At 68.7% G+C, this 55677-nt stretch carries 56 protein-coding genes (2 of these 56 cut by a window edge); 38 read left to right on the top strand and 18 right to left on the bottom strand.

The window, feature by feature from the left end:
• From LQ566_RS05415 to LQ566_RS05405, 3 genes are all read left to right on the top strand, one after another.
• On the top strand, positions 1-406 hold the 3' portion of the coding sequence (locus LQ566_RS05415) for an L-serine ammonia-lyase, iron-sulfur-dependent, subunit alpha (RefSeq protein WP_231090584.1). 1082 nt of this gene lie to the left of the window's left edge; 406 of the gene's 1488 nt are visible here — the last part of the coding sequence; its start codon lies off the left edge, out of view; the stop codon is at positions 404-406.
• A 148-nt stretch (positions 407-554) separates the two neighbouring features.
• Positions 555-1328, top strand: coding sequence for an ABC transporter ATP-binding protein (locus LQ566_RS05410; protein ID WP_231090583.1), 774 nt, complete (start codon positions 555-557; stop codon positions 1326-1328).
• A complete protein-coding gene (locus LQ566_RS05405; RefSeq protein WP_231090582.1) occupies positions 1325-2059 on the top strand; it encodes an ABC transporter permease in 735 nt (244 codons plus the stop codon). Before LQ566_RS05410 ends, LQ566_RS05405 begins: the two co-directional genes overlap by 4 nt.
• Before the next feature lie 88 nt (positions 2060-2147).
• On the opposite strand, the gene LQ566_RS05400 is transcribed toward LQ566_RS05405, so the two are convergent.
• The gene (locus LQ566_RS05400; RefSeq protein ID WP_231090581.1) at positions 2148-3770 is read right to left on the bottom strand and encodes a flotillin family protein; all 1623 of its coding nucleotides are present in this window, start codon (positions 3768-3770) and stop codon (positions 2148-2150) included.
• A gap of 103 nt (positions 3771-3873) precedes the next feature.
• Between LQ566_RS05400 and LQ566_RS05395 the strand changes: the two genes are divergently transcribed.
• Positions 3874-4875, top strand: coding sequence for a DUF2804 domain-containing protein (locus LQ566_RS05395; protein ID WP_231090580.1), 1002 nt, complete (start codon positions 3874-3876; stop codon positions 4873-4875).
• A 3-nt stretch (positions 4876-4878) separates the two neighbouring features.
• On the opposite strand, the gene LQ566_RS05390 is transcribed toward LQ566_RS05395, so the two are convergent.
• The gene (locus tag LQ566_RS05390; protein WP_231090579.1) at positions 4879-5316 is read right to left on the bottom strand and encodes a MarR family winged helix-turn-helix transcriptional regulator; all 438 of its coding nucleotides are present in this window, start codon (positions 5314-5316) and stop codon (positions 4879-4881) included.
• A gap of 66 nt (positions 5317-5382) precedes the next feature.
• Here LQ566_RS05390 and LQ566_RS05385 point away from each other — a divergent pair, with 66 nt between their 5' ends.
• Positions 5383-7176 (top strand): DUF2207 family protein, encoded by a 1794-nt coding sequence (locus LQ566_RS05385; RefSeq protein ID WP_231090578.1) that lies wholly within the window; start codon positions 5383-5385, stop codon positions 7174-7176.
• 268 nt (positions 7177-7444) lie between these two features.
• On the opposite strand, the gene LQ566_RS05380 is transcribed toward LQ566_RS05385, so the two are convergent.
• The 3 genes from LQ566_RS05380 to LQ566_RS05370 form a co-directional block, all read right to left on the bottom strand.
• Positions 7445-8335 (bottom strand): hypothetical protein, encoded by an 891-nt coding sequence (locus tag LQ566_RS05380; RefSeq protein ID WP_231090577.1) that lies wholly within the window; start codon positions 8333-8335, stop codon positions 7445-7447.
• A 64-nt stretch (positions 8336-8399) separates the two neighbouring features.
• Entirely contained in the window at positions 8400-9107 is a 708-nt protein-coding gene (locus tag LQ566_RS05375; RefSeq protein ID WP_231090576.1) for an MgtC/SapB family protein, read from the bottom strand.
• A gap of 70 nt (positions 9108-9177) precedes the next feature.
• On the bottom strand, positions 9178-9720 hold the full coding sequence (locus LQ566_RS05370) for a Chromate resistance protein ChrB (RefSeq protein WP_231090575.1): 543 nt from the start codon (positions 9718-9720) through the stop codon (positions 9178-9180).
• 59 nt (positions 9721-9779) lie between these two features.
• Between LQ566_RS05370 and LQ566_RS05365 the strand changes: the two genes are divergently transcribed.
• Positions 9780-10958: an MFS transporter gene (locus tag LQ566_RS05365; protein WP_231090574.1), complete on the top strand. Its 1179-nt coding sequence runs from the start codon at positions 9780-9782 to the stop codon at positions 10956-10958.
• A gap of 28 nt (positions 10959-10986) precedes the next feature.
• Here LQ566_RS05365 and LQ566_RS05360 read toward each other — a convergent pair whose 3' ends face one another.
• Genes LQ566_RS05360 through LQ566_RS05350 form a run of 3 tightly spaced genes read right to left on the bottom strand, consistent with a single transcriptional unit; the run spans position 10987 to position 13364 of the window.
• Positions 10987-11622, bottom strand: coding sequence for a class I SAM-dependent DNA methyltransferase (locus LQ566_RS05360; protein WP_231090573.1), 636 nt, complete (start codon positions 11620-11622; stop codon positions 10987-10989).
• Positions 11623-11661: 39 nt separating this feature from the next.
• Positions 11662-12930, bottom strand: a complete 1269-nt coding sequence (locus LQ566_RS05355) for an RNA polymerase sigma factor (protein WP_231090572.1) — start codon at positions 12928-12930, stop codon at positions 11662-11664.
• Between the two features lie 14 nt (positions 12931-12944).
• Complete coding sequence (locus LQ566_RS05350; RefSeq protein WP_231090571.1) at positions 12945-13364, bottom strand: YciI family protein; 420 nt, start codon at positions 13362-13364, stop codon at positions 12945-12947.
• Positions 13365-13623: 259 nt separating this feature from the next.
• On the opposite strand from LQ566_RS05350, the gene infA reads away from it, so the two are divergent.
• From infA to glmM, 12 genes are all read left to right on the top strand, one after another.
• Positions 13624-13845 carry a translation initiation factor IF-1 gene (infA, locus tag LQ566_RS05345; protein ID WP_013583992.1) on the top strand — a complete coding sequence of 74 codons (222 nt, stop codon included), beginning with the start codon at positions 13624-13626 and terminating at the stop codon, positions 13843-13845.
• A gap of 68 nt (positions 13846-13913) precedes the next feature.
• On the top strand, positions 13914-14030 hold the full coding sequence (rpmJ, locus tag LQ566_RS05340; protein WP_071644008.1) for a 50S ribosomal protein L36: 117 nt from the start codon (positions 13914-13916) through the stop codon (positions 14028-14030).
• Positions 14031-14169: 139 nt separating this feature from the next.
• Complete coding sequence (gene rpsM / locus LQ566_RS05335) at positions 14170-14547, top strand: 30S ribosomal protein S13 (protein WP_231090570.1); 378 nt, start codon at positions 14170-14172, stop codon at positions 14545-14547.
• Between the two features lie 29 nt (positions 14548-14576).
• Entirely contained in the window at positions 14577-14975 is a 399-nt protein-coding gene (rpsK, locus tag LQ566_RS05330; RefSeq protein ID WP_231090569.1) for a 30S ribosomal protein S11, read from the top strand.
• Between the two features lie 133 nt (positions 14976-15108).
• Positions 15109-16098: a DNA-directed RNA polymerase subunit alpha gene (locus tag LQ566_RS05325; RefSeq protein ID WP_231090568.1), complete on the top strand. Its 990-nt coding sequence runs from the start codon at positions 15109-15111 to the stop codon at positions 16096-16098.
• Between the two features lie 33 nt (positions 16099-16131).
• Positions 16132-16674, top strand: coding sequence for a 50S ribosomal protein L17 (gene rplQ, locus LQ566_RS05320; protein ID WP_231090567.1), 543 nt, complete (start codon positions 16132-16134; stop codon positions 16672-16674).
• Positions 16675-16833: 159 nt separating this feature from the next.
• Positions 16834-17673, top strand: coding sequence for a tRNA pseudouridine(38-40) synthase TruA (gene truA / locus LQ566_RS05315; RefSeq protein WP_231090566.1), 840 nt, complete (start codon positions 16834-16836; stop codon positions 17671-17673).
• 49 nt (positions 17674-17722) lie between these two features.
• Complete coding sequence (locus LQ566_RS05310) at positions 17723-18412, top strand: endonuclease/exonuclease/phosphatase family protein (RefSeq protein ID WP_231090565.1); 690 nt, start codon at positions 17723-17725, stop codon at positions 18410-18412.
• 194 nt (positions 18413-18606) lie between these two features.
• A complete protein-coding gene (locus LQ566_RS05305) occupies positions 18607-22044 on the top strand; it encodes a CLIPPER-2 domain-containing protein (protein WP_231090564.1) in 3438 nt (1145 codons plus the stop codon).
• A gap of 247 nt (positions 22045-22291) precedes the next feature.
• Complete coding sequence (gene rplM, locus LQ566_RS05300; protein ID WP_231090563.1) at positions 22292-22738, top strand: 50S ribosomal protein L13; 447 nt, start codon at positions 22292-22294, stop codon at positions 22736-22738.
• A 26-nt stretch (positions 22739-22764) separates the two neighbouring features.
• Positions 22765-23235 carry a 30S ribosomal protein S9 gene (gene rpsI, locus LQ566_RS05295; RefSeq protein WP_231090562.1) on the top strand — a complete coding sequence of 157 codons (471 nt, stop codon included), beginning with the start codon at positions 22765-22767 and terminating at the stop codon, positions 23233-23235.
• Between the two features lie 15 nt (positions 23236-23250).
• Positions 23251-24609: a phosphoglucosamine mutase gene (gene glmM / locus LQ566_RS05290; protein WP_231090561.1), complete on the top strand. Its 1359-nt coding sequence runs from the start codon at positions 23251-23253 to the stop codon at positions 24607-24609.
• A 73-nt stretch (positions 24610-24682) separates the two neighbouring features.
• Here glmM and LQ566_RS05285 read toward each other — a convergent pair whose 3' ends face one another.
• The 3 genes from LQ566_RS05285 to LQ566_RS05275 form a co-directional block, all read right to left on the bottom strand.
• A complete protein-coding gene (locus tag LQ566_RS05285; RefSeq protein ID WP_231090560.1) occupies positions 24683-25606 on the bottom strand; it encodes a Ppx/GppA phosphatase family protein in 924 nt (307 codons plus the stop codon).
• Positions 25607-25708: 102 nt separating this feature from the next.
• Positions 25709-26674 carry an acetylxylan esterase gene (locus tag LQ566_RS05280; protein ID WP_231090559.1) on the bottom strand — a complete coding sequence of 322 codons (966 nt, stop codon included), beginning with the start codon at positions 26672-26674 and terminating at the stop codon, positions 25709-25711.
• 196 nt (positions 26675-26870) lie between these two features.
• Complete coding sequence (locus LQ566_RS05275; RefSeq protein WP_231090558.1) at positions 26871-27719, bottom strand: HAD family hydrolase; 849 nt, start codon at positions 27717-27719, stop codon at positions 26871-26873.
• Between the two features lie 62 nt (positions 27720-27781).
• Here LQ566_RS05275 and coaA point away from each other — a divergent pair, with 62 nt between their 5' ends.
• The 9 genes from coaA (at position 27782) to LQ566_RS05230 (ending at position 35402) form a co-directional block, all read left to right on the top strand.
• On the top strand, positions 27782-28723 hold the full coding sequence (coaA, locus tag LQ566_RS05270; protein ID WP_231090557.1) for a type I pantothenate kinase: 942 nt from the start codon (positions 27782-27784) through the stop codon (positions 28721-28723).
• 68 nt (positions 28724-28791) lie between these two features.
• Positions 28792-30639: a glutamine--fructose-6-phosphate transaminase (isomerizing) gene (glmS, locus tag LQ566_RS05265; RefSeq protein ID WP_231090556.1), complete on the top strand. Its 1848-nt coding sequence runs from the start codon at positions 28792-28794 to the stop codon at positions 30637-30639.
• Between the two features lie 16 nt (positions 30640-30655).
• The gene (locus LQ566_RS05260) at positions 30656-31039 is read left to right on the top strand and encodes a holo-ACP synthase (RefSeq protein WP_231091386.1); all 384 of its coding nucleotides are present in this window, start codon (positions 30656-30658) and stop codon (positions 31037-31039) included.
• Entirely contained in the window at positions 31039-32187 is a 1149-nt protein-coding gene (alr, locus tag LQ566_RS05255; RefSeq protein ID WP_231090555.1) for an alanine racemase, read from the top strand. The genes LQ566_RS05260 and alr overlap by 1 nt, the downstream gene beginning before the upstream one ends.
• On the top strand, positions 32184-32660 hold the full coding sequence (tsaE, locus tag LQ566_RS05250) for a tRNA (adenosine(37)-N6)-threonylcarbamoyltransferase complex ATPase subunit type 1 TsaE (protein WP_372459777.1): 477 nt from the start codon (positions 32184-32186) through the stop codon (positions 32658-32660). Before alr ends, tsaE begins: the two co-directional genes overlap by 4 nt.
• 55 nt (positions 32661-32715) lie before the next feature.
• Complete coding sequence (tsaB, locus tag LQ566_RS05245; RefSeq protein WP_231090554.1) at positions 32716-33339, top strand: tRNA (adenosine(37)-N6)-threonylcarbamoyltransferase complex dimerization subunit type 1 TsaB; 624 nt, start codon at positions 32716-32718, stop codon at positions 33337-33339.
• Positions 33336-33809: a ribosomal protein S18-alanine N-acetyltransferase gene (rimI, locus tag LQ566_RS05240; RefSeq protein WP_231090553.1), complete on the top strand. Its 474-nt coding sequence runs from the start codon at positions 33336-33338 to the stop codon at positions 33807-33809. The genes tsaB and rimI overlap by 4 nt, the downstream gene beginning before the upstream one ends.
• A complete protein-coding gene (gene tsaD, locus LQ566_RS05235) occupies positions 33806-34891 on the top strand; it encodes a tRNA (adenosine(37)-N6)-threonylcarbamoyltransferase complex transferase subunit TsaD (protein ID WP_231090552.1) in 1086 nt (361 codons plus the stop codon). Before rimI ends, tsaD begins: the two co-directional genes overlap by 4 nt.
• A complete protein-coding gene (locus LQ566_RS05230) occupies positions 34884-35402 on the top strand; it encodes a hypothetical protein (RefSeq protein WP_231090551.1) in 519 nt (172 codons plus the stop codon). Before tsaD ends, LQ566_RS05230 begins: the two co-directional genes overlap by 8 nt.
• A 9-nt stretch (positions 35403-35411) precedes the next feature.
• Here the strand turns inward: LQ566_RS05230 and LQ566_RS05225 are convergent, their stop codons facing one another.
• Positions 35412-36599 carry a class I SAM-dependent methyltransferase gene (locus tag LQ566_RS05225; RefSeq protein ID WP_231090550.1) on the bottom strand — a complete coding sequence of 396 codons (1188 nt, stop codon included), beginning with the start codon at positions 36597-36599 and terminating at the stop codon, positions 35412-35414.
• A gap of 163 nt (positions 36600-36762) precedes the next feature.
• Between LQ566_RS05225 and groES the strand changes: the two genes are divergently transcribed.
• From groES to LQ566_RS05205, 4 genes are all read left to right on the top strand, one after another.
• Positions 36763-37059: a co-chaperone GroES gene (gene groES, locus LQ566_RS05220; protein ID WP_231090549.1), complete on the top strand. Its 297-nt coding sequence runs from the start codon at positions 36763-36765 to the stop codon at positions 37057-37059.
• A 118-nt stretch (positions 37060-37177) separates the two neighbouring features.
• Positions 37178-38185, top strand: a complete 1008-nt coding sequence (gene rarD / locus LQ566_RS05215) for an EamA family transporter RarD (RefSeq protein WP_231091384.1) — start codon at positions 37178-37180, stop codon at positions 38183-38185.
• A complete protein-coding gene (gene rarD, locus LQ566_RS05210) occupies positions 38182-39123 on the top strand; it encodes an EamA family transporter RarD (RefSeq protein ID WP_231090548.1) in 942 nt (313 codons plus the stop codon). Before rarD (LQ566_RS05215) ends, rarD (LQ566_RS05210) begins: the two co-directional genes overlap by 4 nt.
• 126 nt (positions 39124-39249) lie before the next feature.
• The gene (locus LQ566_RS05205) at positions 39250-40557 is read left to right on the top strand and encodes an ABC transporter substrate-binding protein (protein ID WP_231090547.1); all 1308 of its coding nucleotides are present in this window, start codon (positions 39250-39252) and stop codon (positions 40555-40557) included.
• Between the two features lie 123 nt (positions 40558-40680).
• On the opposite strand, the gene LQ566_RS05200 is transcribed toward LQ566_RS05205, so the two are convergent.
• Genes LQ566_RS05200 through LQ566_RS05185 form a run of 4 tightly spaced genes read right to left on the bottom strand, consistent with a single transcriptional unit; the run spans position 40681 to position 44727 of the window.
• Positions 40681-41391, bottom strand: a complete 711-nt coding sequence (locus LQ566_RS05200) for an ABC transporter ATP-binding protein (protein ID WP_231091383.1) — start codon at positions 41389-41391, stop codon at positions 40681-40683.
• 29 nt (positions 41392-41420) lie between these two features.
• Positions 41421-42395, bottom strand: a complete 975-nt coding sequence (locus tag LQ566_RS05195) for an ABC transporter ATP-binding protein (RefSeq protein WP_231091382.1) — start codon at positions 42393-42395, stop codon at positions 41421-41423.
• A 34-nt stretch (positions 42396-42429) separates the two neighbouring features.
• Complete coding sequence (locus LQ566_RS05190; RefSeq protein ID WP_231090546.1) at positions 42430-43419, bottom strand: branched-chain amino acid ABC transporter permease; 990 nt, start codon at positions 43417-43419, stop codon at positions 42430-42432.
• A gap of 3 nt (positions 43420-43422) precedes the next feature.
• Positions 43423-44727, bottom strand: a complete 1305-nt coding sequence (locus tag LQ566_RS05185) for an ABC transporter permease subunit (RefSeq protein ID WP_269142964.1) — start codon at positions 44725-44727, stop codon at positions 43423-43425.
• Between the two features lie 319 nt (positions 44728-45046).
• On the opposite strand from LQ566_RS05185, the gene guaB reads away from it, so the two are divergent.
• On the top strand, positions 45047-46543 hold the full coding sequence (gene guaB, locus LQ566_RS05180; protein WP_231090544.1) for an IMP dehydrogenase: 1497 nt from the start codon (positions 45047-45049) through the stop codon (positions 46541-46543).
• A 57-nt stretch (positions 46544-46600) separates the two neighbouring features.
• Here guaB and LQ566_RS05175 read toward each other — a convergent pair whose 3' ends face one another.
• Positions 46601-47692: an FAD-dependent oxidoreductase gene (locus LQ566_RS05175; RefSeq protein WP_231090543.1), complete on the bottom strand. Its 1092-nt coding sequence runs from the start codon at positions 47690-47692 to the stop codon at positions 46601-46603.
• 124 nt (positions 47693-47816) lie between these two features.
• Here LQ566_RS05175 and LQ566_RS05170 point away from each other — a divergent pair, with 124 nt between their 5' ends.
• Together LQ566_RS05170 and LQ566_RS05165 are read left to right on the top strand one after the other, a co-directional pair.
• Entirely contained in the window at positions 47817-48401 is a 585-nt protein-coding gene (locus LQ566_RS05170; protein ID WP_231090542.1) for a GNAT family N-acetyltransferase, read from the top strand.
• Between the two features lie 253 nt (positions 48402-48654).
• A complete protein-coding gene (locus LQ566_RS05165; protein WP_231090541.1) occupies positions 48655-50169 on the top strand; it encodes an MATE family efflux transporter in 1515 nt (504 codons plus the stop codon).
• A gap of 192 nt (positions 50170-50361) precedes the next feature.
• Here LQ566_RS05165 and LQ566_RS05160 read toward each other — a convergent pair whose 3' ends face one another.
• The gene (locus tag LQ566_RS05160; protein WP_231090540.1) at positions 50362-51501 is read right to left on the bottom strand and encodes an ROK family protein; all 1140 of its coding nucleotides are present in this window, start codon (positions 51499-51501) and stop codon (positions 50362-50364) included.
• Positions 51502-51606: 105 nt separating this feature from the next.
• On the opposite strand from LQ566_RS05160, the gene xylA reads away from it, so the two are divergent.
• The 4 genes from xylA to guaA form a co-directional block, all read left to right on the top strand.
• Positions 51607-52800 carry a xylose isomerase gene (gene xylA / locus LQ566_RS05155; RefSeq protein WP_231090539.1) on the top strand — a complete coding sequence of 398 codons (1194 nt, stop codon included), beginning with the start codon at positions 51607-51609 and terminating at the stop codon, positions 52798-52800.
• On the top strand, positions 52793-54139 hold the full coding sequence (gene xylB / locus LQ566_RS05150) for a xylulokinase (protein WP_231090538.1): 1347 nt from the start codon (positions 52793-52795) through the stop codon (positions 54137-54139). Before xylA ends, xylB begins: the two co-directional genes overlap by 8 nt.
• 93 nt (positions 54140-54232) lie before the next feature.
• Positions 54233-54721 (top strand): DUF3817 domain-containing protein, encoded by a 489-nt coding sequence (locus tag LQ566_RS05145; RefSeq protein ID WP_231090537.1) that lies wholly within the window; start codon positions 54233-54235, stop codon positions 54719-54721.
• Positions 54718-55677, top strand: partial view of a glutamine-hydrolyzing GMP synthase gene (gene guaA / locus LQ566_RS05140; protein ID WP_231090536.1) — the 5' portion only. Its footprint extends 621 nt past the window's final position; the window shows 960 of its 1581 coding nt (coding positions 1-960); the start codon lies at positions 54718-54720; the stop codon falls past the right edge of the window. Before LQ566_RS05145 ends, guaA begins: the two co-directional genes overlap by 4 nt.

Below are 55677 nucleotides of genomic sequence, written 5' to 3'. Positions count from 1 at the left end.
GGCGCTCGGGTCCCTGTTCAAGGCGAACGCGTCGATCTCCGGAGCCGAGGGCGGATGCCAGGCGGAGGTCGGCTCCGCATGCGCGATGGCGGCCGGTGGCCTCACCGCCGTCATGGGCGGCACGAACCGCCAGATCGAGAACGCCGCGGAGATCGCGATGGAGCACCACCTCGGTCTCACCTGCGATCCGGTGGGCGGACTCGTGCAGATCCCGTGCATCGAGCGCAACGCCATCGCCGCGTCCACCGCGGTGACCGCAGCACGACTCGCCCTGCGCGGCGATGGCAACCACTTCGTGTCGCTCGACATGGTGGTGGAGACGATGCGCCAGACCGGCATCGACATGTCGACGAAGTACAAGGAGACCAGCGAGGGTGGCCTCGCCGTGAACGTCATCGAGTGCTGAACCTGCGCTGAATCGAGGAGATATCGTCCACGGCGGGCCCACATCTGTGTTCTGATCCTCGTCCGGCGGAAATGTCCTCGTTTCAGGACGTGGGGGTGGTGGTTCCGACACCTGTCGCCTCGCCGTTTCCGGGTCCATAATTCATGCCATGAACAGTGCGGACGCGAGTGCGCAGGATGCTGTCGTGATCGACGGCCTGCGAGTGCGGCGCGGCCGAAACGAGGTGTTCGAGGCGCTGTCCCTTCGCATCCCCCGCGGTCGGATCACCGGCCTTCTCGGTCCGTCGGGCTGCGGCAAGACCACCCTGATGCGCGCGGTCGTTGGGGTGCAGCGGATCGCAGGCGGCACCGTTCGGGTGCTCGGCGACGACGCCGGATCGGCCGCCCTCCGACACCGCGTGGCGTACGGAACGCAGGGGTCGGCCGTGTACGCGGATCTGACGGTGCGGCAGAATCTCACGTACTTCGCGCGCGTGCTCGGCGTGGGACGGGATCACGTGGACCGCGTCATGGATCAGGTCGGCCTCGCCAGGCACGCGTCGCATACTGTTGCCGCTCTCAGCGGTGGACAGGCCAATCGCGTCTCCCTCGGCATGGCGTTGCTGGGGGAGCCGGAGCTCATCGTGCTCGACGAGCCGACGGTGGGCCTTGATCCGGTGCTGCGTGCCGAGCTGTGGGATATGTTCCGCACCATCGCGGAGCACGGGACCACCCTCCTGGTGTCGAGCCACGTCATGGACGAGGCGCTGCGCTGTGATCGCCTGCTGCTCATGCGCGACGGTCGGCTCGTGGCCGACACCACGCCCGCCGACCTGCTGGCGGACACAGGCCGTACCGATCCGGAGCAGGCGTTCCTTGAGCTCATCGCGCGTGACTCCGCCGCCCATCCGCATCTGCGTCGCGAGCGGAGGGAGACGTCATGAACCCACGCCGGATGTTCGCGACCGCGGGTCGGGTGCTCGCCCAGCTTCGCCACGATCCGCGCTCGATCGCGCTGATGGTGGTGGCCCCGAGCCTGCTCGTCGGTCTGTTCGCCTGGCTGTTCACCGACACCACGGGCGTGTTCGATGCCTTCGGCGGAGCGATCCTCGCCCTCTTCCCGTTCATCGTGATGTTCCTGGTGAGCTCCATCACCACCCTGCGCGAACGCCGCTCGGGAACGCTGGAGCGGCTGATGACCACGCCGCTCGGCCGAGCGGACTTCGTGCTCGGCTACGCACTCGCATTCGGGCTTCTGGCCGTGGTGCAGGCCTCGGTCACCGTCACGTTCGCCGTGTACGTGTGCGGGCTCACCGTGTCGGGCGAGCTCTGGCAGTTAGGCCTCGTCGCGGTGGTCGATGCGCTGCTGGGCACCTCGTTGGGGCTGCTGGCGAGCGCGTTCGCGCAGTCGGAGTTCCAAGCGGTGCAGTTCATGCCGGTGCTGGTGTTCCCGCAGATCATCCTCGGCGGCCTGTTCATGCCGCGTGAGCAGATGCCGGATGTGCTGCATGCCATCTCCGACTGGCTGCCACTGAGCCACGCGATCGACGCGGTGCAGGCGGTGACCGCGGGCGATGATGGCTGGGACCTGTGGCGTCCGGTGCTCATCGTGACGGCTTTCGCTGTGGCCTTCCTCGTGCTCGCGCCGCTCACGCTGCGCCGGCGCACGTCCTAGCGCACCACCGTCGTCGGTGTGACGCCGACGACGCCGCATACGACGCAGCGCCCGCCCCAGACCGGGGACGGGCGCCGCGTGCGGGGGCTCAGTCCTCGGCAGCCGCCGCCTTGGCGGCGTTGATCGCGGCTTCGGCGGCGTCACCGAGCTTCTCGCCCGGCTTCGCGGCGGGCTTGGCGGCTTGCGCCACCCCCTCGCCGATGCCACGGCCGACGGCCTGGCCCTGGATGATGCTGGCGAGGTCGAGCCCGGTGGCCGCACTCACGCTGTCGAACACGCTGCGAAGCGCGGTGGCGCTGTCGGCGCCGACCAGGCGTGATGCGCCTTCCTCGCTGGATCCCCCCACGATCGACACGTTGCCGATCGCCGCGTAGCCCTTCGCGAACTCCGCCATGATCGAGGGAAGCACCTCGAGCACACGCTGCGACAGGAACGCGTCCTGGTTGGACGCGATGGCCTCGGCTTCCGCCTGCACGGCCGCGGCGCGCGCCTCACCTTCGATGCGGATGGCCTCCGCCTCGGCCGCTGCCCGCAGGCGGCGAGCGGCAGCCTCGGCATCGGCCTGGGCGCGCAGGGCGTTGGCGGCACCGGTGGCCTGGGCCTCGGCCGCGGCGGCCTCACCGGCCGCGCGCGCCTTGTCCGCCTCGGCCTGCTGCTCAGCGATGCGGGTGCGAGCCTCGGCCTGCTTGACCTGCTCGATCGCGGCGGCCTCTGCGGCCTTCTCACGGGCGTAGAGATCGGCCTGAGCCCGGGTCTCCGCCTCGTACTTCTGCGCATCCGCGACGCGCTTGATGTCGGCGTCGAGCTGAGCCTGCTTGTTCTCGGCCTGCTGCTGCAGCACGGCCTGCTCCGCCTGGGCGCGAGCCAGCTGCTCGGCCTGTTCCGCCTGAGCCCGGGCGCGGCCGATCTCGGCCGACGCATTGGCGGTGTTCTTGTCCAGCGCGGTCTGCTCGATGAGGTTCGCCTCGTTGTTGGCGATGTTCTTCTGGTTGATCGCGCGGTCGGCGTTCGTCTGCGCGATCATCGCGGACTGGCGCTTGGCCTGGATCTCCGGAGCTCCGAGGGACTGGATGTAGCCCACCTTGTCGGTGATGCCCTTGATCTGGAAGGAGTCCAGGATCAGGCCCTGCTCGGCGAGCTCCTGGGACACTTCGAGCGCGATCTGGTCGGAGAACTTCTTCCGCTCCCGCATGAGCTCCACGACCGAGAGCGTGGCCACGATGCCACGCAGGGCGCCTTCCAGCTGCTCGGTGGTGAACTGCTCGATGGCCTTGTCCTGCGAGGCGAATCGCTCGGCCGCCCGACGCACGAACAGCGGGTCGGAGCCGATCTTCACGATGGCGACGCCGTCGACGTTCAGGGTCACGTTGTCCAGCGACTGGGCCTCGGCGTTGAGGAGCACCTGGCGCGAGCGCAGCGAGATGATCTCGTGCCGCTGCGTGATCGGGTTGACCAGGGACTTCCCGTTCACGATGACGGTGACCGGCGACTCCTCGATCTGCGACTGCGGGACGACCTGTCCGTCCGCTCCGCGAGCGGCGACCGTGATCTGGACCTTCTGCTTGCGACCCGAGATGACCAGCGCCTCGTCGGCGCGGGCGACCTTGATCCAGCTGCGGGCGAACAGCAGCACGATGAGAGCGATCACGACGAGTGCGACGACGGCCACACCGACCACGATCAGGATGCCGATTCCTGCGGCTACCTCCATGGATTCCTCCCCCTTCGACCGGCCCTGTTGCCGATGCGTCACCTTCGACTATTCCAGATGGCGACGGGTGGGCCAAAGGACCCTGCGTGCCAGGATGGTGCGCATGATCGAACGGGAGCTGACGCAGAGCGTGCCCCTCGTCGGCGCTGACGGCGGGCTCAATCCGGCCGCGCGGGGCTGGGCGCGTCAGCCGGTCGTGGATACGTCCGGCATCGACGGACGGCGTTCGTGGGGCCGCAACAAGCGGTGGGAGTACTGGGGCATCACCACCCCGACGCACCTGCTCGCGCTGACGGTGTCCTCGTTGGACTTCGCCGCGGTGCACGAGGTGTGGGTGTTCGACCGGGGCACCGGCGAGTCGATCGGCCGGGGCGCCACCGGCCTCGGCGGGCGCTCCGCCACTCTCCCCGCCAACCTGGAAGGCGGCCCCGCTCGCGCCCGTTCCCGCTCACTGTCGATCGAGATCGAGGAGGTCCCGGGTGGCACCCGCCTGCGCGCGGCCATCCCGGACGCGTCGTTCGACGTGATCGCGGAACGCCCGCCGGGCCACGAGCGCCTGGCGGTGGTGGTCCCGTGGAGTGAGAAGCGATTCCAGTACACCGTGAAGGACGTGGCGAGACCGGCGTCGGGAACACTGACCGTGCGCGGCGCGGAATCCCCGGTGCCGGCCGGAGAGTCGTGGGCGGTCCTGGACCACGGCCGCGGGCGATGGCCGCACGATGTGCGCTGGAACTGGGGCGCCGGGTCCGGTCGGCTCGCCGATGGCCGTGTGATCGGCATCCAGGTGGGCGGTCAGTGGACGGACGGCACCGGGGCGACCGAGAACTCTGTGCTGCTCGACACGCGTCTGCACAAGATCGGTGAGCAGCTGGCGTGGGACTACGACCCGAGCGACTACCTGCGCCCCTGGCGGGTCAGCGGTGGCGGCTTCCAGGCGGTGTTCGTGCCATTCCACGACAAGCGCTCGCGGACGAACCTGGGACTGCTGGCCTCACGTACCGATCAGTGCTTTGGCCACTGGAGCGGGAGCGTCGACACGGGCGACGAGGTCGTGCGCTTCGATGACGTGCTGGGCTGGGCCGAGGACGTGCACAACCGCTGGTGAGGCTCAGTCGCCGGTGGCGGTGCGTAGCTTCGTGGTGAGGGCGAGCAGCACCTGCTGCTCCTCGGGCGTCAGCACCGACATGCGCTCGGCGATGGAGGTGCCATGCCGGGTGCCGAGCACACGGAACCGCCGCTCTCCCTCGGCTGTCGCGGTGATGAGCGAGCCGCGCCCGTCATCCGGGTCCGTGCGCTTGGTGACGAGCCCCCGTGCGGCCATGCGGTCGACGAGGCGCGACACGCTCGGCTGCGAGATCAGGGAGCGGGCGGTGATGTCGCGCAGGCGCGCGGTCATATCGGGGGAGCGGACCACGGTGAGCAGCACGTCGTACTCCTGCTGCGACAGCTGGCTTCCATCGAAGTCGCGGCTGATCTCCTCGAACACGCGATGCTGCGCCCGGAAAAGGCTCTCCCATGCCTCCATCGCCAGCCTGCGGTTGTTCATCTGTCCAGGTTACCGGGACGCCGTGCCCGCACGGTGCCCGGCCGGGGCGTGACGTAGCCTGGCCGCATGCGAAACGCGCTTGTTCGGCCGTTGCTCCTGCTCGTCCTCCTGGCACTGGGGGTGCTCGGATCCGCGTCGCCTGCGTCGGCCGCTCCCACCGGGGTCGACGACTTCACGTTCAGCAGCATGTCGGCGGACATGACCCTCTCCCGTGACGATGTTGGTGCCAGCGAGCTGCGTACGGTGGAGACGCTCGTGGCGGAGTTTCCGCAGACCGACCAGAACCGCGGCATCCGCCGCATGATCCCGCTCGACTACAAGGGCGTGCCGACCAGCATCGACGTCGAGTCCGTCACGGATGAATCCGGCGTCCCCCGCTCCTACGAGACGGAGGAGACCGACGGTTTCCTCGCGGTCACGATCGCCGCCGACGACTACGTGCATGGCTCGCAGACCTACGTGATCACCTACACCTCGCACAACGTGGCGAAGTACTTCGCGGACACCGACGTCGATGAGTTCTACCGCGACGTCAACGGCACCGGCTGGGCGCAGCCGTTCGGGGTGGTGACGGCAACCCTGCGAGTCGACCCGGAGATCGCCGACGCGCTCACCGGTGACATGGCCTGCTACCAGGGCGTGCAGGGCTCCCGGGACCGCTGCGACATCTCCCGGGGTGAGGACGGCACGATCATCGCGTCCGCCGCCGGCCTCGGGGCCGGCGGCAACATGAGCATCGCTGTCGCGTTCGAGCCGGGTACCTTCACCCCGTATGACACCAGCTACTTCGCAACCCCGGCCGGCCCCGTCCAGGTGGGCCTGAGCGCCGGCGTCCTGGCGATGCTGGGCTGGGCGATCGGTCTCCGTCGCACGCGGCTGAAGGACGAGCCGGGGCACCCGACCGTCATCCCGCAGTACACCCCGCCGCCGGGTGTCGACGCGCTCGGGGCCGCCGTGCTGCTCGGCAAGAAGGACAAGGGCACCGCGGCGGAGGTGCTCGAACAGGCCGTGCGCGGATCCATTCAGATCCTCGACAGCGGGCGTCGGGGCCTGACCATCCGGCTCGTACGTCCGGATCTGGCGGGCGACGCCGATGGCCGCGCGCTGCTGCGCGGCATCTTCGGCGAGAACCCGCGGATCGGCGAGGAGTACACGTTCGCGAAGCAGGATCCTGCGCTGGCCCGCGCCGTGACGACGATCCTCAAAGCGGCCGACCGTGAGCAGGTCGAACGCGGACTGCGCCGCCCCGTGCCGGGGTGGGTGCGGGTGATGCCGGTCCTGCTGGCCGTCGTGCTGGCGGTCGCGAGCTTCGTGGCGAGCATCCTCATCGCCCGCCACAGCGGGGGAGTGACCATCGGTACCGCGATCGCGGTGGCGGCGGGGATCATCGTCGTGGTGATCGGCGTGCTGGTGGCCAAGCGCCCGCTGTCCTCACCCGGAGCCGAGCTGCGCGATCACCTCGCCGGGCTCCAGCAGTTCATCGAGTGGGCGGAAGCGGATCGCATCCGCATGCTGCAGTCACCGCAGGGCGCCGAGCGTGTCGCGCCCGTCGACGTGCGTGATCCCCGCCAGGTGCTGCGGCTGTACGAGCCGCTGCTGCCGTATGCGGTGGTGTTCGGGCAGGAGAAGGCCTGGGCACAACAGATCACGGTGTACTACGAGAGCGCCCAGGTCGTGCCCTACTGGTACGCCGGCTCCGGCGCCTTCAACGGGAGCTCGTTCTCCAGCAGCATCGGTGGCATCAACGGTGGGATCAGCAGCGCGCTGGCGAGTTCGTCCAGTTCGTCATCATCGGGAGGCTCCAGCGGTGGAGGCTTCAGCGGTGGGGGCTCGGGCGGCGGCGGTGGTGGCGGCGTGTAGCCCTGCTCAAAGATGGAAAACGCCGCTCCCGCGCCGGTCGGGGCTGCGTTTTTCATCTCCCACCAGGTGAGGACAGCAAGAGTGAGGGCCGATCGGAGATATCCGATCGGCCCTCGTCCCTTGCACCAAGAGTGTCCTGCAATCACATGTCGGCAGCTGCCACAGCAAAACAACTACCTGACGTGAACTCTATAACGGAGAGGTAACGGAACGGAAGGACACGCCGTTATCTTTTTGTGATTTGTTTGCTGGGAATGTGTTGGACAACTCACGAGCGGACGGACTCCCGAGTCGACGCAACGAACCATGCGATGTCGAAGCGCAGGAGGGCATCCTGAACGGCCAGCGTCGTGGTGATGGTGTCGACGGCTTCATCGCCCACACCCTGCGCGCGCAGTTCATCGATGAGGTAAGCCAGCGGCTCACGGGATGAAGGCACATACTCATCCAGGGCTGCGCGGAGCCCGTGCACCTGCTCGGCGAAGGTGAGCGGTGTCGTCTCGGTGATCAGCTCATTCGTGACCGATGCCCAGCTGGTGTCGGTGAGATCGTCCGGGTCAGGGTTGAGCCGGGCATTGTGCGGTGACGTGTAGGAGCAGTGGAGATGGTCGGGCTCGAACGCAGATGGCGGGACGAAGATGGATTCGGTGACCGTGCGCCCACGGTTCCGGGCGTCAACCAGCTCGGCATAGGTCTTCGCCGTGGATGCGGCGTACCGGACGGTTGCAGACCATCCGCTCGTGCGCTCAAGTTCGCACAACGTCTGATGCTGTGAGGCGACCTTGCGGCTGCGCCGACCGGGAGAGAACCTCCGGTCGACGGTGAACCGCAGATAGTCCCCGCCGAAGTGAGTCCGCCATCGTGCGTTCGCCCCGTGCATCAAGCGAGGTCCCTTGAACTGGAAGAACGCGTTCCTCGGCGTTGCTGTGAGCGGGTCGCTGGCGCGGACGCCGGGAGCGCGCTGGATGTTTCGACCTGCGCCGGGCATCACACCGATGCGACGCCACAACGGGTGCTGGGCCGGCAATTGCGCGCCGAGGTCATAGCCGAGCACGGCTTCGAGGACCTGATCGATCGGCTCGATGTCACACGCGGCCGGGCTCTCCTTCTCGATGTCCGCTCGAAAGTGGCTCTCGTAAACCTTCTCCGAGTAGTCCATCGCATCTCCTCGCGCAGTCCTGGAGCTGTGATGTTATCGTCCGACCCGACGCGCACCGAAGCGGTCAGCCCTCGTCGTCGTCCTCGATGTCGACGGCTTTCACCCCGGGGATGTCGGAGATCTCGCCAAGCATGGCCCCGACGCGTGAGCGCGGACGTTCCAGCTGCACGAGTGCGACGAACTGGGCGGGCTTGTCCTGTCGGTGAAGGGTGTCGGCGGACAGTACGGTGGCCGGCATCCCGCGTTCGGCTGCGAGGATGAGGGCCGTCCGCAACGATCCGAACCCCGGCTTGTACCGCAGGCGCAGCGTGGTGTGCGGCTGTTCGCCGCGGATGCGGTGACCGAGGCGACCGAGAAGGGTGACCGCGAGGAGCTGAAGGAGCGTCGCGATGATCGCCAGGAGCGGCTCGCCGGCGCCGCAGGCCATGCCGACCGCTGCCGTCGCCCAGATCGAGGCCGCCGTCGTGAGGCCGGACACCGTGGCCTTGCGTACGAAGATCACGCCGGCGCCGAGGAAGCCGATGCCCGACACGATCTGTGCCGCAATGCGCGACGGGTCGGCGACGGCGCCGGCCTCGGTGATGTTGTGGAATCCGTAGGCGCTCACGAGCGTGAACACGGCTGATCCGAGCCCCACCAGGGTGTGTGTGCGAAGCCCCGCGCTCTTCAGCTTGCGGTGCCGCTCCAGCCCGATGGCAGCCGAGAGCACGAATGCCAGCGCGAGGAGGGCGAGCTCCGTCAGCGTGTGTTCCGTGATCCACGAGATCTCCATCCCGCGACCATATAACTTAGTGACGACTAAGTCTATCTCGTGGTCCGGATGTCCGGGCGTGGGGTACGGGTCAGGCCGTGCGATCTGCCGCGTACACGAGGTCCGCGAAGCGCTCCAGCGCGCGCTCGCATGCGCGCAGGTGCTCCGCGGACCCTTCGGCCTCCGCGAGCCCCAGCACATCGCGGCGCTTCAGGTCGCGGTACCAGCGGCGCAGTCGATCCAGACTCTGCTCCTCCTCTTCGAGTTCCGCGAAGGTGAACTTCTCCTTCGCGATCTCCGAGGCGATCTCGGCCTCGAACTTCCCGCAGTCGGCGTCGAACTCGCGCCATTCCTCGACGCGGGCGTCTCGGTACAGCTCGGCGACGACGGTACGGGCCGCCTCGTTCTGTGCGTCGACGGCGAACACGGCGACGTGTCCGCCGCCCTCCGATGCCAGCTCGCCGGCGCGATCCAGGGCGGCGCGTGACCGCGAGGCGTCGGGCAGAGCCCACGTCCCCTGGGCGATCGTGACGGCGCCGGCGCGCTTCAGCTCCCGCCACACCGCCACGCGATGACGCGAGGGCTCGGCGGGAATCTGGACGAGAGCGAACAGCCAGGCCACCTCATGCTGCATCCCTCGACGCTAGCAGGTTCGTCACGTCGCAGCATGTAACGGCTGTTACTCTGTTCGCTGTGACGAATGAACCCACCGCGCCGCGCGGTCTCGCACCCCTGTATCTCGCCGGTTTCACCACGGCGTTCGGCGCGCACGGCGTCGCCTCGGTGCTGGGTGCGGAAAACGACGAGATCGGCATGTCGCTGCTGGGGCTGGGGCTGGTGCTCGCGCTCTACGACCTCGCAGAGGTCATGCTGAAGCCCCTCTTCGGCGCGCTGAGCGATCGCATCGGCGCCAAGCCCGTCATCATCGGCGGGCTCGTCGCGTTCGCCGTCGCATCAGCAGTCGCCTTCGTGATGCCCACCGTTCTCGTTCTCGCACTTGCGCGCCTCGGTCAGGGGGCCGCGGCATCCGCCTTCTCGCCGGCCTCGTCGGCTTCGGTCGCGCGCCTTGCCGGAAAGCAGCGCCTCGGTCGCTACTTCGGCCGCTATGGCGCCTGGAAGAGCCTCGGATACGTGCTGGGACCGCTCCTCGGTATCGCGCTCACGCAGTGGGCGGGGATCTCGGCCGTGTACGCCATGCTCGGAGCCCTCGCCATCGGAGCGGCGGTGTGGGTGGCTCTCGCGATGCCTTCGCTCCCCGTGCTGCCACGTACGCGCGTCACCCTCGCTGATCTCGTCCGCGAGGTCACCGCGCGGGGCTTTCTGATCCCCACGCTGGTGCTGGCCACGAGCACGGCGGTGATCGGTGTGGGCGTCGGCTTCCTGCCCCTGCTCGCCACGCGCCTCTCCCTCCCGCCTCTCCTCGGGGCCGCGGCCGTGGCGGTGCTGGCACTCGTCTCCACCGTCGTACAGCCTCTCGTGGGGCGGTGGCGTGACGAAGACCGCATCTCCACTCGTGCCGGAAGCGCCGCCGGGCTGCTGCTCGCCGCTGCGGCACTGGTTCTGCTGGCGTTCGCGCCTGGCGTCGCGACGATGTTCATCGCCGCCGCCGCGTTCGGCCTGATGACCGGTACGGTCACGCCGCTGGCCTTCGCTCATCTCGCCGACGTGACCCCGCACGCGCGGATGGGACGCACGATGGGCAGCGCGGAGCTCGGACGGGAGATCGGCGACGCCGGTGGGCCGCTCCTCGTGGGCGCCGTCGCGACGGCATGGACGCTCCCGGCGGCCCTGACCGTTCTCGGGGTGATCTCCGCGGCGTCCGCGACGCTCGGCTGGAGCGCCCTCAGGACGCCCGCATCCACGGCGGACTGACGCTGGGTGACACCCGGATGAGGGCGGTTCAGGCAGCGCGCGCGAGCACGAACCCCTGATCCTGCGCCTCGCCCGGTCGTGCCTCGCGGATCACCCGCTCAACGGCGGTGAACCGGGCGTGCTCCAGCGCGGCGGTCACGCCGTCGACGGAGTGCAGATGCGCCCGCAGCTCCACCGTGTGACCGTACGCCTCGCTGCGGTGGCGTTGGCCGCGGCCGTGCTGGAAGCCGAGCAGCACGACGCCGTCGTCGGCGAGCACGCGCCGGAACTCGGCGAAGACGGCGTCGAGGGCCGCGGGCGCGGTATGGATGATCGAGTACCACGCGAGCACGCCGTCGAGGCTGCCGTCTCGATAGGGGAGCGCCGCGAGGGGAGCGCGGTCGAACCGGGTGCCGGGATGCGCGGCCCGGGCATGACGGAGCATCTCCTCGGACAGATCCGCGCCGGTGGCCCGGTGGGCGGGCAGAAGCTCCCGCAGCACCGGCTGCATCCGGCCGGTGCCGCATCCGGCATCCAGCACCCGCGCGTCGGAGGGAAGCAGTGCGGTGAACCGCGCGATCATCGCGAGATCCTCCGCTGCCTCGAACGAGGCATCAGGGAGGAGCCGGGCGTACGAGTCGGCCACCGTGTCGTACAGCTGCTGGGCCGCGGCGAGATCGTCCATGCCGCGACGATACGCACGGCCACCGACATCGACGCCGGGTCAGGGCCGGCGAGCCGCCCGGGCGAGGAAGTACGCGCGCTCGCGCGCGTTCTGAGTGAGCTGGGCGGCGCGATCGAACTCCGCTGCGGCCTCTTCGCGCCGTCCGAGCCGGGAGAGCAGTTCTGCCCGCACCGTCGGCAGCAGATGCCAATGGGCCAGCCGCCGGTCCGCCGCCAGCTCGTCGACCAGGGCGAGTGCGGTCTCCGGGTCATCGCGCATCGAGACGGCCACAGCACGGTTGAGTGCCACCACCGGAGAACCGGAGAGCGCCACCAGCCCGTCGTAGCAGCGCACGATGACGTCCCAGTCGGTGTTCGCCACGTCCGTCGCGACGGCGTGCTGCTCGGCGATGGCCGCCTGCAGCGCGTACGCCCCACGCCCGCGGCCCAGGGCATCGGCTCTCTTCAGCGCGGCACCACCGCGGAGGATCGCCGAGCGATCCCACAGGCGTCGATCCTGCTCCTCCAGGGGAACCGGGGAGCCGTCCGCACCGGTGCGGGCTGGAAAGCGCGCCGCCGTGAGCTCCATGAGCGCCAGCAGTGCCCAGGGCGAAGGTTCCCGAGGCAGGAGCGCGGTGAGCATGCGCCCGAGGCGGAGCGCCTCGCGGGCGAGCTCAGGGCGGAGGATCTCGTCACCATCCGTGGCGGCGTGTGCCTCCGTGAAGATGAGGTAGACCACCCCGAGCACCGTGCTGAGGCGCGCACCCCACTCCTGACGCGTCGGCGTCTCGAAGGCGACTCCGGCATCGCCCAGGGCGCGCTTCGCGCGAACGATGCGCTGCTGAACCGTGGCGGTGGGGGTGAGGAAGGCTCGCGCGATCTGCTCCGTCTCCAGTCCGGCGACGGTGCGTAGCGTGAGCGCCACCTGCGCCTCTCGGCCGAGCACGGGATGGCACGCGATGAACACCAGGCGCAGCACATCGTCGTCGATGACGTCGGGATCCCAGGGAAGATCATGGCCGGTGTCTTCACGCAGCTCCTGGCCGATCTGCGCGATCCGGTCCGCATAGCGTTCACTGCGGCGCCAGCCGTCCACTGCCTTGCGCTTCGCAGCGGTCGTCAGCCACGCCGCGGGGTTGTGCGGAATGCCGTCCGTGGGCCACTGCCGCAGCGCATCGGCGAAGGCGTCCTGGGCCAGATCCTCCGCCAGCGCGAAGTCCCCGGTGTACCGCGCGAGCGTCGCCACGATGCGGGCCGCATCCATGCGCCACGCCGCGGAGACGGCGCGGTGCGCTGACTCCACCGCACCGGCCGTCTCCTGCGTCGTCATCGCGGGATCCGCGCTCAGCGAGCCGACTGCTCTTCGCGCCAGCCCGCCTCCTTCTCGATCCACTCGTTGTCGGCCGGGAAGTCGGACTCGTCGGTGACGCGGCGCACCTCGATCTTCGAGCCCGGGCCGAGTGGAACGCGCTTGGCCCACTGCACGGCCTCTTCGCGATCGGCCACCTGCAGGATCCAGAAGCCGTTGAACAATTCCTTCGTCTCGCCGTACGGGCCGTCGGTGACGAGCGGCTCATCGCCGGAGAAGTCCACGACGAAGGCGTTGGCCGGATCGTCGGCGAGCCCGTCGCCGGCGAGCAGCACGCCCGCCTTCATCATCTCCTCGTTGAAGCGGCCCATCTCCTCGATGACCTCCTCGAACGGCATCTCCTTGTACGCCTCGACGGCCTCGTCGGTTGCGCGCATGATCAGCATGACCTTCATCGGTTCTTCTCCTTCTGGGGGACGCTTCTCGACCCTCTCACTGAAGACGTCGAACGGGGAACGTCCGGATCGACATGGTGGCCGAAAATCTTCGAAGAAAGGTGGACCGCCGCGCCTGGGAGCAGGCTGAGGGCATTTGCGAGGCCTGTGGATATCACGTAGTATCAATCTTTGGTGTCTTGCGCCTTCATTGGCGTGTCTCTGACACCAATCCATCATCCACCGCAGACCGACCGGTCTGCTGAGCGTCAGCGAGTGTATGGCTAAGAAAGACGGTGTCATCGAAATCGAAGGCACGGTGTCCGAGGCGTTGCCGAACGCGATGTTCCGCGTCGAACTCACCAACGGGCACAAGGTGCTGGCTACGATCTCCGGAAAGATGCGGCAGAACTACATCCGCATCATCCCCGAAGACCGTGTCGTCGTGGAGCTCAGCCCCTACGACCTCACGCGTGGCCGCATCGTCTACCGCTACCGCTGATCCACCATCCGGTCGGGAAGTAACGGCCGGGAGAGATCCCGGTACGAAGACAGCGATAAGGAAGCACCATGAAGGTCAATCCCTCCGTCAAGCCCATCTGCGACCACTGCCGCGTGATCCGTCGTCACGGCCGCGTCATGGTCATCTGCAAGAGCAACCCGCGTCACAAGCAGCGCCAGGGCTGACACCCGCGCTCCGGCGCGGTTCTGACAACTGAACACAGATATCCAGGCAGGAACAACAACCCATTCGTGGGGGACACCTCGGGTCGGAGGCCCGAGCACAGATCCTGCTCCACACCTCCACCACTCCTAGGAGAACCGCATGGCACGTCTTGCCGGCGTCGACATCCCGCGCGACAAGCGCGTGGTGATCGCACTCACTTACATCTACGGCATCGGCCGTACCCGCTCGGTCGAGATCCTCAAGCAGGTCGACATCGACGAGAGCATCCGCGTCAAGGACCTCAGCGACGACCAGCTCGTCTCGCTGCGCGACTACATCGACGCCAACTACAAGGTTGAGGGTGACCTCCGCCGTGAGGTCGCAGCCGACATCCGCCGCAAGGTCGAGATCGGTTCGTACGAGGGTCTCCGCCACCGCCGCGGTCTCCCGGTTCGCGGACAGCGCACCAAGACCAACGCCCGCACGCGCAAGGGTCCGAAGAAGACCGTCGCCGGCAAGAAGAAGGCCGGCCGCTGATCAGCGGCGGCAAGGATTAGGAGAAGCACATGGCTGCACCCAAGACTGCCGCGCGCAAGCCGCGTCGCAAGGAGAAGAAGAACATCGCGCTGGGCCAGGCCCACATCAAGTCGACGTTCAACAACACGATCGTTTCCATCACCGACCCGACCGGCGCTGTCATCGCGTGGGCCTCGTCCGGTGGCGTGGGCTTCAAGGGCTCGCGCAAGTCGACCCCGTACGCCGCTGGTATGGCTGCCGAGGCTGCCGCCAAGGGCGCGCAGGAGCACGGCGTGAAGAAGGTCGACGTCTTCGTCAAGGGCCCGGGTTCGGGTCGCGAGACGGCCATCCGTTCGCTGACTGCCGCGGGTCTCGAGGTCGGTTCGATCTCCGACGTCACCCCGCAGGCGCACAACGGCTGCCGTCCCCCGAAGCGTCGCCGCGTCTGAGTCCTCTCGCCGCGCCGGGTGACCCCCGGCGCGGCGCAGGCTTCCCGCCTCGATCATGATCGGGGCGATCACAACTCAAGACCTCACCACCGCAAGTGTCATATAGCGGGCACTTGATCGAAAGGAACACAGAGTGCTTATTGCACAGCGTCCCACTCTGACCGAGGAGAAGATCGGGGAGTTCCGCAGCCGGTTCATCATCGAGCCGCTGGAGCCCGGATTCGGTTACACCATCGGAAACGCGCTTCGTCGCAGCCTCCTCTCCTCGATCCCGGGAGCGGCCGTCACGAGCATCCGCATCGACGGCGTGCTGCACGAGTTCAGCACCATTCCGGGTGTGAAGGAGGATGTCACCGAGATCATCCTGAACATCAAGCAGCTGGTCGTCTCCTCCGAGCGCGACGAGCCGATCACCGCCTACCTGCGCAAGACCGGCGCGGGCGAGGTCACGGCAGCGGACATCTCCGCTCCGGCGGGCGTCGAGGTGCACAACCCCGAGCTCGTGATCGCAACGCTGAACGACACCGCGAAGTTCGAGCTGGAGCTCACCATCGAGCGCGGCCGCGGTTACGTCTCGGCTCAGCAGAACCGTAACGAGTACGCCGAGGCGGGTCAGATCCCGATCGACTCGATCTACTCGCCCGTCCTCAAGGTCAGCTACCGCGTCGACGCCACCCGTGCGGGTGAGCGCACCGACTTCGACAAGCTGGTCCTGGATGTCGAGACCAAGCCGGCGATCGCCCCGCGCGATGCCGTCGCTTCGGCGGGACGCACCCTCACCGAGCTGTTCGGTCTCGCCCGCGAGCTGAACGTCGAGGCCGAGGGTATCGAGATCGGCCCCGCGCCGGTCGAGACCGTCCTCTCGAACGAGCTGTCGATGCCGATCGAGGACCTGGACCTGTCGGTTCGTTCCTACAACTGCCTGAAGCGCGAGGGCATCAACACGGTGTCCGAGCTGGTCGCTCTGTCGGAGACCCAGCTCATGAACATCCGCAACTTCGGTCAGAAGTCGGTGGACGAGGTCCGTGACAAGCTCACGTCTCTCGGCCTGTCGCTGAAGGACTCGGTGCCCGGTTTCGACGGCGCCCACTTCTACAGCGGCTACGAAGACGACGCGATCTGATCTCACCCCTTTTCATCTCTGGAGTAATTCACCATGCCTAAGCCCACCAAGGGCCCCCGCCTCGGAGGCGGTCCCGCACACGAGCGTCTGCTGCTCGCGAACCTGGCCGCTGCGCTGTTCACGCACAAGTCGATCACGACCACCGAGACCAAGGCCAAGCGCCTGCGTCCGCTGGCTGAGCGTCTGATCACCTTCGGCAAGCGTGGCGACCTGCACGCTCGTCGTCGCGTGCTGAGCGTCATCGGCGACAAGAACGCGACGCACATCCTGTTCGCGGAGATCGCGCCGCTCGTCGCCGAGCGCGAGGGTGGCTACACCCGCATCACCAAGATCGGCAACCGCAAGGGTGACAACGCCCCCATGGCCGTGATCGAGCTCGTCCTCGAGCCCGTCACCAAGAAGGCGAAGGCCAGCACCAAGGCCGCCCCCAAGGCTGAGAAGGCCGAGAAGGTCGAGGCTCCGGCCGAGGCCGAGGTCGTCGAGGAGACCGTTGAGGCTCCGGCCGAGGCTGAGGCTGAGGTCGTCGAGGAGGCTCCCGCGGCTGCTGCCGAGGAGACCGCCGAGGCCGACAAGTAAGTCGTACTGCCACAGCAGTAGAAGGGGTCCCGCTCACGCGGGGCCCCTTCGTCGTTCCCGGGTGGTGATTCGTCGTTCCCGGGTGATGATCCGTCACTCGCGCGGCGATGACCCGCGAGACGGGAGTCTCGGAATGGCGGTGGCCGGTACGCTGGAGGGATGCGACTGCGCCTGGACATCGCCTACGACGGCAGCGGCTTCCGCGGCTGGGCGAAGCAGCCGGGGCTTCGGACCGTGCAGGGTGAGCTGGAAGGCGCGCTCGGCAAGATTCTCGGATCGCCCGCCGCGCTGGTGGTGGCGGGCCGTACCGACGCGGGTGTGCATGCGTCGGGCCAGGTCGCGCACGTCGACCTTGATGACCGCCAGCAAGCACGAGTGCTGGCGCGCCGCGCGAACGACCAGCGCGACGCCGTCGGGCGTCTCGCGGACAAGCTCCGCGGTGTGCTCGGGCCGTATGCCGACGTGGACGTCCGGGCTGTCACGCGGGCTCCGGAGGGATTCGATGCGCGCTTCTCCGCGGTGTGGCGTCGATACGAGTACCGCCTCGCCGACGATGTCAGCGGATACGACGTGTTCGAGCGCAATCGCACGACGATGGTGCGTGGCACCCATGACATCGACCGGATGAACGACGCTGCCTCGCGGCTCATCGGACTGCATGACTTCGCCGCCTACTGCAAGCCCCGTGAAGAGGCCACGACCATCCGCACGCTGCTCGAATACGACTGGCGCCGCACCGCGGACGGCACCCTCATCGCACACCTCCGCGCCGATGCGTTCTGCCACAGCATGGTGCGCGCCCTGGTGGGCGCCTGCGCCGCGGTCGGCACGGGGCGGCTGGAGCCCGAGGACGTCGTGACCCTGCGCGAAGCCGGGGAGCGCACCAGCGCCTTTCCCGTCCTCGTGGCTCGTGGTCTCACCCTGGCCGAGGTGGGCTATCCGGCGGACGACCTGCTGGCCTCCCGCGCGGAACAGACGCGCGCTCGTCGCGAGATCTGAGGCTGACGTTCACCCCGCCGACAGCGGCGGGCACTACCCTGGTTGGCACATGAAGGTCATCTCCTACAACCTGCGCAAGCACCGGGCGGCCGGCGAGCTGGCGGCGCTCGTCGACGCCCACGATCCCGATGTGCTGTGCCTCCAGGAGGCCGACACGGCCGACATCCCCGAGCAGATCGGCGGGCTCGCCCTGGCCGATGCCACCCGGGGAAACCGGCTGGGGCTGGCGGTCTACTACCGCAGGAGCGCCTTCCGCTGTGATGGCACCATCACCCTCGCGCTCAAGAAGTCCCTGCACGACCGCGTGCTGCGACCCGCTCACGAGCGGGTTCTCGGGGTGCTGCTGCACGACATCGACAGCGGGTCGCAGGTGATCATCGCCTCGTTCCACGCGGCGCCGCTCACCGCACTCAACTCATTGCGTCGCCACCAGATCCGCACCGCACTGAGCGAGCTGGACCGGCTGGGCGCCGGAATCCCGAAGCTCATGGTGGGGGACTACAACTATCCGGTCTTCAAGGAGGACCTGTCACGACGCATGCGCGCGGACGGGCATGAGCTGGTGATGAGCGACGCTCGGACATACACCCGCTATCGCTTCTTCCGGGGCTACTACGACTTCGCCACCGCGGTCGGACTCACCGTCGAGGCCGTCCACACGCTGCCGCAGGGCGAGAGTGATCACCTGCCGATTCTGGTGACCTGTGCGGCGCGCGCTCCCTACCGTGCCGTGGGCTGAGCGGACGAATCGCGGATGAAATCTCTGCGGAACCCCTTCCGCGCGCTCGGCGACCGCTGTTAATGTGACTTCGTCCCCGCCTGGCGTGAACCCGCACGCCGCCGCTGCTCGATCCCGATCGTGAGTCGCGTTCCTCGCCGGGGACGCATCATTCCGGGGGGAACTGCATGCGTCAGTCCGTCATTCGTCGCACCATGAAACGTCAGCGGGAGGGATCAGCGCCCGCCGCGGCACCGCTGCGTCGCCTCGCCCATCGGTGGGGCGCCGCCCTGGCGACGGTCGCCCTTCTGGCGGGCGGTGCGGTTGCGCTGGGCTCGGCCGGACCGGCGCAGGCCGTCGTCGCCGATCCCTCGGTCTCCTCCACCCCGGCGGGCATCACGAGCGTGCCGACCACCGCGGGCAAGGCCCGGGGATCGGGGCTGTGGGGGTACGCGGGGGACGTGAAGACCCGCTCCACCGGCTACGTGTTCAGCTACGGTGTCGCCGTCAGCCCGGCGGATGAGAGCCTGTGGGTCACCGACAGCGCGAAGATCGTGTGGACCACGAACTCCTTCGTCTGCTCCCTGAGCGGTGGCACTTTCAAGGCGCCCGGCGCCTGCTACGTCGGCGAGTCCCGCCTGAACCACTATCCGATGGACTCCGCAGCGGACTGGTCGCGCGGCCAGTACCAGGGCGATGGAACGTACGGCGCGGTGGCCGCCGGACAGAATGCCGGCGTCGGAGCGAACTACGCCGCGCTCGCGGATGCGCAGGTGCTGAACGGGACCACGATGCCGTCCGGACGTTTCGGAGGTGTGCGCGGTGTCGCGGTCACGGACGCCGGCACCGCCTGGGCGATGGACGCCGACGCGGGCTACACGTGGCTCGCACACGCGAATCACGCGGTGCGCATGGTGAACCCCGACGGCACCGAGGCCGGCGCGCTGGGTCAGACCACCTGGCCCAGCGGAACCACGTGGAGCAACCGCAACGACCCTGCGGCCTTCGATTACCCGGTCGGGATCGCGCGCATGAAGAACGGTGACATGATCGTCACCAGCCAGACCCCGGAGCTGCTCAAGCAGTACCGCGTCGACGGCACCTTCGTCCGCAACATCTACCTGAACCAGCCCGCCGGCACCGCGTACACCGGCGACGGCGGCTACCGCTCGCCCTACTCGATCGCCGTCGACCCCGCCGACGGAACGCTGCTGGTGGGCTACATCGACCCGGGCGCGGGCAACCGGACGTTCATCCAGCGGATCGATCCCACCTCCTGCACCACCGAATCCGTCGCGAACCCGGCCGGATCCACGCGTGATCGCTGCACGGTGCTCAACACGATCGGCATCGGCACGCTGGCGACCGGCGACGGCTCCACGCACGCCACCTTCACCATCCAGGTCGAGCCGCGCACCGGCGACATCTACGTCGGACAGCGCAGTGGAACGATCAAGATCTTCGCCGCTGACGGCACCCCGAAGGGACAGTTCCCGGCGTTCGGTACCGGTACCGGCAACGGGCAGGTGCAGAACGTCCGCGGTATCGCATTCGACAAGCGCGGGTTCATGTACCTGACGGTCTCCGAGGGCACCAACGCCACGCGCGTCGTGATCTTCGCCCGCACGCCCGACCCGGTCACGGCGCTCGCCGCTCAGTACACCGACGTCACGAAGACGTCGGCGACCCTGACGTGGGCCGCGCTGCCCACCGGCGTCACGGCCGACTCGCAGGCGCCCGTTCGCGACTACGTGGTCGAGCAGTCGACCGACGGCGGAACGACGTGGGCGGTTGTCGCGACACCCGTCGACACGAACGCGACCACCACCATCACAGGACTCGATCCCGCCCGCACCTACCAGTTCCGGGTGTCGGCCTGGAACGAGGCGGGCAACGGCGACTGGATGACCACCCCTGTGGCGGCACCCGTGACCCACCCCGCGATCACGGTCGTCAAGGAGGGCAACGCCGTTGCCGCTCCGACGGCGGACGACGCCCTCCACGTGCCCGCCGGGACCACGGTGACGTTCACCTACACGGTGACCAACACCGGGGACGTCCCCGTCGACATCACCTCCCTCGCGGACAGCGTGCTCGGTGACGTTGCCGCCCCCGCGGGCTTCACCGGCACCCTCGCGCCCACCGAGGACGTGACGTTCACCGCCACCGGTCCGATCCCGGCAGGCGACTACCACAACACGGCCACCGTGCAGTGGCGCGAGAGCGGAACGCAGACTGCTCAGCCGCCGGCGACGGCCGACTGGTACGGATTCGGCGAGACCACCGGCCTCACCGTCGTGAAGAAGGGCAACGACGCCGTCGCGACGACGGCCGACTCGGCCGTTCAGGTGCCGGCGGACTCCACCGTCACGTGGACGTACACCGTCACCAACACCGGCAACGTCCCCGCGACGGATGTCACCCTCGTCGACGATCAGGTCGCTGCCACCGATATCACCGTGCTCTCGCCCACCGGCTTCGACGGCACGCTGGCGCCGGGCGCGCACGTGGTGTTCACCGCCTCGGGGCCGGTTTCGGCCGGAGCGTATGTGAACCACGCCACGGCCTCCGCCGACGGGGTCGCGGACGCGGTCACCGAGTGGCACGGCTTCGGTGTCACCAGCGGGCTGACCATCGTGAAGAAGGGCGATGACGTCGTGGCCACCGCGGAGTCGGACGCGCACGTCGTCCCCGCGGGAACCTCCGTCGACTTCACCTACGTCGTCACGAACGCGGGCAACACCGCGGTGTCCGGCGTGACCGTCACCGATGACCAGCTCGGCTCGCTGACGCCGCCAGCAGGGTTCACCGGAACGCTCGGGCCGGACGAGAGCGTGGAGTTCACCGCTTCCGGTCCCATCGCCGCGGGTCCCTACGTGAACCACGCCACCGCGACGGCGCAGGATGTGCCCGAAGTCACCACCGAGTGGCACGGCTTCGGTGCGACCACCGGTCTCACGATCGTGAAGAAGGGCAACGGCGTCATTGCGACCACCGCCTCGGACGCGGTCACGGTGGACGCCGGCGACACGGTGGAGTGGGTGTACACGATCACCAACACTGGAAACGTGGCGGCCACCGGCGTCACCCTGGTCGATGACCAGGTCACCGTCGCCGCGCCGAACGGCTTCGATGGCACGCTCGCGGCCGGCGCTTCGGTCGACTTCACTGCCAGCGGGCCGGTGGGCGAAGGCCCGTACGTGAACCACGCGACGGCCTCCGCCGACAACGGCGCGTCGGCCAGCACCGAGTGGCACGGCATCGGACGGACGGTCACGCCGTCGCCGACGCCGACGCCGACGGAAACCGTGACCCCGACGCCGACCCCGACGCCGACGCCGACGCCGACGGAAACCGTGACCCCGACGCCGACGCCGACGCCGACGCCGACTCCGACGGAGACGGTGACGCCGTCGCCCACGCCCACGGAAACCGTGACGCCGACGCCCACGGAGACCGTGACGCCGTCGCCCACGCCGACGGAGACCTCGCCCGTGATCCCGACGGTGAAGCCGTCCACGCCGGCCCCGACCTCGGCGCTGCCGACGACGGGTCAGGACGGCAGCGGTGCCGCGGGGATGGCCGCCCTCGCCGTGGCCATCATCGCTCTCGGAGGAGCCGTGCTCATCGCTCGGCGCCGTGCGACGAGCTGATCCCACGATGACGTGCTGATCCAGCCGTCACGATGACCGATGGCCGGGCCCCCGCGGGTCCGGCCATCGGCCGCATTTGGCCGACGCGCCCGAATGACGTAGACTCGACCCTTGGTGTGTTCCCTCTGCTGAAAGCATGCCCGAACGTGAGCCCTCCACCGGTCAGTTCACACAGCCTCGCTGTGGGAACGCCACGGGAGTGGGATTCACGAACCTCTCCGTTCGACACAAAGAAAGCAGCACTATCGTGACGCGCACTTTCACTCCGAAGGCTGGCGAGCTCCAGCGTGAATGGCTGGTCATCGACGCGACTGACGTCGTGCTCGGTCGCCTGGCCTCCCACGCCGCCGCCCTCCTTCGCGGCAAGCACAAGGCAACCTTCACCAACTTCATGGATGCCGGTGACTTCGTCATCATCATCAACGCCGACAAGGTCGCCCTGACCGGTCAGAAGCTCCAGAAGAAGATGGCCTACCGTCACTCGGGTCACCCGGGTGGTCTCAAGGCCGTCGCCTACTCCGAGCTCCTGGAGAAGAACCCGGTTCGCGCCGTGGAGAAGGCTGTTCGCGGCATGCTGCCGAAGAACTCGCTCGGCCGCGACCAGCTGAGCAAGCTGAAGGTGTACGCCGGTGCCGAGCACCCGCACGCCGCTCAGCAGCCCAAGACGTACACGTTCGACCAGGTCGCCCAGTAAGCGCCGCTCTCCAAAAGGACACACTCGTGGCTGACATCGAAACTCCGCAGAACTACTCCACCGAGACGCCGGCCGAGGCCGCCGTCGAGGCTCCCCGTCCCGTCCTCTCGGTTCCCGGCGCTGCCGTGGGTCGTCGCAAGCAGGCCATCGCCCGCGTGCGTCTGGTCCCGGGCTCGGGCACGATCACGGTCAACGGCCGTACCGTCGAGGACTACTTCCCGAACAAGCTGCACCAGCAGCTGATCAACGACCCGTTCACCATCCTGAACCTGGCCGGTGCGTACGACGTGATCGCTCGCATCGCCGGTGGTGGCCCTTCGGGTCAGGCCGGTGCTCTGCGCCTCGGCATCGCGCGCGCTCTCAACGAGATCGACCGCGAGAACAACCGCCCCACTCTGAAGAAGGCCGGCTTCCTGTCGCGTGACGCTCGCGTCAAGGAGCGCAAGAAGGCTGGTCTCAAGAAGGCCCGTAAGGCGCCTCAGTACTCGAAGCGTTAAGGTCCGGACCTTCCGATGCCGCTGTTCGGCACGGACGGGGTGAGGGGACTGGCCAACGGTCCCCTCACCGCCGACCTGGCGCTGTCCCTGGCCCAGGCGACTGCTGTCGTCCTGGGCCAGGGCCGTTCTGCAGAGGCGCGACGCCAGGAGGGCAAGCGTCTCACTGCAGTCATCGCTCGCGACCCCCGGGTATCGGGTGAGTTCCTGTCAGCGGCCGTCGCCGCTGGTCTCGCCTCCTCCGGCGTCGACGTGTTCGATGCCGGCGTGATCCCGACGCCCGCACTCGCGTTCCTCGTGGCCGACACCGGCGCCGATTTCGGTGTGGTCGTGTCCGCCTCGCACAACCCGGCGCCGGACAACGGCATCAAGATCTTCGCCCGCGGTGGCGTGAAGCTGCCCGATGAGGTCGAGCTGCGCATCGAGCAGGCCCTGACCGGCCCGAAGCTGCAGCCGACGGGCTCCGGAGTGGGACGCATCCGTCGCTTCTCCGACGCCGAGGACCGCTACCTCATCCACCTGCTCGGTTCGCTGCCGAACCGTCTGGATGGCATCCGCGTGGTGCTGGACTGCGCGCACGGCGCCGCCTCCGGCGTCTCGCCCGATGCGTTCCGTGATGCGGGTGCGGAGGTCACGGTCATCGGAGCAGACCCCGATGGTCTGAACATCAACGACGGCGTGGGATCCACGCATCTGGACAACCTCGCGGAGGCCGTCGTCCGGCTGGGCGCCGACGTCGGAATCGCTCACGACGGCGACGCCGACCGCTGCCTGGCGGTGGACGCCGAGGGGAACTTCATCGACGGCGACCAGATCATGGCGATCCTCGCGGCCGCGATGCATGAGCGCGGTGTCCTCACGGACGATGTGCTGGTTGCCACCGTCATGAGCAACCTGGGGCTGCATCGGGCGATGAGCGAGCGCGGCATCTCTGTGAAGACGACCGCGGTCGGCGATCGCTACGTGCTCGAGGAGATGAACGAGGGGGGATTCGCCCTCGGCGGCGAGCAGTCCGGTCACGTGATCATGCGCGAGTTCGCCACGACCGGTGACGGCGTCCTCACCGGCTTGCACCTGGTGGCCGAGATGGCACACCAGAAGAAGTCGCTCGCCGAGCTCGCACGGATCATGACCATCTACCCGCAGGTGATGGTCAACGTCCGCGGTGTCGACCGTGACGGCGTGCGCGGTGACGAGGAGATCGCTGCCGCTGTCGCCGCGGTCGAGGCCGAGCTGGGGGAGACCGGCCGCGTGCTTCTGCGCCCCTCGGGCACCGAGCCGCTGGTGCGGGTGATGGTCGAGGCAGCGGATGAGGACTCCGCTCATCGGCACGCCGCCACCCTCGCCGCGGTCGTCAAGGCCCGCCTCGCGATCTGACCTCGCGAAACACCCAGACAAGTCCGAGAAGCCCCGCACGCAGGGTTTCTCGGACTTGTCTGGGTTCGCGGGGCTAGAGCGACTCGATGTAGCGCAGGAGAACGCCCTCCCGGAGCGCCCAGGGAGACGCCTCCAGCTCGTCGACGCCGAGGACCAGCATCGCCTCATGCAGTACCACCGCACCCGCGACGATCTGGAAGGTGCGGTCCGGGGTGATGCCCGGGAGGATGTGGCGCGATTCGGCGGGCAGCTTCGCCAGCCGCGGCACCCAGTCGCCGAGCTGGTCTCGCGACAGCGTCACCCGGTCAGAGCCCGCCCAGCCGGTGAGCACGTTGCCCGCGAGGCGGGCGAGCGAGCGGATCGTCTTCGACGAGCCGACGACGTGATCGGGCGCGGGCTGATCGGCGAATGCCGCTGCGGCGGGGACCAGCAGACGGCGGGCGTGCTCGCGCAGGCGTGTGACAGCGTCCTCTCCGGGCGGGTCGTGGGGGAGGTGCTCGATCGTCATCCGACCGGCGCCCAGCGGGAGGGACAGCGCCACGTCGGGAGCCTCCTCGCTGCCGCACGCCAGTTCCAGAGACCCGCCGCCGATGTCGAACATCAGCAGCTGACCGGCCGACCACCCGAACCAGCGGCGGGCAGCGAGGAAGGTGAGCTCGGCCTCGGCAGACCCGCTGAGCACTTGCAACGGGTGACCCAGCCGCGCCTCGATCGCGGCGATCACCTCTGCACCATTGGCGGCGTCTCGCACGGCGCTCGTCGCGGTGGCCAGGAGGTCGTCGGGGCGCTCTTCGTCCAGGATCTCGCGCGCCCGTGCGACCGCGGTGAGGATCGCGTCGACCCCGGCGGGTGAGATCGATCCGCCGGGCTCCAGGAAGCGCATCAGCCGCAGCACGGCCTTCTCGCTCACCGACGCAATGGGCCGGCCCCCGGCATGGATCTCCGCGATCAGCAGATGGACCGTGTTCGAGCCGATGTCGAGGACCCCGAGGCGCATTCGCACAGCGTATCGTCCGGAGTTCTCATCGTGTCGAGCCTCGGCACGTCCGAGCGACCGTGCGACGCGGGGTTTCTCCGACGCGCCGGTGCTTCTCGCGCGTCAGAAGCGCGCGGCGAGCCACGCGGTCTGGCGCAGCCACTGCACCGTCTGGCCGCCCTCGTGGCCGTTGAACGGGTACACCTCGATCTCAGCGTCGGACGCGGCGAGGTGGTTGAAGGCGGCGAACACGCTCGAAGGCAGCACCACATCGTCCATCAGTGCGACGGAGAACAGCGCCGGAACGGTGATGCGGCGGGCGAAGTTCACACCGTCGAAGTAGGACAGCGTGTGGAACACGTTGTCGACCTCGGTGCGGCGGACGGACAGGTAGCGCGCGATCTCGGGGAACGGCAGCACCGGGGTGCGCTCGACGGAGCGGCGGAAGTGGCAGAGGAAGGGCACGTCGGGCATGACGGCGGAGACGTCCGGGTGCAGGGCGGCCGCGGCCAGCGAGATACCGCCGCCCTGGCTGCCACCGGTGACGGCGATGCGGGAGGAATCAACGAACGGGAGCTCGCGGACCGCGTCGACAGCGAGCACGGCATCGGTGAAGACCCGGCGGTAGTAGTAGGTGTCGGGGGACTCGATGCCCCGTGTCATGTAGCCGGGCGTCGCTCCTGCGGAACCGTGCGGGTCCGGGGTGTCTCCGCCCGAGCCCCAGCCGGCACCCTGGCCGCGGGTGTCCATGAGCACGTGGACGTAGCCGGCGGCGGCCCACTGGAGTTGCTCGCCGGCTTGCCCGCGCCCACCGCCGTATCCGATGAACTGCACCACGGCCGCGCGCGGGGCGCCGTCCTTCGGCCGCGTGACCCACGCGCGGATCGGCTCGCCGCCGAACCCGCTGAAGGTGAGATCCTCCACGATCAGCTGGTCGATCGGCGTCTCGGCCGGGACCAGCGTCGACGGGGTCCGCAGCGCACGGGACTCGCTCAGCGTGCGTTCCCAGAACGCATCGAAATCTTCGGGCTCAGCGACGTCGGGTCGGAAGGTGCGCAGGTCATCGAGGGGGAGATCAGTGAGTGCCACGGCATCACCGTAGCGCACCCTTCACGCCCCTCCGCCGTGCTCCGCCTCGCCGCGACATCTCTCCGCGCAACGCCCGTGCCCCGCCGTGTTCCGCGAGCGACACATGCCCGTGAGAGTTCTCTCGGTGGGCGACGAGCGGTGCAAGGCGGCGGTTCTCGCCCACAGACGGACGTCTCGCGGGGATCACGGCCTCGCGTCAGAGGAGGAGGCCGTGGCGGGCGAAGACGGCGTGCACGCCGCCGTCGAGGACAGCGGAGGTGACCTCGGACGCTGCCGCCTTCACAGCATCGGTGGCGTTGCCCATGGCGGCCGAGACACCGCAGGCCGCGAACATCTCCAGATCGTTCGGGCTGTCGCCGATGCCGATCGCCTGAGCACGCGTGAAGCCCAGCCGGGGCAGCAGCATCTCGATGGTGGTGCCCTTGTTGACACCCGGACCGGAAATCTCCCCGCTGGCCGAGCCGAGGAACGGGATGGATCCCGTCACGATGTGGAAGCGGTCGCCGAGCCCCGCGACCGTGCGGTCGTATGCGCTGTGGTCGTCGCCGACGAACACGACCTTCGCGATGTGATCGCGGACATCAGCGGGAGCCTCGGCGATATCGCGGACAGTGGGCTCGGCCGCCGCCGCGTGAGAGACATCCACCCCCGCGGCCGCCAGTGCTTCGTGCGCGCGGATGGCCCCCGCGGTGATCCGCTCCACCGCCGCGGATTCCGCGTAGGTGCCGGTGAAGGTCTGCAGCACCGCGGGCAGGTCCTCGGCGCGGAGGAAATCGAGCAGCTCCGTGGCCAGCGCCGTCGGCATCGCCCGCTCGATGATGAGCTCGCCATCGATCGTGACGAAGCCGCCGCCGGCCGAGACGATGCCGTCGAAGCCGATCTCCCGAACGGACGGCGCGATCTCGGCCTCCGCTCGCCCCGTGCACAGGAAGACGTGGTGGCCGCCGGCTCGTGCCTCGCGCACCGCGCTGATCGTCGTGGGGTCGATGCGTCCCAGCGAATCGATGATGGTGCCGTCGACGTCCAGGAATGCGATGCGCTGCATGCCTTCCACGCTATTGCACCGGCCCGTGCGCGACGTCCGGACGGCCGCGATAGCATGGCGGAATGCCTGCCGCGCCCGCATCGCCGCTGAGCCCGTACCGCGACATCACTCGTGCGGAGTGGGCGCAGCTCGCACAGGGGATGCCGCAACCGCTCACCGAGCCCGAGCTCGTGCAGCTGCGGGGCCTCGGCGACCGGATGGACCTCACCGAGGTGCGAGAGGTCTATCTCCCGCTCAGCCGGCTGCTGAGCCTCTATGCGGCCTCCACCAAGCGGCTCGGCGCCGACACCGCCGCCTTTCTGAACGAGCCCGATGTCACCACCCCGTTCGTGATCGCCGTGGCCGGTTCGGTCGCGGTCGGCAAATCGACCGTGGCGCGACTGCTGCGCGAGCTCGTCAGCCGCTGGTCGGACACGCCGCGAGTCGAGCTGGTGACCACGGACGGGTTCCTGTACCCGAACGCGGAGCTGGAGCGGCGCGGGCTGATGGAGCGCAAGGGCTTCCCCGAGTCCTACGACCGCCGCGCGCTCGTCGAGTTCCTCACCGAGGTCAAATCCGGTGCCGAAGAGGTGCGTGCGCCGTTCTACTCGCACATGCGCTACGACATCGTCCCCGACGCCCACGTCGTGGTGCGACGCCCGGACGTGGTCATCGTCGAGGGACTCAACGTTCTGCAGCCGCCGCCCAGTCCCCACGAGGTGGCGGTGAGCGACCTGTTCGACTTCTCGGTGTTCGTCGACGCCGACACCCACAACATCGAGAGGTGGTACGTCGACCGGTTCCTGGAGCTGCGCAAGGGCGCTTTCAGCAATCCGCACTCCTACTTCAACGTCTTCGCGCATCTGACCGACGCCGAAGCGGAACAGGCCGCCCTCGGGTACTGGAACGACATCAACATGCCGAACCTCGTGGAGAACGTGCTGCCCACCAAGCACCGCGCGAGCCTCATTCTGCGCAAGGGGCCCGGCCACAGCGTCGAGCGCGTGTCGCTGCGCAAGCTGTAACAGCACTTGCGCACAGGTGCGCCACACGGCACAGGGATGCCTCGGGGCGCGCCCCTAGAATCAGGACCATGTGTGGAATCGTTGGATACGTGGGTGCTCGCGAGAGCCAGCCCATTCTGCTGGCCGGCCTCGCCCGGCTCGAATACCGGGGCTATGACTCCGCAGGCATCGCCGTCATCGATGACGACGGCGGTCTGGACATGCGAAAGAAGTCCGGCAAGCTCAGCGTGCTGCGTGAGGATCTCGCCGCCGCTCCCATGCCCGATGGTTCGACCGGCATCGGTCACACGCGGTGGGCCACGCACGGCGGACCGACCGACGAGAACGCCCACCCCCACCTCGCCGACGATGACCGCCTCGCTCTCATCCACAACGGCATCATCGAGAACTTCTCCGAGCTGAAGAACGAGCTCCTGTCCGAGGGGTACACATTCCGCTCGGAGACCGACAGCGAGGTCGCCGCCATCCTGCTGGGGCGCGAGTACCGCGCCACCGGCGACCTGCGCGCCGCGTTCCGCGCCGTCGTGCGCCGCCTGGAGGGTGCCTTCACCATCCTCGCGACGCATCGTGACAGCCCCGGACTCGTCGTGGGTGCCCGGCGCAACTCGCCGCTCGTGATCGGCCTCGGCGAGGGCGAGAACTTCCTCGGCTCGGATGTCGCCGCCTTCGTGGAGCACACCCGCCGTGCGCTCGCTATCGGACAGGACCAGATCGTCGCGATCACCCCGGACGGCGTGGAGATCACCGACTTCGACGGCAACCCCGTCGAGGCGGAGGAGTTCACGGTCAACTGGGACGCGGCAGCGGCGGAGAAGGGCGGCTGGCCCAGCTTCATGGCCAAGGAGGTCTCCGAGGAGCCGGAGGCGGTCGCCAACACCATCCGCGGTCGCCTGCAGGACGGACAGGTGGTCATCCCGGAGCTGGACGGTCTGGACGAACTGTTCGCCGGGATCTCGCGCATCATCATCGTGGCGTGCGGCACCGCCGCCTACGCGGGAGAAGTCGGCAAGTACGCGCTCGAGGCCTGGGCGCGCATCCCGGCCGATGTCGAGCTCGCGCACGAGTTCCGCTACCGCGATCCGGTCATCGGCCCCGACACCCTGGTGGTCTCCATCAGCCAGTCCGGCGAGACGATGGACACGCTCATGGCGGTCAAGTTCGCCCGTGAGGCCGGCGCCAAGACGCTCAGCATCTGCAACACCCAGGGCGCCACGATTCCGCGCGAGAGCGATGCGGTCGTGTACACCCACGCCGGGCCCGAGGTGGCGGTGGCCTCGACGAAGGCGTTCGTCGCCCAGATCACGGCGTTGCTGCTGCTGGGCCTGCACATCGGCCGCATCCGCGGCACGGTGACCGCGGACGAGGGCGCACGCCACGTGCGCGAGCTGGAGGCGATCCCCGCCAAGATCAGCCGCGTGCTGGAGCAGCAGGAGCGCATCGGCCAGCTCGGTCACTGGATGGCCGACACCCGCTCGGTGCTGTTCCTCGGCCGTCACGTCGGCTTCCCGATCGCGATGGAGGGCGCGCTCAAGCTCAAGGAGATCTCCTACATCCACGCCGAGGGATTCGCCGCGGGCGAGCTCAAGCACGGACCGATCGCGCTGATCGAGCCCGGTCAGCCGGTGTTCGTCATCGTCCCGTCGCCGCGTCACTCGTCGCTGCTGCACGCGAAGGTGGTCTCCAACATCCAGGAGATCCGCGCTCGCGGTGCTCGCGTCATCGTGATCGCGGAGGAGGGAGACGCCGCCGTATTGCCGTTCGCCGACGAGGTGCTGCGCATCCCCCTCGCCGAGCCGCTGTTCGAGCCGATCCTGGCGGTCGTCCCGCTGCACGTGTTCGCGATGGCACTCGCTACGGCGAAGGGGCTGGACGTGGATCAGCCGCGCAACCTCGCCAAGTCCGTGACGGTGGAGTGAGCGCCCACCCGTGAGCATGATCGCCGGCATCGGCGTCGACCTGGTCGACATCGCACGTTTCGAACGCACCCTCGAACGGACCCCGCGTCTGCGAGAGCGGCTGTTCACCGCGAACGAGCAGCCGATGCCGGCGCGTTCCCTCGCCGCCCGCTACGCCGCCAAGGAGGCCTTCATCAAGGCTCTCGGCGGCTCGGACGGCGTGTACTGGCGCGAGATCGAGGTGCAGAACGATCCCGAGGGGCGCCCGTTCTTCTCCCTCACCGGGGCCACCGCTGCCACCGTCATCGCTCGCGGCATCAGCACCATGCACGTCTCGATGTCGCACGATGGCGGATTCGCCACGGCGTATGTGATCGCCGAGCTCCGGTCGGATCGGCCGACCGGACGGAAGGGCCTGTGATGCTTCCCGATTCGACCGCTCAGCTGCGTGAAGCGGTGATCGACACCGAGGCGATCACCGCCAACACCCGGGCGCTGGCCGCCCTCACGGGGACCCCCGTCCTCGCGGTGGTGAAGGCGAACGCCTACGGCCATGGCGCCGTGCGCACCGCCCGTGCCGCGCTCGCGGGCGGTGCGGTGATGCTCGGCGTCACCGATCTGTCCGAGGCGTTCGAGTTGCGTGACGCGGGGATCACGGCGGACATCCTCTCGTGGTTGCACGCACCAGGGACGCGGTTCGAACGCGCAGTGGCCCAGCGCATCACGATCGGCGTTTCCACGATCGAGCAGCTCACGGCCGCCATCGAGGCGGGATCCGTCGCTGCCCCGGCGCGCGTGCACCTGAAGCTGGAGACCGGGCTCAGCCGCAACGGTCTGCCGCCCGAGCACTGGGAGGACGCCTTCGACATCGCTCGTCGCGCCGAAGAGATGGGCATCCTCGACATCGACGGACTGTTCTCGCACGTGTCCAACACGTCCGACGCCGATGACCGTGCGGCGCTCGCCACGTTCCTGGACGGAGTCGACCGCGCCGCCGCGAAGGGGATTCGTCCCCGGCTGCGGCACATCGCCGCCACCGCCGCGGCGATCGGTCTGGCGGAGACACGACTGGACCTGGTGCGCATCGGCATCGGACTGCACGGTCTGAGCCCCGATCCCGACAGGTTCGTCGCGTCGGAGCTGGGCCTGCGCCCGAGCATGACGCTTCGCGGCACCGTTGCCAACGTCCGTCGCGTCCCCGCAGGTACGGGCCTGTCCTACGGCTACACGTACCGGACGGACCGGGAGACCACACTGGCGCTGGTTCCCCTCGGCTACGCCGACGGGATCCCCCGGCAGGCGTCGAATCGTGCTCCGGTGCGCATCGGTGATGCTCTGCTTCAGGTGTCGGGCCGCATCGCGATGGATCAGTTCATCGTCGACGTCGGCGATGCGCCGGTCGCGGTGGGCGATGAGGTCGTGCTGTTCGGCGACCCCGCCTGCGGCGATCCCGCCGTGGAGGCATGGGCGCAGGCCGCCGACACGATCAACTACGAGATCGTCACGCGGATCAGCGCTCGCGTGCCGCGTCGCGAGCGCGCCGCGGGCGCGGGAGGGGACCGCTCGTGAACGAGGCGCTGCTCGGAGAGATCGCCGTCGAGACCGCCGACGGCATGGAAGCTCTGGGCCGCCGTATCGGCGAATCGCTCGTCGCGGGCGATCTGATCGTGCTCACCGGGGCGCTGGGTGCGGGCAAGACCACGCTGACGCGGGGGATCGGTGCGGGGCTCGGGGTACGCGGACCGGTGCAGAGCCCGACGTTCGTGATCGCACGCACCCACCCGTCGCTGGGGGACGGCCCCCCTCTCATCCATGTCGACGCCTACCGTCTCGGCTCCGCTGCGGAGCTGGATGATCTCGACCTGGATGTGGACGGGTCGGTCGTGATCGTCGAGTGGGGCCACGGCATGGTGGAGGGCCTGCGCGATCACTGGTGGGAGATCGAGATCGAGCGCCCCACGGGCGACGACGTGGGCGGCCTCGCCGACGACGAGCTCGACGGGGACACCACGCGCCACATCCGCATCGTCGCTCGTCCCTGACCCGCCCCCGCTTGCTCGCGACCGGGTGCGGTGCACTGCGGGATACCCTGGAGGGGTGATTCTCGCGATCGATACTTCCCTCGGTTCCGCGGTCGCCGTGGTCGATCGTGACGGGACGGTGCTGGCCGAGGCGCACACCGATGACCGTCTCGGTCACGCCGAGGTGATCGGCGATCTCCTGGCGCGTGTGCTGCAGGATGCGGGCGATCCCGTCATCACCCACGTTGCGGCGGGGATGGGTCCCGGGCCCTTCACCGGGCTGCGCATCGGGATCGCTGCTGCGCGGACGTTCGCACTCGCCCGGGGAGTCGAGGTCGTGCCGGTGGTGAGTCACGACGCCATCGCGCTCGGACTGCTGGAATCGGACGACGATGCGGAGTTCGCCGTGGCGACCGACGCGCGTCGTCGTGAGCTCGCCTGGACCGCGTACACCGGCATCGACGCCGATGGTCTTCCCGTGCGCCACGCCGAACCGGCCCTGGTCGCCCGTGCCGAGGCGGAGATCGCTCTCACCGGCTGGATCTGGGGAGAGGCCGCACAGCTCGATGCCGGCCTTCTCGGTCGCGTGGCCGCACGTGCGATCGCGGCGGGGCGGATCATCGGACCGGACGAGCCGCTGTACCTGCGCTCTCCCGACGTGGCGGCACCGAAGACCGCCTCCCCGAAGGGCGGCGCATGATCCTCCGTGATGCCGGCGTCGACGACCTCGCCGCCATCATGGCGCTCGAACACGCGTCATTCCCGACCGACGCCTGGTCGGAGAACACCATGGCGGACGAGCTCGCCTCGCCGCACACCCGGTACGTCGTGCTCGTCGACGCCGACGGTGCCACGCAGGGATATGCGGGTCTGCGAGCCCTGTCCGGCTCACCCGATGCCGATGTGCAGACCATCGCGGTCGCCTCCGCAGCTCGCGGTCGCGGCCTCGGCCGGATGCTGCTTCACGAACTCCTTCGGCGAGCGATTGATGCGGGAGCGCGCGAGGTCTTCCTCGATGTCCGTGACGACAACGCACCCGCGCGGGCCCTCTATGCGTCGGAGGGGTTCGCGGAGATCGGGCGACGCCCGCACTACTACCAGCCGGACGATGTCGACGCCGTGGTGATGAGACTGGCGCTGACCGCCGCCGTGAAGGAGAAGCTCGCGTGAACCGCACGGAACCCCTGGTGCTCGGCATCGAGTCCAGCTGCGATGAGACCGGAATCGGCATCGTGCGGGGGCGCACCCTGCTCAGCAACACGATCGCGTCGAGCATGGACGAGCACGCCCGCTACGGCGGGGTGATCCCCGAGATCGCGGCGCGCGCCCACCTGGAGGCGCTGCAGCCGGCAATCGAGGCGGCCCTGGCCGAGTCCGGCGTCACCCTCGACGAGCTCGACGCCGTCGCCGTGACGAGCGGTCCGGGGCTCGCGGGGGCCCTGATGGTGGGAGTCGGGGCGGCGAAGGCGCTCGCGGTGGGCCTCGGCAAGCCGCTGTACGCGGTCAACCACCTCGTCGGGCACATCGCCGCGGACATCCTGGACGATTCCGCCGAGCCGCTCGAGTACCCCACCGTCGCTCTTCTCGTCTCCGGGGGGCACACCTCCCTCCTGCTGGTCCGCGATCTCACCACCGATGTCGAACTGCTCGGGGAGACCATGGACGATGCCGCAGGGGAGGCCTTCGACAAGGTCGCCCGCCTGCTGGGGCTGCCCTATCCGGGCGGGCCGCAGATCGACCGTGCCGCAGCGGACGGGGATCCGACGGCGATCCGGTTCCCTCGCGGGCTGTCTCGCGCCAGCGACATGGCCGATCACCGCTATGACTTCTCGTTCTCCGGTCTGAAGACCGCGGTGGCGCGCTGGGTGGAGCAGAAGCGTGCGGCGGGGGAGGAGATCCCGGTCGCGGACGTCGCAGCGAGCTTCCGCGAGGCGGTGGTCGACGTGCTCGTCACGAAGGCCCTCGACGCGTGCGCGCAGTACGGCGTCCCGCGCCTGCTCCTCGGAGGCGGAGTCATCGCCAACCGTCGGCTGCGGGAGGTCGCGCTCGAGCGGGGCGCGAAGGCGGGCGTCACGGTGCGGATCCCGCCGTTGTCGCTGTGCACCGACAACGGCGCGATGATCGCCGGGCTCGCCTCGGAGCTCATCATGTCGGGGCGTGGAGCTTCCACGCTCGCGTTCGGCGCGGATTCGACGCTGCCGGTCACCGAGATCCAGGTGGCGCCGGCACCGAGTGCGGGTCGCGATGGCTGAGGACGCGCGCACCGGGTCGGGATCACCGCCGGACGGCGGGGATCCTTCTCTCGACGACGACACCGTCGTCGAGTCGGCCGTGCGTGAGGACCTGATCTCGAAGGACATCCTCGCCGAAATCGACCCGGAGCACACCGGCTGGACCGCCGAGATCTCGGTGATCCGTCAGATCCCCGACCCCGCAGACGACCCCGAACTGCGCGGCGCGCCTCCGGTGGCAGACGAATCCGCAGCACGTCCGGAGGTGGTGTGGGCGCCCGCCGCGCTCGTGCGCAAGGGCATCGGGGGCAGCGCGCTCTCGTTCTCCATCTCCGCGCTCATCGGCTCGTGCGTGGTCGGCTGGCTCTTCCCCCTCGGCATCTTCGCGCTGGTCCTCGGCATCGTGGCCGTCCGGCGCCCGGCGGAGAGCACGGCGCTCGGGCACTGGGCCATCGGCCTCAGCATCCTCTCGCTCATCTACAGCGCGGGCTGGATCTGGTGGGTCGGTCGCCAGGTGGGCTGGTGGTTCTGAGACGACCCGTCAGACGCGATCCGCGAGAATCGCGACGCGCGTATCGCCCCGCCGGGTGAGGAACAGGGTCGCCGACTCACTGCCGGTGAGCTTGAGCTTGCGTCGCAGCGCGGCGGGGTCGACGTCCACGCCGCGCTTCTTGATCTCCAGGGTGCCGATGTCGCGTGCCTTCAGCGCGCGAGCGAGCTGCTTGGGGTCGGTCGGGAGCTCCTCACGTACCCGGAACGACTGTACGAACGGGCTGGTGAGCGCCGCGTCCCCGGTGACGTAGGCGATTGCCGGGGCGAGCATTCCGGCATCCAGCGACCGGGCGACCTCCCCGATCAGCCGCGCCCGGATCACGGCGCCGTCGGGCTCATGGAGGAAGGCGCCCAGGGGGCGCACCGGCTCGTCCTCGGTGTCGGCCGATGCGCTCAGTTCGTGGGACTCGTCGGCGCGCATGACCAGGGCGGAGCGACCGATTCCCGGACGCGCGAGTGCGCCGAACCACAGCGCGAGCTCCACCACCGATCCGCCGTCGCTCACCCACTGAGCTTCCGCCCCGTCCGGGATCTCGGCGCGATCGTGCGCGGGGCCGAGCTTGACCCCCAGCGGCATGCGTTCGGCCAGCTCATACACCCAGGGCAGAGACGGGGTGTACTCGTGGGCACCCACCCGCGTCGTCTCGGAGTGACCGGCGGTGCGGCGCGCCGGATCGAGCCATGCGGCCTCGACGTCGCCGAGGTCGGTCTCCTCAGCACGCGCATGCTGCACGCGGACGTCGTCCCCGAAGATCGCGAGATTGTACGCGGCGATCGCGGCTGTGACCTCGTCGGCGTCCACGGCGAGCACCCGAAGGTCTGCGCCGGCGAAGGCGAGGGAATCGCCGCCGATACCGCAGCCGAGGTCTGCCACACTGGTCAGTCCGGCCGCGCGGAACCGCCCGGCATGGCGTGCGGCGACGGGCATGCGCGTAGCCTGCTCCAGGCCGGCGCGGGTGAACAGCATGCGCTCGGCGAACGGTCCGAACTTCGCCGCCGCGCGCGTGCGCAGCCGGGCCTGGGTGACGACGGCGGAGACGAGTTCCGGTCCGTGGCCTGCGGCGCGCAGGCGCGAGACGGCGCGCAGGGCGTCGTCGCTCGTGACGATCCCACCCGTCGCATCGAGGAGGGCGAGGCCCTCCGGCGTCAGCAGGGCCCTCAGCTCGCTCATCTCCACTCCGACAGCCTACGGGCCGCCCTCCGCGCGGCGCAGTCTGACCGGTTGCTGAAGGATTGGCACTCGCATTGCGTGAGTGCCAGCCACCGTCCTACACTGGCATTAGCACTCGACTAGTGCGGGTGCTAACGAGTCTTGAATCGCAAGAAGGAAGAGGTAAACCGTGTCGGTTTCCATCAAGCCGCTCGAGGACCGCATCGTCATCAAGCAGGTCGAGGCTGAGCAGACCACTGCCAGTGGACTGGTCATCCCCGACACCGCCAAGGAAAAGCCCCAGGAGGGCGAGGTCGTGGCCGTGGGCCCCGGTCGCATCGACGACAACGGCAACCGCGTTCCGCTCGACGTCGCCGTCGGTGACCGCGTGCTCTACAGCAAGTACGGCGGCACCGAGGTGAAGTTCGGTGCCGAGGAGTTCCTCGTGCTCTCCGCTCGCGATGTTCTGGCGGTCGTCGTTCGCTGATCCTCGGCTGACGCTTTCGTCCGAAGGCCCGTGTGCACCGCACACGGGCCTTCGTCATGTCTCTGCGCCCGGGGGACGGGCAGGCGTGCGCGGCGGGGAGCCATAGACTGCTGAAGTGATGACGGACCGCGCCCCTGCGGAGGAGCGCGGGAAGGGGATCCTCTACGCATCGGGAAGTTACGTGCTGTGGGGGATCGTTCCCCTGTTCTTCCTGCTGCTGATCCCGCTGCGAGCCGATGAGATCGTCGGCTGGCGTGTGGTGTTCTCGCTGGTGTTCTGCGCCATCCTCGTCGCCGTCACGCGCGGGTGGTCGAACATCTCGGCTGTGATCCGCCAGCCACGGGTGCTGCTGCTGTGCGGGCTGGCCGCGGGCATCATCTATCTGAACTGGTATCTGTTCACCCTGGCCGCCACCACCGGCAACGTGCTGGAATCCAGCCTCGGTTACTTCATCACGCCGATCATCTCCGTGGTGCTGGGCATCGTCTTCTTCCACGAACGGCTGCGCGCACTGCAGTGGGCGGCGTTCGGCCTGTCACTGCTCGCCGTCGTCGTGCTGTCGGTCATCTACGGCACGGTGCCGTGGATGGCACTCCTCATGGCCGTCACGTTCGGACTGTACGGATTCGTCAAGAAGAAGATCGGCGCGCGGGTGGACGCCATCAGCGGGCTGACCCTGGAGACACTGTGGACGCTGCCGATCGCGGTGATCCAGCTCGTGGTGATCGCCGTCACCCGCGGGCTGGAGTGGGGCAGCCACGGAGCGCTCAACACCGCGATGGTCCCGCTGTCGGGTGTGGTGACTGCGCTCCCGCTGCTGCTCTTCGCCGCGGGGACGCGACGTGTTCCGCTCATCTACATCGGCATCCTGCAGTTCATCGAACCGATCATCCAGTTCGTCGCCGGCGCCGTGATCCTCGGCGAGCCGATGCCGCCCGCGCGTCTGCTCGGCTTCGGAATCGTCTGGGGAGCCGTGGCGTTGCTGGTGGTGGACAGTCTGATCACCCTCTCCGCCCGCCGCCGCGAACGAAGACTCGCGCGCGGCATCCCCGCGACCGCCACCGGACCGATGCAGCGCATCGAGACGGCACCCACCCCCGTCATCGACTCCCGGAGGAAGCAGTGAAGAGCGCACCCGCGCAGCGCCGCACCAGCGACGAAACCGTCGGATTCCTGAGCACTCTCTCCGCGTATCTGCTCTGGGGAGTCCTCCCGGTCTACTTCCTTATCCTGGCACCGACGGGTGCCTGGGAGACGGTCGCCTGGCGGATCGTGTTCTCGGTGGTGTTCTGCCTCGTGGCGCTAGCGGTGACCCGCGGCTGGTCGCGTGTGATCGCCGTCTTCCGTGACCCGAAACTCGCCGCGCTCACGGCCCTGGGCGGCGGGCTCGTCTACATCAACTGGCAGCTCTTCGTGCTGGCGGCCCAGGGCGGGCAGGTGGTCGAGAGCAGCCTCGGATACTTCATCAACCCGATCGTGTCGGTTCTGCTCGGCGTGCTCGTGCTGCACGAGCGCCTGCGTCCGCTGCAGTGGACCGCCATCGGGGTGGCCGCCCTCGCAGTCATCGCCATCGTGATCGGCTACGGCGAGATGCCGTGGATCTCCCTCGGCCTCGCCTTCTCGTTCGGCTTCTACGGTCTCGTGAAGAACCGCATCGGACCGCGCGTCGACGCGGTCAGCGGCCTCACCCTGGAGACCGTGTGGCTGCTGCCGGTGGCCATCGTCCAGCTCGTGGTCGTCGCCGTCACCTCCGGCATCACCATCGGCGTCGGCGGCATCGGGCACGTGGCCCTCATCGCGGGCCTCGGCATCACCACGGCCGTGCCGCTGCTGCTGTTCGCGATCGGGACGCGCCGAATTCCACTGACCATGGTCGGCATCCTGCAGTTCGCTGCTCCGATCCTGCAGTTCCTCGTGGGCGTGTTCATCCTGCATGAACCGATGCCTGCGGAACGGTGGATCGGTTTCGGCATCGTCTGGGTCGCCGTGGTCATCCTCGTCACGGACTCGCTGCTGGCGGGACGCCGCGCACGGGCGGCCCTCGCGCGGGCGGCGCAGGTGTGATCCGAGCCCGCGGATCGTTAGCAGTCTGATACGTACGCAGGCGCTCGCGCACCTTAGTGTTTCAGGAAACCCGGAGCGATCCGGGTGCGTCATCGACGACGCACATGTTTCGAGCAAAGGAACACTATGTACGAATTCACGCGAAAGCGCCGCACGCGGGTGCTCGCCGGTCTGGCGCTGACAGCAGTGTCCGCGCTCGTGCTGGCCGGCTGCAGCGGCGGAACGAGCGGTGGGGACAAGCCCTCCGCTTCGTCCGGTGGCGAGACGGCTGCGTCCACGCAGGGCTCGGGCACCACGGGTGACCTCACGTTCAAGATGGGTGCTCTGCTTCCGAAGACCGGTTCGCTCGCGTTCCTCGGCCCGCCCATGTCCGGTGGCACCACGCTCGCGGTCAAGGAGGTCAACGACGCTGCTGCGGGCATCACCATCGACCTCACCGAGGGCGACGAGGGTGACACCGACTCCAAGCTCTACGACGCCAGCATGACCACGCTCCGCAACGCCGGCATCACCGGTCTCGTGGGCGCTGCATCGTCCGCCGTGACGAAGATCATCCTGCCGGAGAACGTCGCGGCCAACATCGTCGAGGTCTCGCCGTCGAACACGTCGCCGGACTTCACCACCATCGACGACAACGGGCTCTACTTCCGCACCGCGCCCAGCGACCTGCTCCAGGGCGAGGTCCTCGCCGGCGTGATGGCCGACGACCAGAAGAAGAACCTGGCGATCATCTACCAGAACGACGCTTACGGCACCGGTCTGAACGAGGCCATCGCGTCGAACTTCGAGGCGAGCGGCGGCAAGGTCGTGGCGCAGGAGTCGTTCAACGTCGGTGACGCGCAGTTCGACTCGCAGGTCTCGGCCGTGGCCGCGGCCAAGCCGGACGCCATCGCCGTGGTCAGCTACGACCAGTTCAAGACCATCGGCCCGCTGCTGGTGAACGCCGGCTTCACGGCCAAGGACTTCTACCTGGTGGACGGCAACCTCAAGCAGTACGTGGCCGGTAGCGCCGATGAGATCTCCATCGACATGACGGGTGCCAAGGGCACCAAGGCCGGCCCGAAGCTGCCGGACGACTTCACCGAGCGTCTGCAGGCCAACTGGACGGCGGCGGGCAACCCCAAGGTCGAGGACTGGACCTACGCCGCCGAGGCGTACGACGCCGTCGTGCTGATGGCGCTGGCGGCGCTTGCCGCCAAGTCGACCGACGGCAAGGACGTCGCCGCCAAGATGCAGGAGGTCTCGGGCGGCTCCGGTGACGGCACCGAGTGCACGTCGTTCGCCGACTGCGCGAAGATCATCAACGACGGCGGCGTGGCCAACTACAACGGCTACTCCGGTGACGTCGACTTCGACGAGGCCGGCGACCCGCAGGCCGCCGCGATCGGCGTCTACGAGTACAAGGCCGAGAACCAGTACGAGCGCATCGACTGATACGCCTCACCCGAGATGCCCCCGGTGCTGCACCGGGGGCATCTCGCATTGCCGCGGAACGGGAGATCAAGAACGCACCCCCGACCGCGGTCGGGGGTGCGTTCTCCATCTCCCATCGGGGGACTAGGCGGCATCCTCCGCGAGGGTACCGAGGTAGAGCGCGATGACTTTCGGATCCACGAGCAGGTCACGACCGGGGCCCTCGTAAGCGTCGCGGCCCTGATCCAGCACATAGCCGCGGTCGCAGATCTGCAGGCAGCGGCGGGCGTTCTGTTCCACCATGATCGTGGTGACTCCCGCCTTGTTGATGTCGCTGACGCGGATGAAGGCATCGTCCTGTCGCACCGGGCTGAGGCCGGCGGACGGCTCGTCCAGGAGCAGCACCGACGGGTCCATCATCAGCGCGCGGCTCATCGCGACCATCTGCCGCTCGCCGCCGGACAGCGATCCGGCGCGTTGCTTCAGGCGCGCACCCAGCTCGGCGAAGATCCCGGTGACGAACTCCAGGCGCTCCGCGAACGCCTTCGGGTTCTGATACAGCCCCATCTGCAGGTTCTCCTCGATGGTGAGCGAGGGGAAGACGTTGTTGGTCTGCGGCACGAAGGCCACGCCGCGCGAGACGAGCTTGTCCGCCTTCAGCCCGACGATGCTCTCGCCGTTGACGGTGATCTCACCTCCGCGTACCTTCACCATTCCGAAGATGGCCTTCAGCAGCGTGGACTTCCCGGCGCCGTTCGGCCCGATGATGCCGATGAGCTCGCCCTTGCGCGCGACGAGGTTGGCGCCGTTGAGGATGTTGATGCCCGGAAGATAGCCGGCGTGGACGTCTGTCATCTGCACGACGACATCGGATGCGTTCTCGGTCACTTCTGCTCCTCTTCGCCGCGCCGCTCGGGTTCACCCTCGGCGGCGGCTTCCGTGGCCGCCTCGATCTCATCCAGCAGCGTGATGGCCGAGGTGTTCAACTCCCCGGCCACGCGGCCGGTGACCACACCCAGATCCACGTCCTGGTGGGCGCCGAGGTAGGCGTCGATGACGGCCGGATCGTCCATCACGGTCTCCGGTGGACCCTCTGCGACCACGCGGCCCTCGGCCATCACCACGACCCAGTCTGCGATGTGCCGGACCATGTGCATGTCGTGTTCGACGAACAGCACCGTCATGCCGCGCTCCTTGAGATCCAGCACGTGATCCAGCAGCGACTGCGTCAGAGCCGGGTTGACCCCCGCCATCGGCTCGTCGAGCATGACGAGGTTGGGATCGCTCATAAGGGCTCGCGCCATGTCGAGGAGCTTTCGCTGCCCTCCCGAAAGGGAGGCGGCGTAGTCCTGCTCTTTGGCGTCGAGCTTGAAGCGAACGAGCAGGTCTTTCGCCTTCGCCTCGATCTCCCGCTCCTGCGACCGCCACAGCCAGGGCAGCATCGACGTCCAGAACCGCTCGCCGCGCTGCCCCGGCGCTCCGAGCTTCATGTTCTCCAGCACCGTCAGCAGCGAGAGCGCCTTGGTCAGCTGGAAGGTGCGCACCTGGCCCATCCGGGCGACCTTGAACGAGGGGACGCCGGCGAGGTTCGTGCCGTCATATGCCCAGGTGCCCGTGTTGGGCTTGTCGAAGCCGCAGAGCAGGTTGAACAGCGTGGTCTTGCCCGCCCCGTTGGGGCCGATGAGGGCGGTGATGGCGTGACGCGGGATCTCGAGATGATCCACGTCCACCGCGCTCAGGCCACCGAACTGACGGGTGACGTTGTCGATCACGAGGATCGGGTCCGTCTTCTTCACGCCCGGTGCGGGCGCGCCTTCCAGCCCGATCACCGTCTTCGGCCGCTTGATGCTCCCGGTCATCGGCGCGGGCTCCGCCGCGGCGCCGGGGGTGTTCTCACTTGACAAAGGTCAGCTCCCTCTTGTTGCCGAGGATGCCCTGCGGGCGGAAGATCACGATCAGCATCAGCACGAGCCCCAGCAGGATCAGCACCAGAACCTTGGCCTGCGAGTCGGTGAAGGGGAGCATGCCCGCCTTCGCCATTCCGCTCAGCAGACCCGACAGGAACGACTGCGCCACCAGGTAGATGACAGCGCCCAGTGCCGGTCCGAAGATGGTCGCCGCTCCGCCGAGGAGCAGCATCGTCCAGATCTGGAACGTGGTGGAGGTGGTGTACAGGCCCGGACTGGTCGCCGAGCCCATCACCCAGACGATGCCTCCCACCGCGGCGATCACGCCACCGATGATGAGGGACTGCATCTTGTAGGCGAACACGTTCTTGCCGAGCGAGCGCACCGCGTCTTCGTCCTCGCGGATGCCCTTGATGACCCGGCCCCACGGGCTGCGCATCAGGGCCCACACCAGGAGGATCGCGATGGCGAGCATCAGCAGGCCGAACAGGATGGTGCTCAGCTGACTGGGTGTGTAGCTGAACGGACCGAATCCGATCTTCATGTCGCTCGGCAGGGCTGCGAGCGGGCTCGCATCGATGAAGGCACGGGCGTAGCCGCTCAGACCGCCCGATCCGGCGGTGTACTCCGTGAAGCTCTCCGTGAGAAAGAGGTAGCGCACGATCTCCGCTGCGGCGATGGTCACGATGGCGAGATAGTCCGCGCGCAGTCGCAGGGTTGGGATGCCCAGCACCACCGCGAAGACGGTGGCGGCCAGCATGCCCACCAGCATGGCCGTCCACCAGGGCAGCCCGAAGCTCACGATCGAGATGGCGTAGCCGTACGCGCCGAGGGCCATGAAGGCCGCCATGCCGAAGTTCAGCAGGCCGGTGAACCCGAAGTGCACGGCCAGGCCCGTGGCCGCCAGCGCGAACGCCAGGGTGGTCGGCTGCAGCAGATAGCTCGCCGCATCGTTGAGGATGCTCAGGAAGTTCATCCGTCAGCCCAGCCTTTCCTTGCGGCCCAGCAGACCCTGCGGCCGTACCAGGAGGATGATGATCAGCACGACGAGCGCGCTGGCGTACTTCAGGTCGCTCGGCACGCCGAACAGGGTGGACACCTCGACCACCAGGCCGATGATGAGTGAGCCCACGAGCGCGCCGAAGGCCGTGCCGAGGCCGCCGAGGGTGATGGCGGAGAAGATGAGCAGCAGCATGCCGGTGCCCATGTTCCAGGTGATCCCGGGGCGGTAGTACGCCCAGAGGATGCCGGCGACGGCGGCGAGCATGCCGGCGATCACCCACACGATGCGGATGACGCGATCCACGTTGATGCCGGAGGCCGCGGCCAGCTGCGGGTTGTCCGAGATCGCGCGGGTAGCCTTGCCGAGCCGCGTGCGGGTGAGGAAGAACGCCACGGCAGCGATGGACACCACGCAGACGATGATGCTGATGATGTCGACCCAGCTCAGGGAGACGGGGCCGAACTTCATCGGTGCCATGTTGGCACCCTCCAGCTGGAAGGTGCCGCCGCCGATGAAGAACTGGATCACGTACCGCAGGGTCAGCGACAGGCCGATGCTCACGATCATGAGCTGCACCACGCCGAGTCCTCGTCGTCGCAGGGGTCGCCAGAGCCCGGCATCCAGCGCGAGGCCGAGGGCAGCACCCCCGATCACCCCGGCGATGAGTCCGGCCCACAGCGGCAGGCTCCAGAAAGATGTGAACACCAGCGAGACGAACGCCCCCCAGGTGACGAGCTCGCCGTGCGCGAAGTTCGACAGGCCGGTGGTGCCGTAGATCAGGGCCGCGCCGATGCCGGCGAGTGCCAGGAGCAGTCCGAACTGGAGTCCGTTCGCCAGACGCACCAGCAGCTGATCGGCGAAGGACTCGGTGACTCGTTCGCCCTCGCCGAGGAACATGTTGATCCGGACGGTGTTGGTGAGTTTGAAGGCGACCTCCTTCTCGGCCCCGTCGGTCACGATCACCCCGTCCGGCAGGGTGGACTCATCCACCGTGAGGGTGTAGTCGGCCTTCTCCGGTACGTAGAGCGTCCAGGCGCCCTCGGCGTCCGTCTCCGTCTCCCCGCTGAAGCCGTTTCCCTCGATGGAGAGCTTCACGCCCTCCAGAGGCTTCTCTTCGAAGGTGATGAAGCCCTTGACGACGAAGTCCGTGACGGTCTGCCCGTCGGGAGACTCCTCGGCGCGGGCACTTCCGGCGGTGGCGAAAACGGATGCGAACACGGCCACGGCGGCCAGGATCACGGCGATGAACAGGACCTGCCACTTGGGGCGGGGCCTGGTCATGGGAGTCGTGGAGCCCACGAACCCTCCTTTGGGTCGGGCGCGAAGCATCGGGATGCGTCAACACTGATTGCGACGAGCGTAGACGTCAGTGAGCAATTGATCCAGCATTGTGGCGTTCTGTGGACAGATTGCAATCGAAACGGCTTGGGGGGCAGCGAAAAGCGAAGTGGCCTGGAGCAGTGGACTGGACCGTGCGCCGGCGGGAATTATTCGCGCCCCGCGGGCGCTTAGAATCATCAGAACGGGTCACCAGCCCGTAGCCGTCGCCGTCGACCCCCGCATGATCTGCGCCCATCGGCGCGAGAGGAGCCCCCCGTACATGGAACAGAACGATCCCTTCGGTTTCGTCGGACTGACCTACGACGATGTGCTCCTGCTGCCGGGGCACACCGATGTGATCCCGAGTGAGGCCGACACCTCCTCGCGACTGACCCGCCGCATCACGGTCGCCACTCCGCTGCTCTCCGCCGCGATGGACACCGTCACCGAGGCGCGCATGGCCATCGCGATGGCCCGCCAGGGCGGCATCGGGATCCTGCACCGCAACATGTCGATCGAAGACCAGGCGACGCAGGTCGACCGCGTCAAGCGATCCGAGTCGGGGATGATCTCGGATCCCATCACCACGACGCCGGACGCCACCATCGCCGAGGTCGACGGACTGTGTGCCAAGTACCGCATCTCCGGACTGCCCGTCGTCGACGAGGCCGGTCATCTCGTGGGCATCGTCACCAACCGGGACATGCGCTTCGTGAGCGACAAGTCCATCACCCGTGTGAAGGACGTCATGACGAGTGAGGGCCTCATCACGGCACCGGTGGGCATTCCCGCCGACGACGTCCTGGCCATCTTCGCCAAGCATCGCGTGGAGAAGCTCCCGCTGCTGGATGATGAGGGCAAGCTCGCCGGTCTCATCACCACCAAGGACTTCGACAAGAGCGAGAAGTACCCGCTCGCCACCAAGGACGACCAGGGACGCCTCCGTGTGGGTGCGGCCATCGGCTTCTTCGGAGAGGCCTGGCAGCGCGCCGAGGCCCTGCGCGACGCCGGTGTGGACGTCATCGTGGTGGACACCGCCAACGGCGACTCCGCCGGCGTGGTGGACCTGATCAAGCGCCTGAAGGCGGATCCGACCTTCGACGCGATCGACATCGTGGGCGGCAACGTCGCCACGCGCGAGGGCGCTCAGGCGCTCGTCGACGCCGGTGCCGACGCCGTCAAGGTGGGAGTCGGCCCTGGTTCCATCTGCACGACCCGCGTGGTCGCCGGTGTCGGCGTGCCGCAGGTCACCGCCATCTATGAGGCGGCGAAGGCCGCGAAGCCCGCGGGCGTCCCCGTGATCGCCGACGGCGGTCTGCAGTACTCGGGTGACATCGCCAAGGCGCTCGTCGCCGGTGCCGACACGGTGATGATGGGTTCGCTGTTCGCCGGAACCGACGAGTCGCCCGGAGATGTGGTCTTCGTCAACGGCAAGCAGTTCAAGCAGTACCGTGGCATGGGGTCGCTGGGTGCGATGCAGACGCGCGGCAAGAAGACGTCCTACTCCAAGGACCGCTACTTCCAGGCCGACGTCCCCAGCGACGACAAGCTGATCCCCGAGGGTATCGAAGGCCAGGTGGCGTACCGCGGTCCGGTCGCCGCCGTCGCCTACCAGATGGTCGGGGGTCTGCGTCAGTCCATGTTCTACGTGGGAGCCCGCACCATCGAGGAACTGCAGGCGAAGGGCAAGTTCGTCCGCATCACGGCGGCCGGACTCAAGGAGAGCCACCCGCACGACGTGCAGATCGTCGTCGAGGCGCCGAACTACCGCAAGTGATCGTGTCGTGACACGGCCCGGGAGAGATCATCTCCCGGGCCGTTCGCGTCCGGTGCCTCAGCGGGAGCGCGCCGGCCGCTCGATGCGGCGGAAGAGCTCCGCGGCGCGGTAGTCGTCCTCAAGAGCGAGGCGGGCCAGGACCTCACCAATCGCCGGGGCGAACTTGAAGCCGTGCCCCGAGAATCCCGCACCCACCACGATGCGGCCGGAGCGGTCGAGGTGGAAGTCCTCGTCGGCGGTCGATGTGTACGTGCAGCTGACCGGGGCAGCGGTATCCGCGTCCAGCCCGGGGAACCACTCGCGGACATAGTCCCGCAACTGCGTCAGGGAGTGCGACCGATGGGGGCGCTGATCCGGGTCCACCTCCTCGCCGACCAGATGGAAGCCCACCTTGATGCCCTCGCCGGGGGTCGGCATGCCGTAGACATCTGCCGGCCACGGCCGGCCCAGCAGGTGGTTGAACGACGGCCAGACGGCCTCGCGACGCGGGCGGAAATGAGCCGGGTGCTCCTCGGTGACCCGCAACCCGGGAAGGGGGATCGTCGCGGCAACCAGCGCGCGCGTCCAGGCGCCCGCGGTGATCACGACGCGATCGGCGTGGATCTCGGATCCATCCGGGAGTGTCACCCGCCCGCTCGGGCTGACCGCGCGCACGGGGGTGCTCCAGCGGACATCGCCACCGGCGTCACGGATGGCGGCCTCGAAGCGGCGCAGGGCCATGGCCGCACGGATGGCTCCCGACGACTCGGACAGCAGGACCGGCTCTGCGAACCGCATGCCGGTGAACCGGGCGCCCGCCTCTGCCGGATCCAGCAGGCGGGAGCGGATCCCGCGCCCGGCATGGGCGCGCTGAACCGGCAGGAGACGGTCGAGCGGCCCGTGATTGACGAGTCCGTGCGCGCGAATGAGTGGCTGATCGAGCCCGGCGGACAGGAGGGCCCAGAGCTCACGCGCACGCACCAGCAGATCGAGGTACTCGTCGCGCGAGTACGCGTCGTTGAAGTTCCGTGTCCTCCCGTGTGATGCGCCGTGGTGGTGACCGCGCGCGAACCGCTCCAGCACGATCGGGCGCGCTCCAGCGCGAGCGAGTGCCCATCCCGTCGCCAGGCCCATCACACCGCCGCCGACCACGACGATCCCTCGCGCCATCTCGCCCGCCTTCCTCGCTGCGGCGATGTTAGCGTCGCGAGTGGGCTCGACACCCTCCGGGCGTCATCCGCCGCCACGCGGCACCCCGCACCGGCGACCGGCCGACTACTGCTAGACAGGACGCATGACTTCTCCCGGCATCGTCTGGCCGCGCCCTGCGGGCGAGCTGGAGCTCCGACTGCCCACGGCAGAGAGCCTCGACCGGGTTCTACGCTGGCGAAACGACCCGGCGGTGACGAACTGGCTGCTCAAGACCGAGGTGGAGCCGGAGGCCTTCCGCCGGGCCTGGCTGGATGCCATCGCTGATCCGCACGATCACTCGGCCATTGCGTTCCTCGGCGATGAGGCGGTGGGCACCGCCTCACTCTGGGTCACGGACGCCATGGGGCAGAGCCACGTTGCCGACGGTCCGTGGCGCGGGGCCGAGGCCGGAATCGGATACCTGATCGATCCCGCATACGCCGGGCGGGGCTACGCCACCGAGCTCGGGCGGGCGCTACTCGTCCTCGCATTCGACGAACTCGGGGTTCACCGGGTCACGGCCGGGTGCTTTGCGGACAACACGGCCTCCTGGCACGTGATGGAGAAGCTGGGGATGAGACGTGAGCAGCACGGCCGGCGGGACTCGTGGCATGCCGAGCTCGGCTGGATCGACGGCTATACGTACGCGATCCTCGCCGAGGAATGGCGCGCGCGCCAGGGTGGGTAGCCCGCTGGGTGCAGCGAGGAGAGTTTTCATCCGCAGATTGATCTTGCCGCCCGGAAAATAAGGGATCGAATCGTTTCGTTCTCGGGCCATGTCGTGGGAGCATGGAGGTGGTCCCGACGAGCGGCGGTACGCCGTCGCCTGCTCGAGCGGCAACGGACCACCCGCCTCATCGGCCGATTTCCCCCCCTGAATCGGTTCCCTCGGTGACGGCGGACGCCCGCCCCCGATCCGGCTTCCTCTCCCAGAAAGTGTCATGTCCCAGTCGCTCACCGCGGGCAGCCCCTGGCGCGTCATCCTCGCCTTCACCGTCCCGCTTCTCATCGGCAACGCCGTCCAGCAGCTCTACCAGTTCGTCGACACGGTCGTCGTCGGTCGTCATCTCGGCGTCGACTCGCTCGCGGCCGTCGGCGCCACCGGCAGCTTCATCTTCTTCCTCCTCGGCTTCGCCTGGGGAATGACCGCCGGCTTCGCCATCCCCACAGCTCAGGCCTACGGTGCGCAGAACGCCGCGGCCGTGCGCCGGTCGGTTGCCACGGGCGCCATTCTCACCGGCATCGTGAGCGTGCTCATCACCGCGGCAGCGCCGTTCTTCTCCGAATGGGCGCTGCGGATGCTGAACACGCCGGAGATCCTCCTGCCGGAGGCGACGGTGTTCACCGTGATCAGCTTCCTCGGCACCGGTGCGACGATGTTCTTCAACTTCCTCTCCGCAGCGATCCGTGCGATCGGCGACTCCCGGACACCGCTGGTCTTCCTCGTGCTCGCGTGCCTGCTCAACGTGCTGCTGGTCGTGGTCTTCGTCGCGGTGCTGGAGTGGGGTGTGGCGGGTGCCGCGCTGGCCACCGTGATCTCGCAGCTGGTGTCGGTGCTGCTGTGCCTGCTCTACGTGAAGGCCCGCCTGCCCGAGCTGCACCTGAAGCGCGAGGACTGGCGCATCACCTCCGACGACGTTCGCGAGCACCTGCGCCTCGGTCTGCCCATGGGATTCCAGGCCTCGATCATCTCGATCGGCGCCATCGCGGTGCAGGTGCGGCTCAACGGCCTCGGTGCGGACGCCGTCGCCGCGTACACCACGGCGATGCGTGTCGACTCCCTCGCCAGTGCCTTCCTCGCCTCTCTGGGTCTTGCCACCTCGATGTTCGTAGCCCAGAACCTCGGGGCGGGGCGTCCGGATCGCATCCGCCGCGGCGTTGTTCAGGCGGTCTGGATGACCCTCATCGGCTCCGCGGCCCTCGGCGCCGTGATGATCGCCTTCGGCGGCCAGATGGTCCGCCTCTTCGTCGGCGACGGAGCCGCCGACGTCGCCGATCTCGCGTTCATCAATCTGGTCATCAACGGACTCGCATACTGGATACTCGGCGTGCTGTTCGTGCTCCGCGGCGCTCTGCAGGGGCTCGGTAGCGCGATCATCCCCACCATCACGGGGATGATCGAACTCGGGATGCGCGTGCTGGCGGCCGTCGCCCTCGGCGCGGTGTGGGGCTATGTCGGTGTGGCGTGGTCCAACCCGCTGGCCTGGATCGGCGCCGTCGTGGTGCTCGTCCCCGCCTACCTGCATGCGCGACGCGCACTCGCTGTCATGCCCGTGCGCCGCGGCGAGCCCGCCACCGACACCACGCCGATCGCCGTGGTGGGACCGATCGACGGCTCGCGCACGGTCGATGCCGTCGTGACGCAGCCGATCCCCGTGATGCGTCGTCGGTTCTGGGGCCGCACGCGCGGCCCCGTCTCGTCCCGGTCCGCCTCCCGCCCGCGCGTGCGCGACTGATCCTGGTCCCGCGTCCGCGTTGGATCCCGCGTCCGTGCGGCTGCGGCCGTGCGTGATCCCGCGTCCGTGCGGCTGGGGCCGTGCGTGATCCCGCGTCCGTGGGGCTGGGGCCGTGCGTGCTCCCGCGTCCGTGGGGCCGCGGCCGTGCGTGATCCCGCGATGAGGAAGGGACGCGACGGCGCTCGACGGGAGTCAGGCGAGGAGGGCTTCGTCGGCGAGGAGACCGGCGAAGGCGAGCTCGGCGGCGCCGATGAACAGCCGGTCGTCGGCCAGCGCCGCGGGCAGGACTGCGAAGTCCGGATCGTTCGGGCGGATGCACTGTTCGGCGATCGCGTCCCGCAGCTCCTTGGCGTCCTTTCCCTCCCCGAGCAGCGGCGCGAGGGTGCCACCGAGCACCACCGCACCGGTATCGAGGATCGAGACAGCGGTGGCGATCGTGGCGGCGAGGATGCGGCGACGGCGCGCCCGCTCCTGCGCCGCTGCACGGGGGTCCGGCACACCGATCTCATCGCGGACCAGTGTGTTTGTTTCCGCGCCCGGCGCACGGAGCTCGTCTTCGAACGCCCCCGACGCCGTTCGCCGGTCGGCGGGGTCGGTGAAGGGGGCGACGATGTGCCCGAACTCGCCGGAGAAGCCCGAGACGCCGCGGAGCAGGCGTCCACCGGTGATGATTCCGCCACCGATGCCGGACGGGCCGCCGTTGAGGTAGACCACATCGTCACGACCGGCGCCGGAGCCGAATCGGTGCTCGGCGAGCGCGCCGAGCGAGGCGTCGTTTCCCGCGCGGGCCGGCAGTCCGGTGGTCTCTGCGACGATGTCGGCGAGCGGCTCGTCGACCCAGCCGAGGTGAGGCGCATTCGCGACCAGCGCCGTGCCGCTGACGAGACCGGGCACCGCGAGACCGATGCCCACGAGCCGCGCGTGCGACAGCGCACCCTCGCGCCACGCGGCGATGGTCGCGGCGATGACATCCGCCACCTGCCGGGGCGAGGGCGGTGCGTCCAGCTCCACGGTGGCACGGGCGCGCACGGCACGGTCCAGTCCCACGGCCGCGAGACGCACCGCGTCCACCTCCGGGTTCACGGCGATCGCAACGACCTCGGAGGAGGGGGAGACCACGGGGGAGGGGCGGCCGACGCGGCGGGTCTGGGCCGGATCGTGCTCCACGGCGAGACCGGATTCGGTGAGCGAAGCCACCAGTGAGGCGATCGTGGAGCGGTTGAGGCCCGTGTCCGCTGTCAGCTGCGCCCGGGATCGTGCGCCCTCGCGATGGAGGATGGTGAGCAGCCGGGGCAGATTGTCGCTGCCCGGCGTGGTGGACGCCTGATCCATGTGCCTCCTTTGCGGACACTTCAGTGTGACAGGGGTTGCGCTCTCGATCCTCCCGCAATATGTTGTGCATCACAACATATACCGATTTCCCCGAAGGGCGAGACGATGACGACCACCCCCACCCGCGAAGACCGCTTCTCTTTTGGTCTCTGGACCATCGGCTACAACGGTGCCGACCCCTTCGGCGGACCCACGCGCCCGGCACTGGATGTGGTGCACGCCGTCGAGAAGCTGTCGGAGCTCGGCGCCTACGGCCTGACGTTCCACGACGACGACCTCTTCGCGTTCGGGTCCACCGACGCCGAGCGCCAGACGCAGATCGACCGCCTGAAGGGCGCGCTCGCCGACACGGGCCTGGTGGTGCCCATGGTCACCACCAACCTCTTCTCCGCCCCGGTCTTCAAGGACGGCGGCTTCACGTCCAACGACCGCGCAGTTCGCCGGTTCGCGTTGCGCAAGGTGCTGCGCAACCTCGATCTCGCCGCCGAGCTCGGTGCGAAGACGTTCGTGATGTGGGGCGGCCGCGAAGGCGCCGAGTACGACTCCGCCAAGGACGTGCGCTCGGCGCTGGAGCGATACCGGGAGGCCGTGAACCTGCTGGGCGACTACGTGACCGACAAGGGCTATGACATCCGCTTCGCGATCGAGCCGAAGCCGAACGAGCCGCGCGGCGACATCCTCCTTCCCACGGTCGGTCACGCGCTGGCGTTCATCGAGTCGCTGGAGCGTCCGGAGCTGGTGGGCCTGAACCCGGAGGTCGGTCACGAGCAGATGGCCGGGCTCAACTTCGCGGCGGGCATCGCGCAGGCGCTCTACCACGACAAGCTCTTCCACATCGACCTCAACGGCCAGCGGGGGATCAAGTATGACCAGGACCTCGTCTTCGGTCACGGCGATCTGCACAACGCGTTCGCCCTGGTGGATCTGCTCGAGCACGGTGGCGCCGACGGCGGCCCCGCCTACACGGGTCCGCGTCACTTCGATTACAAGCCGAGCCGCACCGAGGACGAGACCGGCGTGTGGGACTCCGCCGCCGCGAACATGCGGATGTACCTGCTGCTGAAGGAGCGCGCGAGCGCGTTTCGTGCTGACCCGGAGGTGCAGGAGGCGCTGGCGGCCGCACGGGTGGACGAACTGCGTCAGAACACGCTGGGCGAGGGCGAGACGTACGACGATCTGCTCGCGGACCGTTCCGCGTACGAGGACTTCGACGCGAACGCGTACTTCGGCGGCCGGGGATTCGGCTTCGTGCGCCTGCAGCAGCTGGCTGCCGAGCACCTGATGGGTGCGCGTGGCTGAGCGGACCCTCGTCGCGGGCGTCGACTCGTCCACGCAGTCGTGCAAGGTCGTCATCATCGATGCCTCGTCGGGGGAGGTCGTCCGCCAGGGGCGGGCGGCCCACCCCGATGGCACCGAGGTGGATCCGGCGCACTGGTGGCGCGCTCTGGTGGAGGCGATCGCCGATGCCGGGGGAGTGTCCGATGTGGCCGCGGTCTCGGTCGGTGGGCAGCAGCACGGGATGGTGGTGCTGGACACCGACGGCGAGGTGATCCGTCCCGCGCTGCTGTGGAACGACACGCGCTCCGCCGCAGCGGCGGAGGAGCTCATCGCGGAGTTCGGCGCTGAAGCGCTCGCGCAGCGCACGGGTCTTGTCCCGGTGGCCTCCTTCACCGCGACGAAACTGCGCTGGCTCCGCGACGCCGAGCCCGAGGCCGCGGCCCGCGTCGCGGCCGTCGCGCTCCCGCACGACTGGCTGACCTGGCGTCTGCGCGGCTATGGTCCGCGCGATTCCTCGCCGCGAGGCCCGGTGCTGGACGAACTGATCACCGATCGCTCGGACGCATCGGGGACCGGCTACTGGGATCCGGCGAGCGGCGGATACGACCGTGAGGTGCTGGTCGCCGCGCTCGGTCACGACGCCGTTCTGCCGCGTGTGCTCGCTGCGGACGAGTCGGTCGCGGTCGACGCCGTGACGGACGCGGGATTCGCGGTCGGGGTCCTCGTCGGCCCGGGAGCAGGTGACAACGCGGCGGCCGCGCTCGGCGTCGGTGCCGGCGTGGGCGACGCGGTCGTCTCGATCGGCACCAGTGGAACCGTGTTCGTGGTGAGCGCTGATCGCACCGTCGATCCGTCCGGTACCGTCGCCGGATTCGCTTCGGCGGACGGCGCCTTCCTGCCTCTGGTGGCAACGCTCAACGCGGCGCGTGTCCTCACCGCGATCGCCGCCCTGCTCGGCGTGGACGTGGACGAGCTGAGCGCGCTCGCTCTTCGCGCCCAGCCGGGAGCGGGCGGGATGACCCTGGTGCCCTACTTCGAGGGGGAGCGCACCCCCAACCTGCCGGATGCGACGGCATCGCTCACCGGGATGACCCTGGCATCGACGACGCGCGAGAACCTCGCGCGCGCGGCGGTGGAGGGCATGCTCGGCGGACTCGCCGCCGGTCTCGATGCGCTTCGCGACCTCGGTGTCCCGCTTCGGCGGGTGCTGCTGATCGGTGGCGGTGCCCGCTCGGCCGCCGTGCAGTCGCTGGCCCCCACGGTGCTCGGTCTGCCGGTCGAGGTGCCCGCTCCGGCGGAGTACGTCGCCCTCGGCGCCGCCCGTCAGGCCGCCGTGATCATCGGGTATCCCCGTTCATAGCGCGCAAATGGCTCCAAATCCGGCGGATTTGGAGCCATTTGCGCGCAACGGAGCGAGGAAGAGTCCTCAGGAACGAGCGGCTAGACTAGACGCATGCCCGCACCCAAACTCGCCACCTTCCCGGCGATCCGCGGAGCGCTGAAGTTCTATCAGATCGCATCGATCATCACAGGAGTCTTCCTGTTGCTGCTGTGTATCGAGATGGTGCTGAAGTACACGCCGATCCACCTGGAGCTGTTCCTCGGCGACCCGGACGGCCTGATCGCGCTCAAGCCCGTGGTCGAGACCGCGAACGGCCTGGAATCCACCGGTCAGGGCTTCAACGTCTCACTCGCGATCCTTGTCGTCCACGGCTGGTTCTACGTCGTGTACCTCTTCGCCTGCTTCCGCATCTGGTCCCTGATGCGCTGGCAGTTCCCGCGCTTCATCATGCTCGCCCTCGGCGGCGTCGTCCCGCTGCTCTCCTTCTTCATGGAGACGCGCGTGGCCCGCGACGTCAAGGCCTACCTCGCCAAGCGCGAGGCGGACGAGGCGGCATCCGCATCCGTTACCCCCACTCCAGCCACGGAAGGCAGCAAGTGACCGAGACCCCCGAAACCGCGCAGCGGCCGGTACTGGTCGTCGATTTCGGCGCCCAGTACGCGCAGCTGATCGCACGTCGTGTGCGCGAAGCCGGCGTCTATAGCGAGATCGTGCCGCACACCGCGACCGCAGCAGACATCGCTGCGAAGAACCCGCTCGGACTCATCCTGTCCGGCGGCCCGTCGTCGGTGTACGAGGAGGGCGCCCCGAAGCTGGATCCCGCGGTGTTCGACCTCGAGGTCCCGACGCTCGGCATCTGCTACGGCTTCCAGTACATGGCCCAGGTGCTCGGCGGTGAGGTGGCCGCCACCGGCCTGCGCGAGTACGGTGCGACCGATGCCACCACCAGCAGCGACAGCGTGATCCTTGAGGGCGTGCCCACCGAGCAGAACGTCTGGATGAGCCACGGCGACTCCGTCGCGAAGGCACCCGAGGGCTTCACCGTCAACGCGTCGACCGCGGGCGCGCCCGTTGCCGCGTTCAGCAACGACGAGAAGAAGTTCTACGGCGTGCAGTGGCACCCCGAGGTGAAGCACTCCACGCACGGTCAGGCGATCATCGAGAACTTCCTGCACCGCGCGGCGGGGCTCCCGGCCGACTGGAACAGCGACAACGTGATCGCTGAGCAGGTCGAGCGCATCCGCGCCCAGGTGGGTTCCGCCCGCGTCATCTCGGCGCTCTCCGGCGGCGTCGACTCCGCTGTCTCCACCGCGCTGGTGCACAAGGCCGTCGGCGACCAGCTGGTAGCCGTGTTCGTGGATCACGGGCTCCTCCGCAAGGGCGAGCGCGAGCAGGTGGAGAACGACTACGTGGCCTCCACCGGCGTGCGCCTGGTGACGGTCGATGCCCGCAAGCAGTTCCTGGACGCGCTGGCCGGAGTCACCGACCCGGAGACCAAGCGCAAGATCATCGGTCGTGAGTTCATCCGCTCGTTCGAGGCCGTGCAGCGCCAGCTG

Origin of the sequence: Microbacterium nymphoidis, from assembly GCF_021044885.1 — a bacterium.
Taxonomy (GTDB): Bacteria; Actinomycetota; Actinomycetes; order Actinomycetales; family Microbacteriaceae; genus Microbacterium; species Microbacterium nymphoidis.
The sequence above is the reverse complement of the archived record's forward strand: the minus strand, read 5'-3'. Positions and strand labels throughout refer to the sequence as shown.

Bases quoted from the DNA above. Each gene is read 5' to 3' on its own strand.
- LQ566_RS05305 (WP_231090564.1), top strand. From the start codon at position 18,607: ATGAAACGTCAGCGGGAGGGATCAGCGCCCGCCGCGGCACCGCTGCGT.
- rpsK (WP_231090569.1), top strand. From the start codon at position 14,577: ATGGCTGCACCCAAGACTGCCGCGCGCAAGCCGCGTCGCAAGGAGAAG.
- xylA (WP_231090539.1), top strand. From the start codon at position 51,607: ATGACGACCACCCCCACCCGCGAAGACCGCTTCTCTTTTGGTCTCTGG.
- LQ566_RS05385 (WP_231090578.1), top strand. From the start codon at position 5,383: ATGCGAAACGCGCTTGTTCGGCCGTTGCTCCTGCTCGTCCTCCTGGCA.
- LQ566_RS05205 (WP_231090547.1), top strand. From the start codon at position 39,250: ATGTACGAATTCACGCGAAAGCGCCGCACGCGGGTGCTCGCCGGTCTG.
- LQ566_RS05405 (WP_231090582.1), top strand. From the start codon at position 1,325: ATGAACCCACGCCGGATGTTCGCGACCGCGGGTCGGGTGCTCGCCCAG.
- rplQ (WP_231090567.1), top strand. From the start codon at position 16,132: ATGCCTAAGCCCACCAAGGGCCCCCGCCTCGGAGGCGGTCCCGCACAC.
- LQ566_RS05230 (WP_231090551.1), top strand. From the start codon at position 34,884: ATGGCTGAGGACGCGCGCACCGGGTCGGGATCACCGCCGGACGGCGGG.
- LQ566_RS05145 (WP_231090537.1), top strand. From the start codon at position 54,233: ATGCCCGCACCCAAACTCGCCACCTTCCCGGCGATCCGCGGAGCGCTG.
- LQ566_RS05395 (WP_231090580.1), top strand. From the start codon at position 3,874: ATGATCGAACGGGAGCTGACGCAGAGCGTGCCCCTCGTCGGCGCTGAC.
- glmS (WP_231090556.1), top strand. From the start codon at position 28,792: ATGTGTGGAATCGTTGGATACGTGGGTGCTCGCGAGAGCCAGCCCATT.
- LQ566_RS05360 (WP_231090573.1), bottom strand. From the start codon at position 11,622: ATGGACGATCTCGCCGCGGCCCAGCAGCTGTACGACACGGTGGCCGAC.
- rarD (WP_231091384.1), top strand. From the start codon at position 37,178: ATGACGGACCGCGCCCCTGCGGAGGAGCGCGGGAAGGGGATCCTCTAC.
- rpsM (WP_231090570.1), top strand. From the start codon at position 14,170: ATGGCACGTCTTGCCGGCGTCGACATCCCGCGCGACAAGCGCGTGGTG.
- LQ566_RS05350 (WP_231090571.1), bottom strand. From the start codon at position 13,364: ATGAAGGTCATGCTGATCATGCGCGCAACCGACGAGGCCGTCGAGGCG.
- LQ566_RS05160 (WP_231090540.1), bottom strand. From the start codon at position 51,501: ATGGATCAGGCGTCCACCACGCCGGGCAGCGACAATCTGCCCCGGCTG.
- LQ566_RS05390 (WP_231090579.1), bottom strand. From the start codon at position 5,316: ATGAACAACCGCAGGCTGGCGATGGAGGCATGGGAGAGCCTTTTCCGG.
- LQ566_RS05370 (WP_231090575.1), bottom strand. From the start codon at position 9,720: ATGCAGCATGAGGTGGCCTGGCTGTTCGCTCTCGTCCAGATTCCCGCC.
- coaA (WP_231090557.1), top strand. From the start codon at position 27,782: ATGCCTGCCGCGCCCGCATCGCCGCTGAGCCCGTACCGCGACATCACT.
- truA (WP_231090566.1), top strand. From the start codon at position 16,834: ATGCGACTGCGCCTGGACATCGCCTACGACGGCAGCGGCTTCCGCGGC.
- LQ566_RS05400 (WP_231090581.1), bottom strand. From the start codon at position 3,770: ATGGAGGTAGCCGCAGGAATCGGCATCCTGATCGTGGTCGGTGTGGCC.
- LQ566_RS05355 (WP_231090572.1), bottom strand. From the start codon at position 12,930: ATGACGACGCAGGAGACGGCCGGTGCGGTGGAGTCAGCGCACCGCGCC.
- LQ566_RS05200 (WP_231091383.1), bottom strand. From the start codon at position 41,391: ATGACAGACGTCCACGCCGGCTATCTTCCGGGCATCAACATCCTCAAC.
- LQ566_RS05260 (WP_231091386.1), top strand. From the start codon at position 30,656: ATGATCGCCGGCATCGGCGTCGACCTGGTCGACATCGCACGTTTCGAA.
- rimI (WP_231090553.1), top strand. From the start codon at position 33,336: ATGATCCTCCGTGATGCCGGCGTCGACGACCTCGCCGCCATCATGGCG.
- guaB (WP_231090544.1), top strand. From the start codon at position 45,047: ATGGAACAGAACGATCCCTTCGGTTTCGTCGGACTGACCTACGACGAT.
- LQ566_RS05175 (WP_231090543.1), bottom strand. From the start codon at position 47,692: ATGGCGCGAGGGATCGTCGTGGTCGGCGGCGGTGTGATGGGCCTGGCG.
- LQ566_RS05375 (WP_231090576.1), bottom strand. From the start codon at position 9,107: ATGGAGATCTCGTGGATCACGGAACACACGCTGACGGAGCTCGCCCTC.
- LQ566_RS05185 (WP_269142964.1), bottom strand. From the start codon at position 44,727: ATGACCAGGCCCCGCCCCAAGTGGCAGGTCCTGTTCATCGCCGTGATC.
- glmM (WP_231090561.1), top strand. From the start codon at position 23,251: ATGCCGCTGTTCGGCACGGACGGGGTGAGGGGACTGGCCAACGGTCCC.
- infA (WP_013583992.1), top strand. From the start codon at position 13,624: ATGGCTAAGAAAGACGGTGTCATCGAAATCGAAGGCACGGTGTCCGAG.
- LQ566_RS05195 (WP_231091382.1), bottom strand. From the start codon at position 42,395: ATGACCGGGAGCATCAAGCGGCCGAAGACGGTGATCGGGCTGGAAGGC.
- LQ566_RS05165 (WP_231090541.1), top strand. From the start codon at position 48,655: ATGTCCCAGTCGCTCACCGCGGGCAGCCCCTGGCGCGTCATCCTCGCC.
- LQ566_RS05275 (WP_231090558.1), bottom strand. From the start codon at position 27,719: ATGCAGCGCATCGCATTCCTGGACGTCGACGGCACCATCATCGATTCG.
- LQ566_RS05170 (WP_231090542.1), top strand. From the start codon at position 47,817: ATGACTTCTCCCGGCATCGTCTGGCCGCGCCCTGCGGGCGAGCTGGAG.
- LQ566_RS05285 (WP_231090560.1), bottom strand. From the start codon at position 25,606: ATGCGCCTCGGGGTCCTCGACATCGGCTCGAACACGGTCCATCTGCTG.
- LQ566_RS05380 (WP_231090577.1), bottom strand. From the start codon at position 8,335: ATGGACTACTCGGAGAAGGTTTACGAGAGCCACTTTCGAGCGGACATC.
- LQ566_RS05190 (WP_231090546.1), bottom strand. From the start codon at position 43,419: ATGAACTTCCTGAGCATCCTCAACGATGCGGCGAGCTATCTGCTGCAG.
- alr (WP_231090555.1), top strand. From the start codon at position 31,039: ATGCTTCCCGATTCGACCGCTCAGCTGCGTGAAGCGGTGATCGACACC.
- LQ566_RS05310 (WP_231090565.1), top strand. From the start codon at position 17,723: ATGAAGGTCATCTCCTACAACCTGCGCAAGCACCGGGCGGCCGGCGAG.
- rpmJ (WP_071644008.1), top strand. From the start codon at position 13,914: ATGAAGGTCAATCCCTCCGTCAAGCCCATCTGCGACCACTGCCGCGTG.
- LQ566_RS05410 (WP_231090583.1), top strand. From the start codon at position 555: ATGAACAGTGCGGACGCGAGTGCGCAGGATGCTGTCGTGATCGACGGC.